The 56,218-nt window shown below is 74.5% G+C and carries 49 protein-coding genes and 1 pseudogene (2 of these 50 only partly in view); 29 read left to right on the forward strand and 21 right to left on the reverse strand.

Annotated features, from left to right (window positions below):
- A protein-coding gene (locus IE118_RS17325) for an FAD-dependent oxidoreductase (RefSeq protein WP_189558823.1) crosses the window boundary here: on the reverse strand, nucleotides 1–1,778 show its 5' portion. 34 nt of this gene lie to the left of the window's left edge; the window shows 1,778 of its 1,812 coding nt (coding positions 1–1,778); its start codon is at nucleotides 1,776–1,778; the stop codon falls past the left edge of the window.
- 232 nt (nucleotides 1,779–2,010) lie between these two features.
- On the opposite strand from IE118_RS17325, the gene IE118_RS17330 reads away from it, so the two are divergent.
- The 7 genes from IE118_RS17330 to IE118_RS17360 all read left to right on the forward strand — a co-directional run bounded on the left by IE118_RS17330 (nucleotide 2,011) and on the right by IE118_RS17360 (nucleotide 7,334).
- A complete protein-coding gene (locus IE118_RS17330; RefSeq protein ID WP_189558824.1) occupies nucleotides 2,011–3,135 on the forward strand; it encodes a SchA/CurD-like domain-containing protein in 1,125 nt (374 codons plus the stop codon).
- A 71-nt stretch (nucleotides 3,136–3,206) separates the two neighbouring features.
- On the forward strand, nucleotides 3,207–3,674 hold the full coding sequence (locus IE118_RS17335) for a cupin domain-containing protein (RefSeq protein WP_189558825.1): 468 nt from the start codon (nucleotides 3,207–3,209) through the stop codon (nucleotides 3,672–3,674).
- Nucleotides 3,671–4,939, forward strand: a complete 1,269-nt coding sequence (locus IE118_RS17340; protein WP_189558826.1) for a beta-ketoacyl-[acyl-carrier-protein] synthase family protein — start codon at nucleotides 3,671–3,673, stop codon at nucleotides 4,937–4,939. The genes IE118_RS17335 and IE118_RS17340 overlap by 4 nt, the downstream gene beginning before the upstream one ends.
- On the forward strand, nucleotides 4,936–6,180 hold the full coding sequence (locus tag IE118_RS17345) for a ketosynthase chain-length factor (RefSeq protein ID WP_189558827.1): 1,245 nt from the start codon (nucleotides 4,936–4,938) through the stop codon (nucleotides 6,178–6,180). The genes IE118_RS17340 and IE118_RS17345 overlap by 4 nt, the downstream gene beginning before the upstream one ends.
- Nucleotides 6,181–6,207: 27 nt before the next feature.
- The gene (locus IE118_RS17350; protein WP_189558828.1) at nucleotides 6,208–6,468 is read left to right on the forward strand and encodes an acyl carrier protein; all 261 of its coding nucleotides are present in this window, start codon (nucleotides 6,208–6,210) and stop codon (nucleotides 6,466–6,468) included.
- 2 nt (nucleotides 6,469–6,470) lie between these two features.
- Nucleotides 6,471–6,953: an SRPBCC family protein gene (locus IE118_RS17355; RefSeq protein WP_189558829.1), complete on the forward strand. Its 483-nt coding sequence runs from the start codon at nucleotides 6,471–6,473 to the stop codon at nucleotides 6,951–6,953.
- A gap of 45 nt (nucleotides 6,954–6,998) precedes the next feature.
- Entirely contained in the window at nucleotides 6,999–7,334 is a 336-nt protein-coding gene (locus IE118_RS17360; protein WP_189558830.1) for a TcmI family type II polyketide cyclase, read from the forward strand.
- A gap of 84 nt (nucleotides 7,335–7,418) precedes the next feature.
- Here IE118_RS17360 and IE118_RS17365 read toward each other — a convergent pair whose 3' ends face one another.
- Complete coding sequence (locus IE118_RS17365) at nucleotides 7,419–8,447, reverse strand: methyltransferase (RefSeq protein WP_189558831.1); 1,029 nt, start codon at nucleotides 8,445–8,447, stop codon at nucleotides 7,419–7,421.
- A gap of 46 nt (nucleotides 8,448–8,493) precedes the next feature.
- Entirely contained in the window at nucleotides 8,494–9,552 is a 1,059-nt protein-coding gene (locus tag IE118_RS17370) for a right-handed parallel beta-helix repeat-containing protein (RefSeq protein WP_189558832.1), read from the reverse strand.
- 240 nt (nucleotides 9,553–9,792) lie between these two features.
- Between IE118_RS17370 and IE118_RS17375 the strand changes: the two genes are divergently transcribed.
- The 5 genes and pseudogenes from IE118_RS17375 (at nucleotide 9,793) to IE118_RS17395 (ending at nucleotide 17,454) form a co-directional block, all read left to right on the forward strand.
- On the forward strand, nucleotides 9,793–11,421 hold the full coding sequence (locus tag IE118_RS17375; protein ID WP_189558833.1) for an alpha/beta fold hydrolase: 1,629 nt from the start codon (nucleotides 9,793–9,795) through the stop codon (nucleotides 11,419–11,421).
- A 357-nt stretch (nucleotides 11,422–11,778) separates the two neighbouring features.
- The gene (locus IE118_RS17380) at nucleotides 11,779–12,627 is read left to right on the forward strand and encodes an MBL fold metallo-hydrolase (protein ID WP_189558834.1); all 849 of its coding nucleotides are present in this window, start codon (nucleotides 11,779–11,781) and stop codon (nucleotides 12,625–12,627) included.
- A gap of 213 nt (nucleotides 12,628–12,840) precedes the next feature.
- Nucleotides 12,841–14,898, forward strand: coding sequence for a PP2C family protein-serine/threonine phosphatase (locus tag IE118_RS17385; protein WP_189558835.1), 2,058 nt, complete (start codon nucleotides 12,841–12,843; stop codon nucleotides 14,896–14,898).
- 263 nt (nucleotides 14,899–15,161) lie between these two features.
- A pseudogene (locus tag IE118_RS34755) lies at nucleotides 15,162–15,941 on the forward strand (sigma-70 family RNA polymerase sigma factor); the annotation flags it as partial.
- Nucleotides 15,942–16,620: 679 nt separating this feature from the next.
- Complete coding sequence (locus IE118_RS17395; protein ID WP_229846842.1) at nucleotides 16,621–17,454, forward strand: YhjD/YihY/BrkB family envelope integrity protein; 834 nt, start codon at nucleotides 16,621–16,623, stop codon at nucleotides 17,452–17,454.
- Nucleotides 17,455–17,507: 53 nt separating this feature from the next.
- Here the strand turns inward: IE118_RS17395 and IE118_RS17400 are convergent, their stop codons facing one another.
- Nucleotides 17,508–18,650 carry an MGDG synthase family glycosyltransferase gene (locus IE118_RS17400; RefSeq protein WP_434100248.1) on the reverse strand — a complete coding sequence of 381 codons (1,143 nt, stop codon included), beginning with the start codon at nucleotides 18,648–18,650 and terminating at the stop codon, nucleotides 17,508–17,510.
- Between the two features lie 160 nt (nucleotides 18,651–18,810).
- On the opposite strand from IE118_RS17400, the gene IE118_RS17405 reads away from it, so the two are divergent.
- The 5 genes from IE118_RS17405 (at nucleotide 18,811) to IE118_RS17425 (ending at nucleotide 23,066) form a co-directional block, all read left to right on the forward strand.
- Complete coding sequence (locus tag IE118_RS17405; protein WP_189558837.1) at nucleotides 18,811–19,653, forward strand: SDR family NAD(P)-dependent oxidoreductase; 843 nt, start codon at nucleotides 18,811–18,813, stop codon at nucleotides 19,651–19,653.
- Nucleotides 19,654–19,666: 13 nt separating this feature from the next.
- Nucleotides 19,667–20,572 carry a DMT family transporter gene (locus tag IE118_RS17410; RefSeq protein ID WP_189558838.1) on the forward strand — a complete coding sequence of 302 codons (906 nt, stop codon included), beginning with the start codon at nucleotides 19,667–19,669 and terminating at the stop codon, nucleotides 20,570–20,572.
- A 56-nt stretch (nucleotides 20,573–20,628) separates the two neighbouring features.
- On the forward strand, nucleotides 20,629–21,360 hold the full coding sequence (locus tag IE118_RS17415) for a polysaccharide deacetylase family protein (protein ID WP_373298371.1): 732 nt from the start codon (nucleotides 20,629–20,631) through the stop codon (nucleotides 21,358–21,360).
- A gap of 314 nt (nucleotides 21,361–21,674) precedes the next feature.
- Nucleotides 21,675–22,433 carry a 3-keto-5-aminohexanoate cleavage protein gene (locus IE118_RS17420; protein ID WP_189558840.1) on the forward strand — a complete coding sequence of 253 codons (759 nt, stop codon included), beginning with the start codon at nucleotides 21,675–21,677 and terminating at the stop codon, nucleotides 22,431–22,433.
- Nucleotides 22,434–22,508: 75 nt separating this feature from the next.
- Nucleotides 22,509–23,066, forward strand: a complete 558-nt coding sequence (locus IE118_RS17425) for a dihydrofolate reductase family protein (protein WP_189558841.1) — start codon at nucleotides 22,509–22,511, stop codon at nucleotides 23,064–23,066.
- Between the two features lie 27 nt (nucleotides 23,067–23,093).
- Here the strand turns inward: IE118_RS17425 and IE118_RS17430 are convergent, their stop codons facing one another.
- The 7 genes from IE118_RS17430 to IE118_RS17460 all read right to left on the reverse strand — a co-directional run bounded on the left by IE118_RS17430 (nucleotide 23,094) and on the right by IE118_RS17460 (nucleotide 30,179).
- The gene (locus IE118_RS17430; RefSeq protein ID WP_189558842.1) at nucleotides 23,094–23,324 is read right to left on the reverse strand and encodes a hypothetical protein; all 231 of its coding nucleotides are present in this window, start codon (nucleotides 23,322–23,324) and stop codon (nucleotides 23,094–23,096) included.
- Nucleotides 23,325–23,407: 83 nt separating this feature from the next.
- Nucleotides 23,408–25,396 carry a helix-turn-helix domain-containing protein gene (locus tag IE118_RS17435; RefSeq protein ID WP_189558843.1) on the reverse strand — a complete coding sequence of 663 codons (1,989 nt, stop codon included), beginning with the start codon at nucleotides 25,394–25,396 and terminating at the stop codon, nucleotides 23,408–23,410.
- An 87-nt stretch (nucleotides 25,397–25,483) separates the two neighbouring features.
- Complete coding sequence (locus tag IE118_RS17440) at nucleotides 25,484–26,284, reverse strand: 3-hydroxybutyrate dehydrogenase (RefSeq protein WP_189558844.1); 801 nt, start codon at nucleotides 26,282–26,284, stop codon at nucleotides 25,484–25,486.
- A gap of 54 nt (nucleotides 26,285–26,338) precedes the next feature.
- Nucleotides 26,339–26,818 carry an NUDIX hydrolase gene (locus IE118_RS17445; RefSeq protein ID WP_189558845.1) on the reverse strand — a complete coding sequence of 160 codons (480 nt, stop codon included), beginning with the start codon at nucleotides 26,816–26,818 and terminating at the stop codon, nucleotides 26,339–26,341.
- Between the two features lie 256 nt (nucleotides 26,819–27,074).
- Nucleotides 27,075–28,685 carry an apolipoprotein N-acyltransferase gene (lnt, locus tag IE118_RS17450; protein ID WP_189558846.1) on the reverse strand — a complete coding sequence of 537 codons (1,611 nt, stop codon included), beginning with the start codon at nucleotides 28,683–28,685 and terminating at the stop codon, nucleotides 27,075–27,077.
- A 103-nt stretch (nucleotides 28,686–28,788) separates the two neighbouring features.
- Entirely contained in the window at nucleotides 28,789–29,334 is a 546-nt protein-coding gene (locus IE118_RS17455; RefSeq protein ID WP_189558847.1) for a hypothetical protein, read from the reverse strand.
- A 50-nt stretch (nucleotides 29,335–29,384) separates the two neighbouring features.
- Nucleotides 29,385–30,179 (reverse strand): glutamate racemase, encoded by a 795-nt coding sequence (locus IE118_RS17460; RefSeq protein ID WP_189558848.1) that lies wholly within the window; start codon nucleotides 30,177–30,179, stop codon nucleotides 29,385–29,387.
- A gap of 39 nt (nucleotides 30,180–30,218) precedes the next feature.
- Between IE118_RS17460 and IE118_RS17465 the strand changes: the two genes are divergently transcribed.
- Nucleotides 30,219–31,412 carry a glycosyltransferase gene (locus IE118_RS17465; protein WP_189558849.1) on the forward strand — a complete coding sequence of 398 codons (1,194 nt, stop codon included), beginning with the start codon at nucleotides 30,219–30,221 and terminating at the stop codon, nucleotides 31,410–31,412.
- 7 nt (nucleotides 31,413–31,419) lie between these two features.
- Here the strand turns inward: IE118_RS17465 and IE118_RS17470 are convergent, their stop codons facing one another.
- Nucleotides 31,420–32,685, reverse strand: a complete 1,266-nt coding sequence (locus IE118_RS17470; RefSeq protein ID WP_189559114.1) for a TerD family protein — start codon at nucleotides 32,683–32,685, stop codon at nucleotides 31,420–31,422.
- Between the two features lie 297 nt (nucleotides 32,686–32,982).
- Here IE118_RS17470 and IE118_RS17475 point away from each other — a divergent pair, with 297 nt between their 5' ends.
- The 3 genes from IE118_RS17475 to IE118_RS17485 all read left to right on the forward strand — a co-directional run bounded on the left by IE118_RS17475 (nucleotide 32,983) and on the right by IE118_RS17485 (nucleotide 37,044).
- A complete protein-coding gene (locus IE118_RS17475; protein ID WP_189558850.1) occupies nucleotides 32,983–33,411 on the forward strand; it encodes a DUF6643 family protein in 429 nt (142 codons plus the stop codon).
- A 43-nt stretch (nucleotides 33,412–33,454) separates the two neighbouring features.
- Complete coding sequence (locus IE118_RS17480; protein ID WP_189558851.1) at nucleotides 33,455–34,282, forward strand: MOSC domain-containing protein; 828 nt, start codon at nucleotides 33,455–33,457, stop codon at nucleotides 34,280–34,282.
- Between the two features lie 326 nt (nucleotides 34,283–34,608).
- Nucleotides 34,609–37,044 carry a right-handed parallel beta-helix repeat-containing protein gene (locus IE118_RS17485; protein WP_189558852.1) on the forward strand — a complete coding sequence of 812 codons (2,436 nt, stop codon included), beginning with the start codon at nucleotides 34,609–34,611 and terminating at the stop codon, nucleotides 37,042–37,044.
- A gap of 10 nt (nucleotides 37,045–37,054) precedes the next feature.
- Here IE118_RS17485 and IE118_RS17490 read toward each other — a convergent pair whose 3' ends face one another.
- The gene (locus tag IE118_RS17490; RefSeq protein WP_189558853.1) at nucleotides 37,055–39,406 is read right to left on the reverse strand and encodes a hypothetical protein; all 2,352 of its coding nucleotides are present in this window, start codon (nucleotides 39,404–39,406) and stop codon (nucleotides 37,055–37,057) included.
- Between the two features lie 291 nt (nucleotides 39,407–39,697).
- Here IE118_RS17490 and IE118_RS17495 point away from each other — a divergent pair, with 291 nt between their 5' ends.
- Nucleotides 39,698–40,537, forward strand: a complete 840-nt coding sequence (locus tag IE118_RS17495; RefSeq protein ID WP_189558854.1) for a DeoR/GlpR family DNA-binding transcription regulator — start codon at nucleotides 39,698–39,700, stop codon at nucleotides 40,535–40,537.
- A gap of 80 nt (nucleotides 40,538–40,617) precedes the next feature.
- Nucleotides 40,618–41,088: an SRPBCC family protein gene (locus tag IE118_RS17500; protein WP_189558855.1), complete on the forward strand. Its 471-nt coding sequence runs from the start codon at nucleotides 40,618–40,620 to the stop codon at nucleotides 41,086–41,088.
- Nucleotides 41,089–41,201: 113 nt separating this feature from the next.
- Here IE118_RS17500 and cds1 read toward each other — a convergent pair whose 3' ends face one another.
- Nucleotides 41,202–42,326 (reverse strand): L-cysteine desulfhydrase Cds1, encoded by a 1,125-nt coding sequence (cds1, locus tag IE118_RS17505; protein ID WP_189558856.1) that lies wholly within the window; start codon nucleotides 42,324–42,326, stop codon nucleotides 41,202–41,204.
- Between the two features lie 320 nt (nucleotides 42,327–42,646).
- On the opposite strand from cds1, the gene IE118_RS17510 reads away from it, so the two are divergent.
- Together IE118_RS17510 and IE118_RS17515 are read left to right on the forward strand one after the other, a co-directional pair.
- On the forward strand, nucleotides 42,647–42,970 hold the full coding sequence (locus IE118_RS17510; protein ID WP_189558857.1) for a hypothetical protein: 324 nt from the start codon (nucleotides 42,647–42,649) through the stop codon (nucleotides 42,968–42,970).
- Between the two features lie 183 nt (nucleotides 42,971–43,153).
- Nucleotides 43,154–43,702 (forward strand): ATP-binding protein, encoded by a 549-nt coding sequence (locus tag IE118_RS17515; protein WP_189558858.1) that lies wholly within the window; start codon nucleotides 43,154–43,156, stop codon nucleotides 43,700–43,702.
- Nucleotides 43,703–43,827: 125 nt separating this feature from the next.
- Here IE118_RS17515 and IE118_RS17520 read toward each other — a convergent pair whose 3' ends face one another.
- From IE118_RS17520 to IE118_RS17535, 4 genes are read right to left on the reverse strand one after another with little or no spacing between them, the layout of a single operon-like run.
- Entirely contained in the window at nucleotides 43,828–44,250 is a 423-nt protein-coding gene (locus IE118_RS17520; protein WP_189558859.1) for a PPOX class F420-dependent oxidoreductase, read from the reverse strand.
- Nucleotides 44,251–44,295: 45 nt separating this feature from the next.
- Nucleotides 44,296–45,255, reverse strand: coding sequence for an NAD(P)-dependent oxidoreductase (locus tag IE118_RS17525; protein WP_351806261.1), 960 nt, complete (start codon nucleotides 45,253–45,255; stop codon nucleotides 44,296–44,298).
- Between the two features lie 14 nt (nucleotides 45,256–45,269).
- Nucleotides 45,270–46,511, reverse strand: coding sequence for an ROK family protein (locus tag IE118_RS17530; protein WP_189558861.1), 1,242 nt, complete (start codon nucleotides 46,509–46,511; stop codon nucleotides 45,270–45,272).
- Nucleotides 46,512–46,547: 36 nt separating this feature from the next.
- Nucleotides 46,548–47,198 carry an alpha-ketoglutarate-dependent dioxygenase AlkB family protein gene (locus IE118_RS17535; RefSeq protein ID WP_189558862.1) on the reverse strand — a complete coding sequence of 217 codons (651 nt, stop codon included), beginning with the start codon at nucleotides 47,196–47,198 and terminating at the stop codon, nucleotides 46,548–46,550.
- Nucleotides 47,199–47,265: 67 nt separating this feature from the next.
- On the opposite strand from IE118_RS17535, the gene IE118_RS17540 reads away from it, so the two are divergent.
- Nucleotides 47,266–48,399: a methyltransferase gene (locus IE118_RS17540; protein ID WP_189558863.1), complete on the forward strand. Its 1,134-nt coding sequence runs from the start codon at nucleotides 47,266–47,268 to the stop codon at nucleotides 48,397–48,399.
- A 1-nt stretch (nucleotide 48,400) separates the two neighbouring features.
- Here IE118_RS17540 and IE118_RS17545 read toward each other — a convergent pair whose 3' ends face one another.
- Nucleotides 48,401–49,258 carry a class II fructose-bisphosphate aldolase gene (locus IE118_RS17545; protein ID WP_189558864.1) on the reverse strand — a complete coding sequence of 286 codons (858 nt, stop codon included), beginning with the start codon at nucleotides 49,256–49,258 and terminating at the stop codon, nucleotides 48,401–48,403.
- A 20-nt stretch (nucleotides 49,259–49,278) separates the two neighbouring features.
- A complete protein-coding gene (locus IE118_RS17550; protein WP_189558865.1) occupies nucleotides 49,279–50,160 on the reverse strand; it encodes an SIS domain-containing protein in 882 nt (293 codons plus the stop codon).
- A 153-nt stretch (nucleotides 50,161–50,313) separates the two neighbouring features.
- On the opposite strand from IE118_RS17550, the gene IE118_RS17555 reads away from it, so the two are divergent.
- Nucleotides 50,314–52,149: a glycoside hydrolase family 15 protein gene (locus tag IE118_RS17555; RefSeq protein ID WP_189558866.1), complete on the forward strand. Its 1,836-nt coding sequence runs from the start codon at nucleotides 50,314–50,316 to the stop codon at nucleotides 52,147–52,149.
- Between the two features lie 2 nt (nucleotides 52,150–52,151).
- On the opposite strand, the gene IE118_RS17560 is transcribed toward IE118_RS17555, so the two are convergent.
- A complete protein-coding gene (locus tag IE118_RS17560) occupies nucleotides 52,152–53,126 on the reverse strand; it encodes a DUF8832 domain-containing protein (RefSeq protein WP_189559115.1) in 975 nt (324 codons plus the stop codon).
- A 183-nt stretch (nucleotides 53,127–53,309) separates the two neighbouring features.
- Here IE118_RS17560 and IE118_RS17565 point away from each other — a divergent pair, with 183 nt between their 5' ends.
- Together IE118_RS17565 and IE118_RS17570 are read left to right on the forward strand one after the other, a co-directional pair.
- A complete protein-coding gene (locus IE118_RS17565; protein WP_189558867.1) occupies nucleotides 53,310–55,550 on the forward strand; it encodes a heavy metal translocating P-type ATPase in 2,241 nt (746 codons plus the stop codon).
- A 112-nt stretch (nucleotides 55,551–55,662) separates the two neighbouring features.
- Nucleotides 55,663–56,218, forward strand: the 5' portion of a protein-coding gene (locus IE118_RS17570; protein WP_189558868.1) for a phosphatase PAP2 family protein. 92 nt of this gene lie beyond the right edge of the window; only the first 556 of its 648 coding nucleotides appear in the window; it begins with the start codon at nucleotides 55,663–55,665; the stop codon falls past the right edge of the window.

A 56,218-nucleotide genomic window follows, 5' to 3' on the forward strand; every position in this document is an offset into this window, starting at 1 on the left:
TCCCGCAGCACCGCCGCCGGGTCCGCCACGGGCCCTTCGGAGCGCCAGGCGACGAAGCCGTCGGGACGGACCAGTACCGCGCCGTCCGCGGTGACCCCGTGCGCCCCGGCCCAGTCGGCGCCGTCCTGCGGAGCGAGTTCCGCGCCGGGTCCGTCGCCCACCCGGTACGCGTCGAGCGGCACGGACAGGTCCTGCGCGGCCTTCGCCGCCGCGCCGTGCCAGTCGCAGGCGCCGTCCGCGGAACTCAGCAGCACGCACGACCGCTCGTACAGGTCGAGGGTGGAGATCCGGGTACCGGCGCGGTCCAGCCACACGTGCGGGGCACGGCTGCCGGGTTCCCCCGTCAGCATCACGCCGTCGGGGATGACCGGCGCCGCCGGGTCGGTGCCCAGGACCGCACCGCGCGGATAGCGGTAGCACAGCGCCACGTTGAGGATGCCGCCCCCCTTCATGCCGGGACCACCGGGACCGCCGGGGCCACCCGCTCCAGGACCACCGGGGCCACCGGGGCCGCCTGCTCCGGGGCCACCGGGACCGCCGCGGCCGGGACCGCCGGGACCACCGGGACCGCCGGCACCGCCGGGACCACCGGGGCCGGGCGCGCCGAGGGCGGGGGCGCCGGGCGCAGGCGTGTACCCGGGGTGACTGTGCTCGCTCGAACGGGAGGAGGCACGGGCGCTGGTCGCCTCCGCGACGGGCCGGCGTTCGGCGTCGTAGGACTCCAGCAGGCCGGGCTCGGCCCAGCCGCCGAGCACGGCGGCCAGCTTCCAGGCGAGGTTGTGGGCGTCCTGGATGCCGGTGTTGGAGCCGAACGCCCCGGTGGGCGACATCTCGTGGGCGGAGTCACCGGCCAGGAACACCCGGCCGTCCGCGTACCGTTCGGCGACCCGCTCGGCGGCGTGCCAGGCGGCCCGGCCGGTGATCTCCACGTCGAGGTCCGGCACACCGACGGCCTTCCGGATGTGGGCGACACACCGCTCGTCGGTGAACTCCTCGATGCTTTCGCCGTGTTCGGGGTGCCAGGGGGCGTGGAACACCCAGTGCTCCCGGTTGTCGACCGGCAGCAGGGCCCCGTCGGCCTCCGGGTTGGTCAGGTAGCAGACGATGAAGCGCCGGTCCCCGACGACGTCGGCCAGGCCGCGGGAGGTGAAGGTGAGACTCACGTTGTGGAACAGGTCGCCCGGGCCGTTCTGCCCGATGCCCAGCGCCTCGCGGACGGGGCTGCGCGGGCCGTCCGCGGCGACGAGGTAGTCCGCCCGGATCCGGGTGTGCTCGCCGGTCTCCCGGCTCTTGACCATCACCGTCACACCTTCGGCGTCCTGGTCGAAGGACATCATCTCCGTCCCGTAGCGCAGGTCCCCGCCGAGTTCGCGGGCCCCCTCGAGGAGCACCGGTTCCAGGTCGTTCTGGCTGCACAGGCACCATCCGCTGGGGCTGAAGCGGGCGAGCCCGCCGCCGGGGTCGATCTCCTGGAGCAGCCACTCGCCCCCGTCGCCCGCCAGGCTCGGGGTCTGCCAGATGCCGTGGTTGTCCGCCAGGACCGACGCGGCCCGGCCGATCCGCTGCTCGAGCCCGGCCGTCCGGAACAGCTCCATGGTGCGCACGTTGTTCCCCCGCCCGCGCGGGTGGATCGAGGTGCCCGTGTGACGTTCGACGAGTGTGTGCGGCACGCCCAGGCGCCCCAGGAACAGCGACATGGACAGGCCCACCAGAGAGCCGCCGACGATGAGGACCGGCGTGCGGTGATCCGCCCGGCCGGCCGTGTCCGATCGATTCATTGAAACGCCTCCAGCGTCGCCCTCGACGGGCTGTGGAACAGGACGCACCTTTCATGCCCGGTGCGGGCCGGTCCGCGTCCCGGCGGCACCCGGATGACACGCGGTTCACCCGCCTGCCCCGTGTCGCTCGCGCGCACCGGAAAGTCACGGCGACGATCGACCCATGGCGACCCCGGGCCTGCTGGGACGGCGGTCGTTCCCGACCTTCCGACCATGAGGAGAGGTGCGCCGGATGACCATGTCGGCACGCATTGCGCAGTCGGCGTTCGACGGCTCGAGGCTGCGGGTGATCCTGCTCCTCGACCTGTACGAGGGGGCCCAGGAACAGTTCCTCGACGCGTACGAGCACATGCGGAACAAGGTCGCGTCCGTTCCCGGCCACATCAGTGACCAACTGTGCCAGTCGATCGAGAACCCCTCCCAGTGGCTCATCACCAGCGAGTGGGAGAGCGCCCTGCCGTTCCTCGCGTGGGTGAACAGCGAGGAGCACATCGCGATCGTCCGGCCGATGCACAGCTGCGTCCGGGACACCCGGTCGATGCGCTACAGCGTCCTGCGCGAGACCCACCCGGAACGGCCGGCCGCGTCCGGGGACGCGAGGACGAGCCTGCAGACGGAGGCCCGCGTGGGCGCCGGGCTGACCCGCCACGCCCTCACCTTCACCGTCAAGCCGGGCACCGAGTCCAAGGTCGTGGACATCCTGGCCAACTACGAGGCGCCCGAGACACGCATCAACGGCACCACGCGACTGCACCGCACCTCCCTCTTCATGCACGGCAACCGCGTCGTGCGGGCCGTGGAGGTGGAGGGCGACCTCCTCGCCACTCTGTGCCACGTGGCCAGTCAGCCCCAGGTACAGGCCGTGGAAGAGGCCATCAACCCCTATCTGGAGCAGGACCGCGATCTGAGCGACGCCGACTCGGCCCGCATCTTCTTCACCCGCGCCGCGCTCCCCGCCATGCAGCACGTGGCGGCCGGCCGCCCGCGGCCCGACCACCTGCGACGGCACATGCTGTACTACCCGGCCGTGGCGGGCCGCGGTCTGGAACTGGCGCGGTTCCTCGCCCGCCAGGACGAGGCCGCGGCGAGCGACCCGGACGGCCCGGTGTACGCGAGCACCGTCTTCCAGCGCGACGACGTCGTGACCCGCATGATCGACATCACCCAGGAGCTCGATCTCGACCCGCTGGCCGCCCTCGGCATCAAGGGCCCGGGCAAGGCCGCCGAACTGGAGCGTCTGCTGGACGGCGCCGCGATCGGCGTCGAGGGCTCCCTGGATTCGGAGCGCACCCTGCACCGGCTCCTGGCGCACGCCGACATGCTGCCCGTCACCGACCGCACCTCTGCGGATTCCTGAAGGTCGACCGCGGTGCCGTCCGCGGCCCTGCCCGCCCGGACGTCACCGGTACACCCGGAGGTAACACCCCTATGTCCAAGCAGTATCCACGCATCGTGGACCTGAGCGAGACGGAACCCAACCGACGGCGCGGAGGTGATCTCAGGACCCTGCTCACCCCGGCCACCGTGGGTTCCACCAGCGGCTTCATGGGTCTGGCGATCATCAAGCCCGGCGAGCGCATCGGCGAGCACTACCACCCGTACTCCGAGGAGTTCGTGTACGTGGTGAGCGGCGCGCTCGAAGTGGACCTGGACGGTGAGCCGTTCGCGCTCCGCGCCGAGCAGGGTCTGATGATCCCGATCGACATGCGGCACCGTTTCCGCAACGTCGGCGACCAGGAGGCCCGCATGGTGTTCCACCTGGGCCCGCTCGCCCCGCACCCGAGCCTCGGACACGTCGACACCGAGGAGACCGAGAGCGCCGTCGCCGGACCGCAGTTGAAGGTCGGCGGGCCCGAGCACGGCCGTCCGGCCGAGCCGAGCGAGGCCATAAAATGACCCGGCGAGTGGCCGTCACCGGCATAGGTGTGGTCGCTCCCGGCGGCATCGGAGCGACGGCGTTCTGGGATCTCCTCGCAGCCGGCCGCACCGCGACCCGCGGCATCTCCCTGTTCGACCCGGCCGGCCTGCGCTCGCGCATCGCCGCCGAGTGCGACTTCGACCCCTACGAGCACGGCCTGGACGCGGATCTGAGCCAGCACGCGGACCGCTACATCCAGTTCGCCGTGGTCGCCGCCGCCGAGGCGGTACGGGAAGCGGGCCTCGACACCCGGTCCCTGGACCCGTGGCGCACGGCGGTCTCGCTGGGCAGCGCGGTCGGCGGCACCACCCGGCTGGAGAGCGACTACGTCCGGGTCAGCGAGCACGGGCAGCGGTGGGACGTGGACCACCGGCAGGCCGAGCCCAAGCTGCACCTGGCGTTCTCACCGAGCACCCTCGCCTCGGTCGTCGCCGAGCGGTTCGACGCCCGGGGACCGGTGCAGACCGTGTCCACGGGCTGCACCTCGGGTCTCGACGCGGTCGGTTACGCCTTCCACACCATCAGCGAGGGCCGGGCCGACGTCTGTATCGCGGGCGCGTCGGACTCGCCGATCTCACCGATCACGATGGCCTGCTTCGACGCCATCAAGGCGACGTCGCCGAACAACGACGACCCCGAGCACGCCTCCCGGCCCTTCGACGCGCACCGCGACGGCTTCGTCATGGGCGAGGGCGCGGCGGTGCTGGTACTGGAGGAGTACGAGCACGCGCGGGCCCGCGGCGCGGAGATCCTCTGCGAGATCAGTGGCTACGCCACCTACGGCAACGCCTACCACATGACCGGTCTGACCAGCGAGGGACTGGAGATGGCCCGGGCGATCGACACCACGCTCGGCCAGGCCCGTATCGACCCCACGCTGATCGACTACGTCAACGCGCACGGCTCCGGCACCCGGCAGAACGACCGGCACGAGACAGCAGCGGTGAAGCTGTCGCTCGGCGAGCACGCCCGGCAGACGCCCATGAGCTCCATCAAGTCCATGGTGGGGCACTCCCTGGGCGCGATCGGGGCGATCGAGGTGGTCGCCTGCGTCCTGGCGCTGAAGCACCAGGTCGTGCCGCCGACGGCGAACTACGAGACCCCCGACCCGGAGTGCGACCTGGACTACGTGCCGCGCACCGCCCGCCCGCGGAAGCTGAAGCATGTGCTCTCCGTGGGCAGCGGGTTCGGCGGTTTCCAGTCCGCGGTACTGCTGTCCGGGCCGGGCGGGAGGACACGATGAGCAATCGGCGCCCTGGGCGTGCGGCCGTCACCGGCATCGGTGTGGTCGCGCCCAACGGACTGCGGACCGACGCCTACTGGAAGTCCGTCCGCGAAGGCCTCGGCGTGCTGGACGTGATCAGCCGCGAGGGGTGTGACCACCTGCCGCTGCGTGTGGCGGGCGAGGTACGGTCCTTCGACCCGGCGGCCCTGATCGAGGACCGGTTCCTGGTGCAGACCGACCGGTTCAGCCACTACGCGATGGCGGCGGCCGCCATGGCCCTCGACGACGCCGGCCTCGGCGGGGAACCCGCCGAACCGTTCTCGATCGGCGTGGTCACCGCCGCCGGGTCCGGAGGCGGCGAGTTCGGCCAGCGGGAGCTGCAGAAGCTGTGGGGCAAGGGCTCGAAGTTCGTCGGCCCGTACCAGTCCATCGCCTGGTTCTACGCCGCCAGCACCGGCCAGATCTCCATCCGCGGCGGCCTCAAGGGGCCGTGCGGGGTGGTGGCGAGCGACGAGGCCGGCGGTCTGGACTCCCTCGCGCACGCCGCCCGGGCGGTGCGGCGCGGCACCGACGTCATGGTCGTGGGAGCGGCGGAGGCGCCGCTGGCCCCCTACTCGATGGTCTGCCAGCTCGGCTACCCCGAGCTGAGCACCCTCGACGACCCCGCCCGCGCCTACCGCCCCTTCACCGAGAAGGCGTGCGGTTTCGTCCCCGCGGAGGGCGGTGCCCTGCTCGTCGTCGAGGACGAGGACCGGGCCCGTGAGCGCGGGGTGCCCGTGCGGGCCACCGTCGCCGGCCACTCCGCCACCTTCACCGGGGCCTCCCGCTGGGCGGAGTCCCGCGAGGGGCTCGCCCGGGCTGTCTCCGGTGCCCTGGACGAGGCGGGCTGTGCCCCGGAGGAGATCGACGTCGTGTTCGCCGACGCCATGGGCGTGCCCGAGGCGGACCGCGCGGAGGCGCTGGCGATCGCCGACGCCCTCGGTGCGCACGGCAGGCGGGTGCCGGTCACGGCTCCCAAGACCGGCATCGGCCGCGCCTACTGCGCGGCGCCCGTGCTGGACACGGTGGCGGCGGTGCTCGCCATGGAGCACGGCCAGGTGCCGCCCACGCCGAACGTCTTCGACATCTGCCACGACCTCGACCTGGTGATGTCGCAGGCCCGTCCCGCCGAGCTGCGCACCGCCCTGGTCCTCAGCCGGGGACTGATGGGCTCCAACGCGGCGCTGGTCGTGCGCCGCGGTGACGATTCCGCCCGGTAGGCCCGGGCGGGGAAGGAGAAGTCACCCATGATCACCACCGAAGTGACCTTCGACGAGCTGTCCGCCCTGATGAAGCAGGCGGCCGGCATCACCGTCGACCCGCGGGAGCTCAAGGAGGCCGCGGAGTCCCCGTTCGACTCCTTCGGCCTGGACTCGCTCGGCCTGCTCGGCATCGTCGGCGAGCTGGAGAACCGGTACGGCCAGTCCCTGCCGCCCGACTCGGAGCGCTGCAGGACGCCCCGGGAGTTCCTGAACCTCGTCAACAGCACCCTCACGGCTGGAGCCTGAACGTGGCCGGACACACCGAGAACAGCATCACCATCGACGCTCCCCTCGACCTGGTGTGGGAGATGACCAACGACCTGGAGAACTGGCCGCGGCTGTTCAGCGAGTACGCGTCGGTGGACATCATCTCCCGCGAGGGGGACACCACGACGTTCCGGCTGACCATGCACCCGGACGAGAACGGCAAGGTGTGGAGCTGGGTGTCGGAGCGCACCCCGGACCGCGGGAAGCGGACCGTCCGCGCCCGCCGGGTCGAGACGGGCCCGTTCGCCCACATGGACATCCTCTGGGAGTACGCGGAGCTGCCCGGCGGGGTCGAGATGCGCTGGACGCAGGACTTCGCGATGAAGCCCGACGCCCCGGTGGACGACGCCTGGATGACGGACAACATCAACCGCAATTCCCGCGTCCAGATGGCCCTCATCCGGGACCGGATCGAGCAGGTCGCCCGTGACAGCGAGAGCGCGTCCGTCGCGTCCTCGCGCTGAGCGCCGGTCCGGACAGGACGCGGAAGAACAGGGAAGGACTCCCCCATGCACCACGCCCTCATCGTCGCCCGGATGAAACCCGGTTCGGCGGCGGACATCGCCGACGTGTTCGCCGACTCCGACCGGGGTGAGCTGCCCCACCTGATCGGGGTCGGCCGGCGCAGCCTCTTCCAGTTCGGCGACGACGTGTACCTGCACCTCATCGAGTCCGAGCAGGACCCGGCGCCCGCCATCGCCAGGCTCGCCTCGCACCCGGAGTTCCGGGGCATCAGCGAGCGGCTGGAGGCGTACGTCAGCCCGTACGACCCTGCCACCTGGCGCGGTCCGAAGGACGCCATGGCGCGGTGCTTCTACCGCTGGGAGCGCGGCGCCGGCTCCTGAGCCGGGCTCCGGGGAACACCCCGAGGCCGCCGGTTCCGCGTCAGTCGCGGAGCCGGCGGCCTCGGGGTTTCCGGCGCCTTCGGATCAGCCGGGGACGGTGCACTCGAAGGCGTGCAGGTACGCGTTGACGGGACGGATCTCGCCGATGACCAGGCCCGCGCCGGTCAGCCGGTCGACCATGCTCTGCCGGGTGTGCTTGGCGCCGCCGACGTTGAGGAGCAGCAGCAGGTCCATGGCGGTGGTGAACCGCATCGACGGGGTGTCGTCGACGAGGTTCTCGATGACCACGACCCGGGCCCCGGGCCGTGCCACCGCCCGGACGTTGGCGAGGACCCGGCGGGTGCTGTCGTCGTCCCACTCCAGCACGTTCTTGATGATGTACACGTCCGCCCGGACGGGGACGTCCTCGCGGCAGTCACCGGCGACGACGTCGACCCGGCCGGCGAGCGCGCCGTCCCGGCGCAGTCGCGGGTCGGCGTTCTCGACGACGCCCGGCAGGTCGAGCAGCGTGCCGTGGAGGTGCGGGTGCTTCTCCAGGAGGCTGGCCAGCACGTGTCCCTGGCCGCCTCCGATGTCCACGACCGAGGAGGCGTCGTCCAGGTCGAGCAGCAGGGCCACGTCACGGGCGGACTGCTCGCTGGAGGTCGTCATCGCGCGGTTGAACACGTGGGCGGACTCGGGGGCGGAGTCGTTGAGGTAGGTGAAGAACTCCCGGTCGTACACGTCCTCGAAGACATTGCGGCCGGAGCGCACCGCCTCGTCGAGCAGCGGCCAGACGTTCCAGGTCCACGGCTCGGTGCACCACAGGGCGATGTAGCGCAGGCTGTGCGGGTCGTCCTCCCGCAGCAGCCGGGACATCTCGGTGTGTTCGAAGGTGCCGTCGGGGTTCTCGGCGAACACGCCCTGGCAGGTCAGGGCGCGCAGCAGCCGCCGCAGGGTGTGCGGCTGGGTCTTCACCTCCGTCGCCAGGTCGTCGACGGTCATGGGGCTGTCGTCCAGGGCGTCCGGCACGCCCAGGCGGACGGCCGCGCGCACGGCGGCGGCGCACGCCGCCCCGAACACGAGCTCTCTCAGCCGCATGGGCGGCGGGGGAGCCGGATCGACGGATGTCATCCGTTGCCTCGCTTCTGCTGTCGTGCGGTCGGTGGGCGGAGCGGGGTCAGCACATTCCGGCGGGTTCGGAGAGCGTGCAGGTGTTGCGGCTGAAGGTGTTGGTCTTGGCGGTGTCCCGGTTGGCCAGGTCGGCCGGGCCGTTGCCGGTCAGCAGGTTGTCGCGGATCTCGTTGCGCTCGCTAGGGGTGCCGACGAGGCTCTTGAACAGCACGATGCCGCCGGACAGCGGGGAGGTGCCCTTGTTGTCCTCGACCCGGTTGAAGGCGACGAGCGTGTCCTCGACGCCGGTGAGGACGATGCCGGAGCCCTGGAGGAAGGGCAGGCGCGGCGTCTGCTCGCAGTGCTTGTTGTTGGCGTGCACGTGGTTGTGGGTGACGCTCAGCCGGCCGGCGCGCGGTGCGGACTCGTCGCCCACGACGAACACGGCGGCGCAGTTGCCGGTGGCCTCGTTGTGGTCGACGCTCATGTTCCGCAGCCGCCGTACGGTGACGCCGACCCGGTTGCCTTCCGTCCTGTTGTGCCGGATCACCGTCCTCCCGGCGTCCCTGGCGCCTTCCTCGGTGTCCACGGTGTTGGCGACGAACACCCCGGCGTCGCCGTTGTCCTGCGTGAGGTTGTGGCTGATGACGCCGCGTACGGAGCGTTCCGCGGCGATGCCCCACCGGCCGTTCTTCCCGGCGCTCACGAAGCGGATCTGCAGGTGCTCGGTCCCGGTGGCCCACAGCCCGTTCCCGGCGAACCCGCGCACCGTCAGGGACCGTACGGAGACGTCTTCGAGGGGCTTGGCGTCCGTGCCCGTCACGCAGATGCCGTTGCCGGCCTCGGCGCAGGCGCCCTTGGCCTTCGCGGCGGGCATCAGGACGGTGCGGTTCGCGCCCTGACCGCGCAGGGTGATGTCCGGGGAGGTGATGTCGACGCTCTGCCGGTAGGTGCCGGCCGCGAGCAGGACGGTGTCCCCCGGCTCGGCGGCGTCGACGGCCTTCTGGATGGACTGCCCGGGCTGGACGCGGTGGACGGTCGGCTGCTGGACCGCCGGGGCGGCACCCATCCCGGCGGCCACGACGGCGGTGGCGCATGCCAGGAACGCGATGTGTCGTCTGTTCATGAAGCCGAAGCTATGAGCGGGTGATCGCCCCTGCCACCGGTGATCACCCAGCCGGGCGCGGTGATCACCGGGCTCCCGGTCCGGGCTCGGAGCCGGCGGTGCGCGGCGACGCTCGCCCGTTCGGCCGCGGTTGCCTCGCCCGGGTCACCGCCGCGCTGTGGGGTGGCACTGACACGCCCGCGAGCAGGGCATCGCCGGCCCGGGCGTCCAGCCACGCAGCGAGAGGGACGGAGTGTGCCCATGCCCCGAATACGCGCCACCCCGGCGGGCCGACGGCGTGCCGCGGTCGTCGCGGCCCTGCTGACCGGCTCGGCGGTGCTGACCGGACCGTCCCCCGCCACGGCCGGCGGCGCTCCCCCGCCCGCGTCGGCCGTCCCGCGGCTGGACTGGAGCCGGTGCGTGCCGGGCAGCGCGTTCGACTGCGCGACGGCGAGGGTCCCGCTGGACCACGACGAGCCCGGCGGGCGCACCATCGAACTGGCCGTCGTCAGGCGGAAGGCGGCCGACCCGGACCGGCGCGTGGGCACCCTGTTCTTCAACCCCGGCGGCCCCGGCGGTCCGGGGACGGTGCAGATGCCGCAGAACTACGCGTCCTTCCCCCAGGAGGTGCGGGAGCGGTTCGACATCGTGAGCTGGGACCCCCGCGGGGTCGGCAGCAGTACCGCGGTGAACTGCTTCACGAGCCCCGGGGAAGCCGCCGAGTGGAGCGCGAGCCGTCCCGCGGGCTTCCCGGTGGGGGAAGCGGAACGGGCGGAGTACGCCGCCTCCTACGAGGAGCTGGGCCGGCGCTGCGAGCAGCGGGATCCCGCGTTGCTGCGCCATGTGTCGACCGCCGACACGGCGCGCGACCTCGACCTGCTGCTGGCGGCGGTCGGTGAGGACCGGCTCAACTACCTCGGCATCTCCTACGGCACGATGCTGGGCGCCACCTACGCGAACCTGTTCCCGGGCAAGGTCCGCGCCATGATCCTGGACAGCAACTGGGATCCGCGGGCCTGGACGGACGACGCCTCCGACGAGGACCCGCGGCTGACCAGCTTCCAGCGCCTGGGCTCGGACCTCGGGGCGGCGGAGACCCTGGACCGGTTCCTCACCCTGTGCGGGACCGCCGGCACCGACCGCTGCGCCTTCTCCGCCGGCAGCCCGGAGGCCACCAGGGACAAGTTCGAGGAGCTGATGGTGCGGCTGCGGGAACGGCCCGTGGAGGGGTGGACCTACGCCGGCACGATCGCCGCCGCGGTGAGCGGCTTCTACGTCGTCCATCCCGGGTGGACCCGACTCGCCGCCACCCTGCAGGAGTTGTGGCAGGGCCGGGTCCCGGCGCCGGTGCCGCTCCCGCCGCCGCCGGCGGTGCCCGAACCGGACCCGTACCTGGGCGAGGAGCAGAGCACCGCGGTGTTCTGCGGTGACAGTCCCCATCCGCGGGACCCCTCGGCCTACCACGCCCTGGAGGACCTGAGCGCCGCCCGCGCGGGCGACACCGGACGCTTCTGGGTCTGGTCCTCCGCGGGCTGCGCCGGCTGGCCCGCGGTCGCCGAGCACCGCTACCGCGGACCGTGGGACAGGCCGACGGCCCACCCCGTCCTGGTGGTGGGCACCACCCACGACCCCTCCACCCCCTTCACGGGTGCGCAGGCCATGGCGGAGCAACTGGCCGGCGCGCGTCTGCTCACCCACCGCGGGCACGGGCACACCGCGCTGCTCAACCCCAGCCGGTGCGTGCAGGCGCACGAGAGCCGCTACCTGGTCGACGGCACCCTGCCGCCGCCCGGGACGACGTGCGAGCAGGACACGCCGCCCTTCGGCACACCCCGGCCGAGCGGCGGCGTCGCCACCGGCGGGGGCGGGACGGCCGGCGCCCTGTCCTGAGCCCGCGCCGGCCCCCCGGCTGGAAGAAGCCCGGCTTCTTCGGCGTCCGCTCCGCTTGAATATGTGCTCTTCCTGCCGTCGTCGAACGGGAACACCCGGTCGTCGTGCGCGAGGACCGCACCGGCGCTCCCGGCGCGGTGCTCGGCCCGATGTCTGGGTGATGCACCGACGCGACGGCGAAAGCAAGGGTGCGACGGCCCCGCCCGCACCCGGCCCCGCCCGCCCGGAGGCACGGGCGTGAGGGGGCGGGCGGGCCGGGTACCCGTGCCCGGTCCGGGACGGCGTACGGGAGAAGCCGCACGGTGCCGTCGCCGCCCCGATGGCGAGGGCGACGGTCCGCGACGGAGGGAGTCGGCCATGCACGCACCGCCCGAGGGGAGCGCCGAGATCCTCTTCATCGGCAACGCCACCCTGCTGATCCGGTACGGGGACCTGACGCTCCTGACGGACCCGAACTTCCTCCACCGGGGACAGCTCGCCCACCTCGGCTACGGGCTCGTCTCCCGCCGGCTGTCCGAGCCGGCCCTCGGAGTCGCCGACCTGCCCCACGCGGACCTGGACGCGGTGGTGCTGTCCCACCTGCACGGCGACCACTTCGACCGGGTGGCCCGGCGCGGCCTGGACCGGGGCCTGCCCTTCGTCACGACACCGCACGCCTCCCGCGTGCTCCAGGGTCTGCACGGCTTCCACCGCGCGGTGGGTCTGCGCACCTGGCAGAGCCACACCCTGGTGCGCGGTGATTCCCTGGTCCGTGTCACGTCGCTGCCCGGACGCCACGCCCCCGGCCCCGCCCGCTTCCTGCTGCCCCCGGTGATGGGGAGCCTGCTGGAGTTCGGTGACCGCTCCGGCACCGTCCGCCTGGTGCTCTACCTCACCGGCGACACCCTGGTGTACGACGGTCTGCGGGAGATCGCCCGCCGCTTCCCCGGCATCCACCTGGCGGTGCTGCACCTGGGCGGGACGACGCTGCCCGGCGGCATGGTGGTCACCATGGACGCGGAGCAGGGCGCCGAACTGCTCGACCTGATCCGTCCGCGCCACGCGCTGCCCGTCCACTACGACGACTACGGCGTGTTCCGCTCCCCGCTCGCGGACTTCCTGGACGAGGCCGGCCGCCGCGGGCACGGGGCGCGGATCCTGCGGTGCGGCCGGGGCGAGCGGGTGACGGTGGGTGCCGAGGCCGTGGTCCCCGGCCCGGCCCGCTAGCGGGCCGGGGGCGCGCGGTGCCCGGCGGGCGCGGTCCCGCCGGTCCCTGGATGCCCGCGCGGCACGTTGGGCGTAGTGTCCGCATATGCGTGGTGTCCGGTGTGAGGGGTGCGGCGCGGTCCGGAAGGGGACGGCGGCGCGCGTTTCCCGACGGCCGGCACACGACGCGGCCCGCGGGTACCCCGTGCCCCCGCGTCCGGGGAGGGACGGCTGATGGACGCCGCGCTGGCCGCCGTGGTGCGCGAGAGCGGCGCGTTCGGCGCCCTGCTGTACGTGCTGCCGGCGGGCGACGACGCGCTGTGGCTGGTCACGGTGGCGGGACTGCCGCAGGAGTTCGCCCTGCCGTGGCGGCGTGTCGCGCTGACCGATCCCATTCCGGTGGCGGACGCCGTGCGCGAGCGGCACCTGGTGTGGGTCGGCGGGCAGGAGGAGATGGCGCGCCGCTATCCGCGTCCGGCGCTCGTCCTGCCGTACGACTTCGCGCTGGCCGCCGCTCCGGTCACCTCGCGCTCCGGTGTCCTGGGCGGACTGGTGCTGATGTGGGCCGGGGACCGTACGGCCCCGCTGGGCCGGGGCGAGCGGGAGGCGGTCGAGTCGGGCTGCCGCCGCCTGGGTGACGCCCTCCAGGAGTCCCTCGACCGCGGCGATCCGCCGCGGCCGGGCGGGCGGCCGCGGACCCTGTCCGCCCGGAGCGGCCGCAGTGCGCCGCCCGACGAGGCGGCCGCGGCCACGGCCTTCGTCGACCGGCTCCCCGGAGGGTCCTGTGCGCTGGACATGCACGGTCGCGTCACCTTCCTCACCCCCGCGGCCGCCGAGCTCCTCGGTGCCGCCCTGGACGACCTGCTGGGCGCGCTGCCGTGGGAGGCGCTGCCGTGGATGGACGTCCCCGAGGTGGAGGACCGCTACCGGGCCGCACTGGTCAGCCGCCGGCCGCAGGAGTTCACCGTGCTGCGCCCGCCGGGGACGTGGCTGGCGTTCGCGCTGTACCCGGACGCCTCGGGCATCAGCGTCCGCATCACCGGCGCCGAGCCGGCCGAGCACACCCCGGCGTCACCGGCCGCCGCCGGGCCCAGCCGGGCCACCATGCTCTACCACCTGATGCAACTGGCCGCGACCCTGACCGAGGCCGCCGGGGTGCAGGACGTGGTCGACCAGACCGCCGACCGGCTCCTGCCCGCCCTCGGCGCCCAGGGCCTGGTGCTGATGACGGCCGAGGACGGCCGGCTGAGGATCCTCGGTCACCGGGGCTACCGCGACGAACTCATCGACCGCTTCGACAACGTCCGTCTGAACGCGGACATCCCCGCCGTGAAGGTCCAGACCACCGGGGTGGCCGGCTTCTACTCCACGTTCGCCGAGCTCCGGCAGGAGTTCCCGGCCGTGACGCACGAGGACGGCATGGCCGCCTGGGCCGTGCTGCCGCTGATCGCCTCCGGCCGCCCCAGGGGTTCCCTGCTCCTCTCCTACAGCCGGTCCCATCCCTTCCCGCCCGGTGAACGCGCCGTGCTCATCTCGATCGCGGGCCTGGTCGGGCAGGCACTGGACCGCGCCCGCCTCTACGACGCCAAGCACAGCCTCGCGCACCGCCTGCAGTCCGCCCTGCTGCCGCGCACGCTGCCCGCCGTCCCGGGCATGAGGGTCGCGGCCCGCTACCTGCCGGCGGCCCGGGGTCTGGGCATCGGGGGCGACTTCTACGACCTCATCCGCCTCGACGGGCGCACCGTCGGCGCCACCATCGGCGACGTACAGGGCCACAACGTGGACGCGGCGGCCCTCATGGGGCAGGTCCGCACCGCCGTCCACGCCCACGCCACGGTGGGCTCCTCACCGGACCGGGTCCTGGCCGGCACCAACCGCCTGCTCAACGACCTGGAGCCGGGCCTGTTCACGAGCTGCCTCTACGTCCACCTCGACCTGGCCGCCCGGCGCGGCTGCGTGGCCACCGCCGGCCATCCTCCGCCACTGCTGCGCCGGCCCGACGGGCGCGCCGAACTGCTGCGGGTCCCCCCGGGGCTCCTGCTCGGCATCGAGCCGGACTCCCGCTATCCGACCGCGGACGTCTCCCTGCCGCCCGGCTGTGTCCTGGTCCTCTACACCGACGGACTCGTCGAAGCACCCGGGGTGGACATCGACGACGCCACCGCGGCCCTCGCCGGTCTCCTGGAACGCGCGGACCCCACCGACCTCGACGCCATGGCCGACCTCCTCATCCGCCACGCGCCGAACCCGGGGGACGACATCGCCCTGCTCCTCATCAGCGTCGACGGATGACCCGCCACCCCCGGATCCGTTCCGGCGCGAACGGGCCGCGACGCGACGGCGCACACGGGTCGGCCGGGCGGCGCAACCGGCCGGGGCGGGAGGTCACCCGCCGGACGGAGAGTCTTCCGGCACGCGGCGCAGAAGGGGTTTCGGGGTGGGAGCGGAGGGTGAATGCGGAACCGACGCGGGCCTCGGCGGCACGGCTCCCCGGTGACGGGTGGCCGCCCGGACCCGCAGGCCGTCCCCAGCAGGCCCGACACTCCCAGAGGCCCATGTCCACCGCACCAGCAGCCGACGACAGCCGGACGCGCCGGAGCCCCGTGCCCGAGCCGTCCCCGCAGCAGCTCGACGCGCTGCTGCGCGAGTTCGCCGAGCAGCCCGCGGGACCGCGCCGGGCCGCCCTGCGGGACCACCTCATCCGGCTGCTGCTGCCCATGGCGCGGCGCATCACCCGCCGGTTCCAGCACCACGGCGAGGAGTTCAACGATCTCGCGCAGGTCGCCGCCGTGGGACTGATCAAGGCCGTCGACGGCTACGACCCCGCGCGGGGCCACGCCTTCCTGGCGTACGCGCTGCCCAAGGTCACCGGTGAGGTGCGCCGGCACCTGCGCGACCGTACGGCGGTGGTCCGGCTGCCGCGGCCGCTGCAGGAGGCGAGCGGACGTGTCTTCCAGGCCGTCGAGGAGCTGGAACAGCGGCTCGGCGGCCGCTCCCCCACCGCGGAGGAGATCGCCGAGCACACCGGGCTGGACCGGGAGCGGGTGCTGTCGGCGCTGCGGGCGGTGCACGAGTGCCGGACGCGTTCCCTCGACGAGCCGGCCGGGCACGGCCGGCGGGAGGCGCAGGTCCGGGCGGCCGGAGCGGAGGACCCCGCGCTCGGCCGGGTCGTCGACGCGGTGTCCCTGGCCACCCTGGTGAGGCGGTTGCCGGAGCGCGACCGCAGGGTGCTCCACCTGCGGTTCCACCGGGAGTGCAGCCAGGCGCAGATCGCGCGTGCCGTGGGTGTCTCGCAGATGCAGGTGTCGCGCATCCTGCGTCGCTGCCTCGACCGGCTGAGGGAGGGGCTGGAGGAGGGCGAGCCGTGCGCGGAAGGCCGGGCGGGGCGAACCGTGCGCGGTCCCCGCGCCGCGGCGGACGCCGTACACCTCGCGGGTACCGGCGGCGGGGCACACGTCGCCCGGCGCCCGACGGCACCGCCGCCTGCCGCCACCGCCGCCCCCGGGCGGCCCCCCGGCAGGCAGCCACGCGGGGAAGACCCCGCCGCCCGGCGACGGCCCCCGCACCCCCGGCGCGGTCCCCGCACCCCGGCCACCACCGTCACCGCCGGCACCGGAGGCCCGCCCGGCAGGAGCCCGCGCGGGGCCGGTCCCGGCCCGGCCCGGCGACCGCACGCCCCGGCCCCGGGCCGTCCCCCCACCCCGGCGGACGCCGCAGGCCCCGCGGGTACCGGTCGGCCGGCACGCCGCACGCCGTGGGTGGGGCGCCGGCCGTGGTGCGGTGGCGGGCTCCGTGCGGGTCGGCGGCGGGCGGCGGGGCCTCGTGGTCCCGTGCCGCCGGGTGCGAGGTGGCGGAGGCGAGCCGGGCCCGTACCGGCCCGGCGCCGCCGCCGGACGGTGCGGTCGCCGCCCGTCCGCCCGCGCACGAGAAAGGAACACCTTCCCCGCCCCGGTCCGTCCCGTCCGCCCCCGGGTGGCACGGACGCGGGTACGCGAGCCGACGGAGGAGCGCACCGTGAGGCGTCACCTGCATCCGCTCCGGCACGCATGGCACTGGCTGGGCGCCCAGACCCTGGTACGGCGCGGCCGCGACCTGGAACTGATGCACAGGGCCATGGGTTTCGCCACGCTGGCGCTGGTCACGCTGGCGCCCCTGCTCATCGTGATCGCCGCCGCCGATCCGCTCGGACGGGGCGGCTTCGCCGCCTGGCTGGCCGACGGCATGGGTCTGTCCGGCCGGTCCGCGCGAGTCCTCGCGGAGATCATCAGCCCGCCGCGCGAGGTGGTCGGCACCACCAGTCTGTGGGGTGTGGTGGCGCTCGCCGCGTTCGGCATCCCGTTCGGGGGGAGCGTGCAGGTCGGCTACGAACGCACCTGGAACGTTCCACCCGGCCCCTGGCACCGGATCTGGCGGCAGGCGGTCTGGCTGTGCGTGCTGACCGCCTACCTCTACCAGGAGGTACTGACCCGCGACGCCATGCACGGACCCGAGCGGATCACCCTCTCGCTGGCGACCGGGGTGCTGTTCTTCTGGTGGGGGCAGCGCTTCCTGCTGGGCGGACAGGTCCGCTGGTGGCACCTGCTGCCGGGCGCGCTCGCCACCATGGCGGGCCTGATCGGCCTGCGGGCCTTCTCCTACTTCGTCTTCACTCCGCTGATCGTCGACAACGCGATCAGCTACGGCACCGTCGGCGTCGTCCTCATCGTCGAGTCCTGGCTGATCGGCGTGGGGTTCGTGATCTTCGGCGGTGCCATGTTCGGCCGCTGGCTCCTGGACCACCACGGGCACCGGTTCACCGAGGACCTGCCCCCGCGGACCGGGCCGGACCCGCCGGACCGCGGCGGCTGACGGGCCTCTGCGACCCGGCCCCCGTCCGGCATCGTCCCGTCCGCGCCCGCGGCTCACGCGGAGGGTGTGCCGGCGAGCGCCGTCACCGGGGCCAGCACGTCCCCGTGGAAGAGTTCCCGCCCCTGAGCGATCCGGCCCTCCCGGTGGGCGCCGTCCGCCGACAGCCGCCGCAGGGCGCGCAGCAGCGCGGCGGCGTCCGCGGCGTTCTCCGAGACGCCGAGCGCCGCCATCCGGCGTACGCCCTCCGCCCCGTGGCCGGGCAACGGGCGGTAGCCCACCACGGGCGTCCCGCAGGCCAGTGCCTGGACGGCGGTCTGGCCCGCCGCGTTGTCGACCAGCACCCGGGCCGCCCGCAGCAGACCGGGCATGTCGGTGACCCAGTCCGGTACGAGCGCGCCCGGCAGCCCGGCCAGGCGGGCCCGCAGACGGTCGTTGCGGCCGCACAGCACGACCGGGAGGAATCCGGCGCCGGCGAGCAGCCGGGCGGTGCCGTCCAGTTCCGAGGCCGCGCCCCAGGCGCCGGCGGACAGCACCACGGGCGGGCGTCCGGGGGCGTGCTCCTCGAAGCGCCGCCGCCACCGGGCGGCTCCGCCCGCCGGCGCGAGGAAGGCGGGCGCCACCACCGGTCCGGTGGACTCCACGGGCACCGGGATGCCGCGGCGCACCTCGCGGGCGGTGTCGTCGGTGAGGCAGAGGTACAGGTCGTTGCCGGGGTGGAGCCACTGCCGGTGGACGGCGAAGTCGGTCAGGAAGACGGCGCTCGGCGGCCGCAGCCGCCCCTGGGCCCTCAGGTGACCGGTCAGCTGGGCGGCCAGGTGGAAGACCGGGACCACGACGTCGGCGTCCGTGCGTTCCGCGAGCTCCGTCAGGCGGCCGCCCGCCAGCCGCGCGAGCGGGAGGCCGCTCGGGCGGTGCCGCGGGCCGGGGCGCAGCAGCGCGTGGTAGAGGCCCGCGTACGCCCAGGGGAAGTGGCGTACCGACGACTGGTAGAAGAGGCGCAGTCCGGTGCCCAGGCCGTGCGGGAGCAGCGGCAGGAGGTCCACGGTCCGCGCGTCGTGGCCCTGCTCCCGGGCGCGGCGGGCCAGTTCGCCGGCCACCGTGTCGTGGCCGGCGCCCATGCTCGCGCTGACGATCAGCAGCCGCAGCCCGCCGTCCGCCGGCGCTGACCGGCGGGGCACCGAGGAGGCAGAGTGCACGGGATGGCGGGTCTCCCCGCGCCGGGCCGGTGAAACACGCCGGGCGGCGTTTCGGCCCGCCGGTCCCGGGATACTCCCGGGCGTCCCTCCCCGCCGAACGCCCGAGGACCGGCCGCGACGCGGTCCCCGGACGTTCGCCCCCGCAGCCGAGGTGCAGCCCATGTCTCACGCTTCCCGTGCCGGCGCCGCCGACGCGTCTCTCCCGCGGACGTCCGCCCCGGCCGACGCGGCGCCGGGGGCCCCGGCCGGCGGCACCGGACGCGCCCGCGCCGCCCTGGTGACCGGCGCCTCCTCGGGCATCGGCGCCGCCGTGGCCCGGCGGCTGTCCGCCGAGGGGTGGCGTCTGGTCCTCAGCGGGCGGGACGCCGACCGCCTGCGCCGGGTCGCGGAGCCGGCTCCCGCGGAATTCTTCCCGGCCGACCTGACCCGGCCCGGTGCCGAGCGGCGGCTGACCCGGTTCGCCCTCGAGCACACCGGCCGGCTGGACCTGCTGGTGGCCGGTGCCGGCATCGGCTGGGCCGGGGACTTCGCCGCGATGCCCCCGCGGGCCCTGGAGGAGGTCGTCGAGACCGACCTGCTCGCGACGTTGCGCCTGGTCCGGCAGGTGGTGCCGCACATGCTGGCGGCCGGGTCCGGGCGGGTGGTGCTCGTCGGGTCCCTGGCGGGGACGGTGGCCGTGCGGCAGGAGGCCGTGTACTCGGCGGCCAAGGCGGGGCTGGGTGCCTTCGCGGACGCGCTGCGGTACGAGCTGCGCGGGAGCGGCGTCGCCGTCAGCCTCGTGGTGCCGGGGGTGGTGGACACGCCCTTCTTCGACCGGCGGGGCGCCCCCTACCGGCGGTCGTGGCCGAGGCCCGTCCCGCCGGACCGGGTCGCCGGCGCCGTGTGGAGCGCCGTCTCCCGGGGGCGGGACGAGGTCTACGTGCCCGGCTGGCTGTGCGTGCCCGCCCGGGTGCGGGGCGCGGCACCGGGTCTCTACCGGCGGCTCGCCGCCGTGTTCGGCTGAGCGGCGGGACGGCGTGCTGGTCGTCGTCCTGGCCCTGCTGGCGGCGCTGTCCAACGCCGCGGCCTCGGTGCTGCAGCGGCGGGCCGCGGCGGACGAACCGGAGGGCGGACCGGGTGTGCGCCAGGCCGTCCGCTGGCTCGGGCACGTGCTGCGCAGGCCGTACTGGCTCGCGGGGGCCGGGATGCTCGCGCTGTCCACCGTGCTCCAGGCCGCCGCGCTGAGCGTGGGCAGTCTGGCGCTGGTCCAGCCGCTCATGGCGGCCGAACTGCTGTTCACCCTGGTGGTCGGCAGCATGGTCTTCCACCGCCGTCCGGACCGCAGGACCTGGCTGGCGTTCGTCGCACTCGCCGCGGGGCTGGCCGCGTTCCTGATCTCGGCCTCCCCGACCGCCGGCCGGGACACCGCCTCGGCGGAGCAGTGGCTGCTGACCTCGGCGGTGGTCCTGGGCGGTGTGGTGGTGCTGGTGCTGGCGGCCCGGCCGGTGCGGGGCGCGCCGCGTGCGGCGCTGCTGGGGCTGGCCTCCGCCGTGTCGTTCTCCCTGACGGCGGCACTGCTCAAGGAGGTGACCGGCAGGCTTCCCGACGGGCCGGCGGCGGTGCTGGGCACGTGGCCCGTCTACGCCACGGCCGTCGCGGGGGGCGTGGCCTTCCTGCTGCTGCAGAGCGCCTTCCGGGCCGGGACGCTGGCCGCTTCCCAGCCCGCCCTGACCCTCGGGGACGCGCTGACGAGCGTGGGGCTGGGGTGGGCGCTGTTCGGGGAGCAGATCACCCTCGGTGTGCGGACGGTGCCCGCGCTGGTCGGCGTGGTGCTGATGGGGGCGGGCACCGCCGGGCTGGCCCGTGCCCCCTCGGTGGCCGGAGACTGGGACTCGGCGGCGCGGCGTCCGGGCGCCGGTCCGACCGCCCGGCGGGTGCGGTGACGTTCCCGGACCGGACGGCGGGCCCGGACCGGACGGCGGAAGGGAGTCGGATGCCGATGGTCACGTCCTCCCGGCGTACGGCCGCCGCGCTGGCTCCGGTCGCCGCCGTGGCCGCGGCGCACGTGGCGCCCGCCGCGACCTGGCTGCCGGTGGTGCGCCGCCGGTTCCCGCGCCTGGCCGGGGTCGGCGACCCCGCCCATGTGGCCCTGACCTTCGACGACGGTCCCGATCCCGGGTCCACCCCGCGTTTCCTCGACGCCCTGGAGGAGCTCGGGGTCCGGGCGACGTTCTTCGTGCTGGGCGACGGCGTCGTGCGGCATCCCGCCGTGGTGCGGGAGACCGTCCGCCGGGGGCACGAGGTGGCCGTGCACGGCTGGAGCCACGAGCGTCCCTGGCTCCCCGCCCCGGGGGACGACGTACGTGCGCTGGCCCGGGCGGCGGGCGCGGTGCGGGAGCTGACGGGCCGGTGCCCCCGCTGGTACCGCCCGCCCTACGGCATCCTCACCTCGGGACGCTGGGCGGCGGCCCGCACGGCGGGCCTGCGGCCGGTGCTGTGGACCGTCTGGGGCAGGGACTGGACGCCCGGCGCCACCCCGGCCTCGGTGCGTGCCGCGGTCACGGCCGGGCTGCGCGGCGGCGGCACCGTCCTCCTGCACGACACGGACAGGATGGCGGCCCCGGAGTGCTGGCGGGCCGCGCTGGGCGCCCTGCCGGACATCGTGCGGCGGTGCCGGGAGGCGGGCCTGTCGGTCGGCCCCCTCGCGGAACACGGAACGGCACCGCCCTGACCCGGACCCGGCGGCACCCCGCGCGGTTCGTCCGTCCGCCGCCCGGCGCGGGCGGACGGGACCGTCACCCGCTCAGAAGGAGACGGCCTTGGCCAGATCCACCACGCCGTCGTCCCCCGCCCCGGGCAGGGCGGGAGACCCTCCGGGCGGCCGCCCCGACCCATGTCGCCTCCGTACGGCGGCACTTCGTCGACCGGCTCGACCCCGAGGAGCTCGCCGCGCTCGGCCGCATCGCCGAGAGGATCGCGGACGCTTCCTGACCACGACCACGAAGGGGCCACGGCAGGTCCGGCCCGCGCGAGAGGATCACGTCCATGCTGCAGGTCTGTCCGAACGGCGCGAGGAGCCGTGCCGAATGCGCCCGTCTTCCGGTGACACCGGGGGAGTTGGCGTCGGCCGTCCGTGCTGCGGTCGCCGCCGGCGCCGAGGACGTCCACCTTCATCCCAAGGACGCCGACGGCCGGGACACGCTGGACCCCGCCGCCGTCGCCGCGGCCGTCACCGCCGTGCGCGCCGCCGTCCCCGGCGTCCCCGTCGGTGTGACCACCGGCGCCTGGGCCGCACCGGATCCCGCGGCACGCGCCGCCCAGGTCCGGTCGTGGACCGTCCTGCCGGACCACGCCTCGGTGAACTGGCACGAGGACGGCGCGGCCGAGGTCGCCGCCGTCCTGCTGGAGCGGGGCGTCGGCGTCGAAGCCGGCATCTACTCCGGGACCTCCGCGGCACGGCGTTTCCTCGACTGGCCGCAGTCCCCCCGCGTGCTGCGCGTCCTGGCCGAGATCACCGACACCGATCCGCGGACCGCGGTCCGCTCGGCGGCCGCTCTCCTCGGAGAACTCCGCCCGGCCACGGGCTCGTCCGTCCTGCTGCACGGCGAGGAGGACGCCGCGTGGCCCGTCCTCCGTCTGGCCGCCGCCCGTGACCTGGACGCGCGGATCGGCCTGGAGGACGTGCTCCGCCTGCCCGACGGCACACCGGCCGGGACGAACGCCGCTCTGGTCGGCGCGGCCCGGAGGATCATGCGACGGGCAGCCGAGGAGGCTTCTCCGCCGGGCACCGGCTCCGAGCGATGAGTTCCCGGTGGCGAGGCAGTCATCCCCCCGGGGGGGGCACCAGCCGAGCGGTGCGCCCGTACACGGAGGAGTCACATGGCCAAGCTCATCTACTCGATGATCACCTCGCTCGACGGGTACGCCGAGGCGGCGGAGGGCGACCTCGGCACCGGGGCCGAGGACCCGGAGGTGCACACCTTCGTCAACGACCTCTTCCGGCCCGTCGGCACCTACCTCTACGGCCGGCGGATGTACGAGACGATGGTGTACTGGGAAACCGTGCACGGCGAGCCCGACCGGCCGCCGCACATCCTGCAGTACGCCCGCGACTGGCGGGCCGCGCAGAAGGTCGTGTACTCCACCACGCTCGAGTCGGTGTCCAGTGCGCGGACCAGGATCGAGCGGACCTTCGACCCGGAGGCGGTGCGCAGGCTCAAGGCCGAGGCCGAGGCCGACCTCACCGTCGACGGCCCGAACCTCGCCGCCCAGGCGATCGCGGCCGGCCTGGTGGACGAGTACCACCTGTTCGTCACCACGAGCGTGGTCGGCGGCGGCAAGCGCTTCTTCCCCGACGGCGTGCGCCTGGACCTCCGTCTGGTCGAGCAGCGTGTCTTCGGCACCGGACTGATCTACGCCCGTTACCGGCCCCGTTGAGCCGCGGCGGACGCCCCGGAGGCGGGTTCACCGGGCCGCGCGCCGACGGTCCCTGGCCCGCTCGCCGGCTCGCCGCGCCCCGTCCATCAGCCTGTCCCGACCCCACGACAGGAGCAGGACGAGCGGCGTGACGAGCAGTCCGATCAGGAGAGCCGGCTCCCAGTCCATGCCGTCCCGCCGGTACCGCATGACCAGCACGCTGCAGGCGTAGGTGAGCACGAGGATCAGGGCGATCTTCATCGGTTTGGGCAGACTCATACGTGCCCGACTACCCCCGCCCGCCGCCCGCATGACGGGGTGTCGGCCCGTGCGGGCGGTGGCCTCGCCGGGTGCGGCCGGGGTCAGGTCCGGTCGGGAGCCGGGGCGAGCCCGGACATCCGGTGCAGGCGCAGGGCGAGCTGGATCTCCAGCGCCCGTGCCGGGCTCTGCCAGTCGTCGCCCAGGAGGCGGCCCACGCGCTCCAGCCGCTGGGCGACCGTGTTGACGTGGACGTGGAGTGCGTCCTTGGTGCGGGCGGGACTCATGCCGCACGCGAAGTACGCATCGAGGGTGTGCAGCAGTTCGGTGCCCCGGCGTTCGTCGTAGGCGACGACCTGGCCGATGGTGCGGCCGACGAAGCCCGCGACGTCCCGCTCCCCCGCCAGCAGGAGTCCGAGGAAGCCGAAGTCCTCTGCGGCGGAGCCGTCGCCCGATCGGCCGAGGAGACGGAGGGTGTCCAGGCAGCGGCGGGCCTCCGCGTAGGCCCGCGCGACGGTGTCGGGACGGGCCGTGAGCTGCTCGACGGGGGCGGAGGCGCCGACGGTGACCGGCTCGTGGACGGCCGCCGCCAGATGACGGGCCGTGCGGCGGGCCAGGCCGGTGGCGGTGTCGCCGGGGGTCAGCGGCAGCAGCAGGACGGTGCCGCCGTCGCGGGCCGCGGCGAGGCCCCGCCCGGTCGCCGCCAGGTGCGAGGCGGCGGCCCACAGGCGTCTGCGGGCGTCGGCCTCCTGGTCGGCGTCGGCGGTGCCGCCCTCCAGCCGGGCGGCGAGGACGGCGTGGGTGGCGTCCAGGTCGGCGTGCAGCCGCACGGCCCGCTCGCGCAGCAGGCGCAGGTCGCGGTCGCGGGCGTCGAGCAGGTCGTCGAGCAGTTCTCCGCGGACGCGCTGCTCGGCCTCGGCCGCGGAGCGGCGGGCGAGCAGCAGCAGCGAGGTCACCATGGCCGCGCGTTCCAGGGTGCGCTGGTCGACGGGGTCCAGGCCCGGGTGGCCGCGCAGGACCAGCGCGCCGAGCAGTTCGCCGCCGGCGGCGACGGCCGCGATCCAGTCCTCCCCGTGCCGTACCGCGTGACCTTCCGCGCGTGAGGACTCCAGGGCGTGGGCGGGCGCCGCGGCGGCCTCGGTGAACTCGACCGTGCCGTCCAGCACCTCGGCGACGGCGGCGGCGACGTCGTGCACCCCGCCGCCGCGCAGGACCAGCTCCGCCAGCCGGTCGTGGACGTCGGAGGCACGTTCGATGACGGCGCTGCGGTCCTGGATGATCTCGTTGGCGCGCTCCAGGCCGGCGAGGGCGGAGCGGGTCTCCGCCAGCAGGTTGGCGGTGTCGAGGGCGGCGGCGGCGAGCGCGGCGAAGGAGCCCAGCAGGGCGATCTGCTCACGTTCGAAGACCCGGGCCCGGCGGTCCGCCGCGAAGAGGACCCCGATGACGTGGTGCCCGAGGGTCAGGGGCACCCCGAGGATGGCGACCAGGCCCTCGTCGCGGACCCCGGTGTCGATGCTGTGGGTGTGCTGGAAGCGGTCGTCACGGAAGTAGTCATCGGTGACGTACGGGCGGGCGGTCTGGGCGACCAGACCCCCGAGGCCCTCGCCCATGCCGAGACGCAGCTGCTGGAAGCGGGCGGCGACCGAGCCCTCGGTGACCCGCATGTAGGTGTCGCCCCTGGCCGGGTCGTTCAGGCTGAGGTAGGCGACGTCGGTGCCGAGCAGCGAGCGGGCGCGCTGCACGATCGCCTGGAGCACGGCGTCCAGGTCGCGCAGTCCGGCGAGGTCGTGGGCGGTCTCGAACAGCGCCGACAGCTCGGCCTCGCGGCGCCGCCGCCCCTCGAGCTCGGACCGCACCCGCAGGGCGAGCAGCTTGGCCCGCTCCAGCTCGGTGATCCGCTCGGCGGACATCCCTTCGGCGCGGGCGAGCAGCACCGGTTGTTCGTACGCCTCGGCGGCGGCGCCCCGGGCCAGCAGCTCGAGGAACGGTGCCTCGGCGCCGCCGGAGGCGGAACCGGCCCCGGGACGGGCCCCGCCCTTTGTCGTGGCAGCGGGGGCGGAACGCTCGGCGGACTGCGGGTGCTCGCGGGACATGCTCACAGGATTCCTCATCCCGCGGCCGCTCCGTCAGGCCCGTGGGCGACCCCGCCGGCCGACGTCCGGCCGCTGACGGCCGGTGTCTCAGTGGGCGGTCCAGCCGCCGTCCAGGACCAGTGAGGTGCCGGTGACGAAGGACGCCCGCGGACCGCACAGGTAGGCCACCGCCTCGGCGACGTCCTCCGGTTCGATCAGCCTCTTGACCGCGCTGTCCTGGAGCAGCACCTCGGACAGGACGCGTTCCTCGGGGATGCCGTGCGCCCGGGCCTGGTCGGCGATCTGCCTCTCGACCAGGGGGGTGCGCACATAGGCGGGGCTGACGCAGTTGGAGGTGACTCCGCGGGCGGCGCCCTCCAGGGCGGCGGTCTTGGACAGCCCCTCCAGACCGTGCTTGGCGGCCACGTAGGCGGACTTGTAGGCAGAGGCGCGCAGACCGTGGACGGAGGAGACGTTGACGATGCGGCCCCAGCCCTGCCCGTACATGTGGGGCAGTGCGCCCCTGATGAGCCGGAAGGGTGCCTCCAGCATCACGGTGAGCACCGTGTGGAAGACGTCGGGCGGGAACTCCTCGATGGGGCGGACCAGCTGCAGGCCGGCGTTGTTGACCAGGACGTCGGTGCCGGCCGCGGCGAGTTCGGCGGCGTCCAGGTCGGTGAGGTCCAGGACGTGCGGCTCGACGGTGCCGGACAGGTCCCGGGAGTGCTCGGCGAGCGCCTCCAGTCCCGCGCCGTCCCGGTCGACGGCTCTGACCTTGGCCCCGGCGGCCGCGAGCCGCAGCGTGCAGGCGCGGCCGATGCCGCCGGCGGCACCGGTGACGAGAGCGGTGCGGCCACCGAGGTCGAGGGGGGTGGCGTGGAGGGCCGTGGGGGCAGGGGGCGCGGTCATGGATCGACCCTAGGCAGCCGCCCCGGGCCGACCCATGTGGTCGCGCCCCACAGTTCAGGCGCTTCCAGTGGGGTCGAACCATGTGGGTGCGTCGGACATGGCCTGCTTGATCCGGAAGCGCGCGAACTCGTTCAGCTCCGGCAGCGCGTCCACGGCGAACCAGCCGACGTCCAGCGACTCGTCGTCGTTGACCCGGGCCTCGCCGCCGACGGCACGGCAGCGGAAGGTGATGTCCATGTACTGGCAGATGTCGCCGTTGCCGTACGTCACCGGGCTCAGCGCCTGCACCAGCACCACGCGCTCGGCCACGCAGCGCACCGCGGTCTCCTCCTCGACCTCCCGCACGGCGCAGGCCGCGGGCTGCTCCCCCGGGTCGGGGATGCCGCCGATCACCGCCCACTTGCCCGTGTCCGACCGGCGGTTCAGGAGGATCCGGCCCTCGTCGTCGAAGACGAGGGCGGTGACGCCGGGGAGCCACAGCAGCTGGTGACCGGCGGAGGCACGCAGGACGCGCAGGAACTCGGGAGTAGCCATGCGGCGAACCCTAACCGGTGCTCCGCGCCACGTCGGAGCACGTGTGCGCGCGTACCGGACCACAGACGCGGGGACGCCGGACGGCAGACGCGGGGACGCCGGACCGCAGAGGCGGGGACGCCGGACCGCAGACGCGGGGACGCCGGACGGCGCACGCCGGAGTGCCGGGCGTGGTACGCCGGAGTGCCGGCGGGGCACGCCCGCGTGGTGGGCGGCGCCGTCCCCCGCGTCGTCGCGCGCCTCGGACGCGGTGCGCCTACGCGTCGCCGCCGCGGCGTGCGCGCGCCCCGGTGGCGACGGCCCAGCCCACGCCGCCCGCGGCGACGAGGACCAGGAGGACCTCCGGCAGGACGCCGAGCCGGGTGGCGGGGGTCTGCGAGGAGCGCAGCGGCACCTCCTGCACCAGCGAGTCGGCCACGAACATGCCGGTCCTCTGCGTGACCCTCCCGTCGGGCATGATCACCGCGCTGACGCCGCTGGTCACCGGCACGGTGACGGCGCGGCTGTGCTCCACGGCGCGGACCCGGGACATGGCGAGCTGCTGGTAGGTCATCTCGCTGCGGCCGAAGGTGGCGTTGTTGCTGGGTACCGAGATCAGCTGGGCTCCCGCGGTGACCGTGTCGCGCACCGCCCAGTCGAAGGCGGCCTCGTAGCAGGTGACCAGACCGACCCCGGCGCCGTTCATCCGGAACACACCGGGTTCGTCGCCCCGGCTGAAGTCCTGGCGGACCATCGAGGTCCACTCCTCGTTGATCGCCCCGACGAGCGAGCGCAGCGGCAGGTACTCGCCGAAGGGCTGGATCTGCCGCTTGTCGTAGGTGTCGACGGGGCCCTTCGCCGGGTCCCAGAGGATCTGCTCGTTGAGCAGCCTGCCGTCCCTGGAGACCACGCCGCCGACCGAGATGGGCGCGTCGATCGCCTTGGCCGCCCGGTCGATGACGTCGCGCGCGTCGTCGTTGACGAAGGGGTCGATGTCGGAGGAGTTCTCCGGCCAGAGCACGACGTCCGGCCGCTCGGCCCGTCCCGCCGCGACCTCGGCGGCCAGGCGCTCGGTCTCCCGCGCGTGGTGGTCGAGGACGGCACGCCGCTGGGCGTTGAAGTCGAGCCCCAGGCGGGGCACGTTGCCCTGGATGACGGCCACGGTCGCGGTGCCGGCCTCCGCCCTGTCGCTGACCAGCACCCTGGACGCCGGCGCCGCGCCCACCGGGACGACGGCACAGAGGACGGCGACGGCCGCCGCGGGCCGGAGCAGCGTCCCCGTGCGGCGGGCCCGCACGGCGAGGCGGACCGTCTCGTACAGGCCGAAGCCGCACAGCGCGACGGCGAAGCCCAGCACCGGGGTGCCGCCGAGCGCGGCCAGCGGCAGGAAGAATCCGTCCGCCTGGCCGAAGGCGACCTTCCCCCAGGGGAAACCGCTGAACGGCACGCGGGCGCGGGCCGCCTCACCGGCGATCCACAGCGCCGCCGCCCACACCGGCCATCCCGGCAGCTTCGACACCGCGGCGACACCGGCGCCGGCCAGCGCGACGAAGAGGGCCTCGATCACCACCAGGGCGATCCAGGGGCCGGGGCCCACCTCCACCCCGGTCCACACCAGCAGCGGCAGCAGGAAGCCGAGACCGAAGAGGTAGCCGAGGCCGAGCGCCGCCTTCCAGCTCCGGCCGCGCAGCACCCAGCCGAAGACGGCGAAGGCGGGCAGCGCCAGCCACCACAGGGTGCGCGGCGGGAAGCTGACGTAGAGGAGCACGCCCGAGAGCGCGGCTGCGGCGGCCGGGAGGAGACGGACGAGGCGCGCGCCCCGCGCGGACGGCGTGGTCTGCGGAGGCATCGGGTCCGACGCGCCGACGGAAGTTGCGGTGACGGTCACTCCGGGAGTCTACGGCGGGTGACCTGGCGGCCGACAGCGCGGCCGGTCGCCTCCCGGCGGCGGGACGCCCGGTCCGTTCCCGCCGCCGGGGTGAGCGGCCGGTTCAGTGGGTGGTGCCCGGTGCGTGGGGGCGGAGGCGGTCGCGGATGACGGTCACCGCCGCTTCCGCGTCGTCCACGGTGACGGTGAAGGTGTGGCCGTCCCACAGGCGCAGGACCACCCCCTCGCCGCGGCGCACGACGACCGCCGTGCCCTTCTCGGGCCGCCAGCGGTACCCCCAGCCGCCCCAGTGCCGCGGGGTGACGTGGGGGGCGAACTCCGCACCGGCGACGTGCGACAGCGGGATGCGGCGGCGCGGCAGGCCGATGTGCCCGCAGCGCACCTCCAGGTGGTCCTCGTCGACCCGCAGCGCGACGTGCACGAAGGCGAGCGTGCCGTAGAGGACGAGCAGCCCGGCGGCGATGCAGCCGACGACGGCCATGGCGAGCGGTGCGGCGTCGGACGTCCATGCGGAGTCGACGGCCAGCGCGATGCCGAGTGCCATGCAGGCGGCGCCGATCAGCGCCAGCAGCCACTGGAGGCGGCCGGTGGCGCGGCCGGTCCAGACCTCGGTGTGCGGGGCGTGCTCGCCGTGGCGGGGATCCCTCATGACTTTGAGGTTACTCAGGATTCGCTGAGCGGCTACCTCGTGGCGGAGCGTTACTGCGCCGTCCGGGCGGGGGCGAGTGGCTGGAGCAGCCTGCCCTCGGCGTAGGTGAGGGCGGCCGCGGGCAGGGTGCCCTCGCGTCCGCTCAGCAGTACCGTCAGCGTGCCGCTCGCCGGTGCCGCGGGGGCCGGCCGCGCGCCGAGGCGGCGCAGGGCCTGGGCGGCCACCGCCCCGGCGGAGCCGTGCAGGGCGAGCGGCGGGCGGCCGGGGCGCTGCACCGCGGCCCGGATGCGTTCGGCGACGAGTTCGTAGTGGGTGCAGCCGAGGACGACGGTCGTCACGTCGTCCGGGGTGAGGTCGGCGGCCGCGGCGACCGCGGCGTCGATCGCCGTCCCGTCCGCCCGTTCCACCGCCTCCGCCAGCCCCCAGCACGGCACCTCGGTGACGCCCACGCCCCCGGCGAAGTTCTCGATGAGGTCGCGCTGGTAGGGGCTGCCGGTCGTGGCCGGTGTGGCCCAGATCGCCAGCGGGCCGCCGCCCGCCGCGGCCGGCTTGATCGCCGGGACGGTGCCGATGACCGGCAGGCCGGGTTCGAGGCGGGCGCGCAGGGCGGTGAGGGCGTGCACCGTGGCGGTGTTGCAGCCGACGATGAGCGCGTCGGGGCGGTGGGCGGCCGCCGCGCCGGCGACGGCGACGGCACGCTCGGTGAGGTCCTGCGGGGTCCTCGGTCCCCAGGGCATGCCCTCGGGGTCGAGCGAGAGCACGAGATCGGCGTCGGGACGCAGACGCCGTACCGCGGCGGTGGCCGCCAGCAGTCCGATACCGGAGTCCATGAGCGCGATCTTCACCCGGCCACGATAGACGATGAGCCGCTCGGGAGCCGTGCCGTGGGGCACACTGCGCACGTGAGCGCCCTCGTGTGGAGTGCCGCCGGATCCCTCGTCGCCTGGCTGTGGCTGCTGCTCCGCCAGGGCTGGTTCTGGCGTACGGACGTCCGGCTCCCGCCGCTGCGGGACCCGCGGGCATGGCCGGACGTGTGCGTGGTGGTGCCGGCGCGCGACGAGGCGGCGGTGCTCTCCCTGAGCCTGCCGTCGCTGCTGGCCCAGGACTACCCGGGCCGGGCGGAGGTGTTCCTCGTCGACGACGGCAGCGCCGACGGCACCGGAGAGCTCGCGCGCGACCTCGCGCGGCGGCACGGCGGTCTGCCGCTCACGGTGGACACACCGGGCGAGCCGCCCGCCGGCTGGACCGGCAAGCTGTGGGCGGTGCGGCACGGCCTCGCCCGGGCGTCCGAGCGCGACCCCGAGTACGTGCTGCTGACGGACGCCGACATCGCGCACGCCCCGGACAGCCTGCGCCGGCTGGTGGCGGCCGCGCGTACCGGCGGGTTCGACGTGGTGTCGCAGATGGCCCGGCTGCGGGTGGAGAGTCCCTGGGAACGGCTGGTCGTGCCGGCGTTCGTCTACTTCTTCGCGCAGCTCTACCCGTTCCGGTGGATCGCGCGGGAGGGCACCCGGACGGCGGCCGCGGCCGGGGGGTGCGTGCTGCTGCGCGCCGCGGCCGCCGCGCGGGCGCGGATCCCCGACGCCATCCGGCAGGCCGTCATCGACGACGTGGCCCTGGCCCGCGCGGTGAAGCGGAGCGGCGGACGCGTGTGGCTGGGGCTCGCGGACGGGGTGGACAGCGTGCGCCCGTACCCGCGGCTGGGCGATCTGTGGCGCATGGTGTCGCGCAGTGCGTACGCACAGCTGCGGCACAGCCCGCTGCTGCTGGCCGGTACGGTCGCCGGGCTGGCGCTGGTCTACCTGGTGCCGCCCGTCGCGGTGGCCGCGGGCACCGCGACGGGGAGCGCGGCCGCCGCGCTCCTGGGTGCGGCGGCCTGGCTGGTGATGACGGGGACGTACGTCCCGATGCTCCGGTACTACCGGCAGCCGTGGTGGCTCGCTCCCCTGCTGCCGTTCACCGCGGCGCTGTACCTGCTGATGACGGTGGACTCGGCCGTGCGGCACCACCGGGGACACGGCGCGGCCTGGAAGGGCCGCACCTACGCCCGGCCCGAGCCCCTGCCGGACGAGGGCTGACCTGCCCTCACTTGCGGCCCGGGGTCCAGTTCATGCCCCATCCGTAGACGTGATCGACCGTGCGCTGGGGGCTCACCCCGCGTTCGGGGACGAGGTAGCGGGCCTCGCGCTGGACGACGAGTTCACCGCCGCCGGTGTTGGTGATCAGGGCGAGGGCGCAGACCGTGGAGGGGACGGTGCACTCGTCGAGGGAGAAGTCGATCGCCGCGCCGTGCTGCGGCTGGAGGGTGACCGTGGCGTGCAGGTCGGCGAAGGAGCGGGCGCCCTCGTAGATGGTGACGAAGACGAGGATGCGCCGGAAGTGGTGCTTGTGGTCGAGGTTGACGGTGAGGTTCTCGCCCGTGGACACCGCGCCGGTGCGGTCGTCGCCGTCCAGGTGGATGAAGGGGGGCTGGTGCAGGGATCCGAACGCGTTGCCGAGTGCCTGGACGACCCCCTTCCTGCCGTCGGTGAGTTCGAACAGGGCGCACAGGTCGAGATCGAGGTCGGCGTGCATGGCGACGGGGCGGCCCAGCTTGGCCGCCCAGCCGGAGAACTGCTTGCGGACCTGCCAGTTGAGGTTGACGTGGAGGGCGCCGGAGGTGGCGCCCTGCTTGGTCAGCGAGACCGAGGGGGCGGCCTTGGTGAGCGTGACCTTCGTCAGCCGGACCGGCGCGGCCGGCGGGGGCGGGGCCGCCGGCGGGGCCGCCGGGGGCGGTGGCGCGGTGACGGGGGGCGCGACGGGCGGCACCGGGGCCGGCGGGGCGGCGTGCTGGGGTTCGTCCACGGTGATGCCGTAGTCGGTGGCGAGGCCCTCGAGTCCGCTGCTGTACCCCTGCCCCACGGCGCGGAACTTCCAGGCGCCCTGGCGCCGGTAGAACTCGCCGAGCACGAACGCCGTCTCCGTCGTCGCTCCCGCGCTGTCGAAGCGCGCGGCCGGCGTGCCGCTCGCGGCGTCCTTGACCTCGATGTACAGATCCGGGACCCGCCCGAACGCGCCGCCGTCGGAGGAGGCGGCCAGGATCACCGTCTCGATGCCCGGCTCCACGCGCGTGAGGTCGACGAGCAGGGTGTCGGTGGTCCGGCCCCCGGCGTCCCGTTTGCCCTCGTGCCGCACGGCGCCCGAGGAGTGGGAGGGCTGGTTGTAGAAGACGAAGTCGCTGTCGGAGCGGACCTTCCCGCCGGCCAGCAGGAGCGCCGAGGCGTCGGCGTCCGGTACGCCCGGGCCCGAACGCCAGCCCACTTCCACCCGCAGCGCCGTGGTCGGCACCGGTGTGTTCGATCCCTTCGACATTGACATGTCCGCCCCCATCACGGGTCGCCCGCGCCAGGTGAGGTCCCGGCATCCGTCGTTCTTCGTCCGCACAACCTATTCCCCCGGGCCGGGAAGGCCCACGGGGAGCGCGGGGACATCCCGGGGGCCAACCGCCGGTAACCGGCCCGGAACTCGGCCTTTACGCGAACGTCGCCCGGCGGATTGCCCGTTTACGCCCCGTTCGCTCACATTGATGCGGCCAGGTCACGGCGGGCGCAGAAAACAACCCTCTTACCGGTCTCCCCAAAAGCACATCGTGGGCTTAACTTATGTGCCATGACCTCCCCCCGCTCCACTTATGGCGGCGGCTACTACTCCGCCTCCTTCCCGGACACCCCGATCTACGACTCGCTCGTGGCCGAGCGGGGCACCCCGCAGATCGCCCCGATCCGGGTTCCCGCCGCGTACGAGGCTCCGGTCAGTCATCTGCCCGCGCTTCCCTCGGCGTTGCCCGCCCTCCCGGCGGCCCCGTCCCAGCCCGCCTACGGGTATCCGCAGGCACCGCAGCCCGCGCCGCTCCATCAGGCGCACACCGCCTACATCCCGCAGCAGGCGACCGCGCCGCGCGGCTACCCCGGCCCGCAGCCGCAGCCGCCGCGCCCGGTCCCGCCCGCCGGCTACGAGGCGATGCGCCCTGCGGCCCCCCGGCCGGTCCCGGCGCCGTACCAGGATCCGTACAACCAGCAGCAGTACCGCGGGTACTGAGCGGTCCGCCGGGGTTGTCGGTGCCGGGTGGCACGATGGCCCCATGGGGAACGCGCGTCTGCTCTCGCTGCACATCCACCCGGTCAAGGCCTTCCGGAGCCTGGCGCTCCGGGAGGTCCTCGTGGAGCCCTGGGGTCCGGCCGGGGACCGGCGCTGGATGCTGGTCGACGACGGGGGAAGGGTCGTCACACAGCGTCGCCACCCCCGTCTCGCACTGGCCGCCGCCGAGCTGCTGCCCGGCGGCGGCGTCGTGCTGTCGGCGCCCGGCACCGCACCGGTGACGGCGGCCGTGCCGGCGCCGGGCAGGACGGTCCCGGTGGTGCTCTTCGGGGACAAGGTGGAGGCGGTCCCCGCGGAGGACGGCGCCGTGCACGCCTGGTGCAGCGATTTCCTCGGCGTTCCGGTACGACTGGTGCACCTGGACGATCCGGCCACGCGGCGGCCCGTGGACCCCGAGTTCGCCCTGCCGGGCGAGACGGTCTCCTTCGCCGACGGCTATCCGCTGCTGCTCACCACGACCGCCTCCCTCGCCGGTCTCAACTCCCTGATCGCCAAGGGCGCGCACCGGGCCGAGGGCCCGCTGCCCATGGACCGCTTCCGGCCGAACGTGGTGATCGAGGGCACCGATCCCTGGGAGGAGGACCGGTGGACCCACGTCACCATCGGTGAGGTGCCCTTCCGCGTCGCCAAGCCCAGCGGCCGGTGCGTGGTGACCACCACCGACCAGCACACCGCCCGGCGCGGGAAGGAGCCCCTGCACTCGCTGGCCGCCCGTCAGCGGCTCGACGGCAAGCTCGTCTTCGGACAGAACCTGGTGCCGCTCGCCCGCGGCACCATCCGGACCGGCGATCGCGTCGAGCCCCGCCGGTGACTCCCCTCGCGTCCCCGGGGAACCGCTTCGCCGCCCCACCCGTTGGCCTGTGACGGGCGTTCCGCGGGAACCGGCTCGGGGAGCCACCGGGAAGCGGCGAAGGGGGTACGGACGGCCGGCCCTGCGGCGGACGGTGCGCCGCCGGTACGCCGGGTGGGAGCGGGCGGGTCCGCACCGGGCAGCACCGGTGCCGGCAGCTGAACGGCGTTCCCGCTCCGGTCAACCCGGCGCCCGCGCGCACGCTACGGTGGTCCGGCCGAACCGATCGGCGGGAGCACGGGCGGGAACGAGCCATCAGTACGACGAGGTGGGGGCACAGCTCAGCCATGGCACAGGGCACGGTCCAGGTGACGCACACCGGCACATCGAGGTGGCGGCGCCGCACGGGTGAGTACGCATCGCTCGCCGCCGCCCTGGAGGCCGCGGCCGAAGGCGACGTGCTCACCGTCGCCCCCGGCACCTACCGGGAGAACCTCGTCGTCCAGCGGGCGGTGACACTGCGCGGCCCGGAGGGCTCCCCCGGCTCGGTGCGCATCGCGCCCGCGGACGGTGTCCCGCTGACCGTGCGCGCCTCGGCGGTGGTGCGGGACCTGCACGTCGAGGGGCAGGACGCCACCGCTCCCGCCGTGCTCGTCGAGGAGGGCACACCGGAGCTGCGCGACGTGCGCGTGGTCTCCCGCTCCGCGGCCGGCATAGAGGTGCGCGGCGGCGCCCGGCCCACCGTGCGCCGCTGCACGGTCGACAACCCGGCGGGGATCGGCATCGCCGTCCTGGACGGGGCGGGCGGGGTGTTCGAGGAGTGCGAGGTGGTGTCCGCGGGGCAGGCGGGGGTCGCCGTGCGCGGCGGCGCCCATCCGCGGCTGGAGCGCTGCCGGGTGCACCACGCCGCGGGCTCGGGCCTGACCGCGACCGGGGAGAACTCGGCGCTGGAGGCGGTGGGTTGCGAGGTGTACGAGGTGCGGGGCAGCGGCGTCCAGGTGACCGCCCGCGCCACCGCCCACCTCACCGACTGCGACGTGCACCGTACGACCGGGGACGGCATCACGCTCGACACGGACGCGGTGCTGACCCTGGCCGACTGCCGGATCCACGAGATCCCGGAGAACGCGATCGACCTGCGGTCCCGCTCGGTGCTCACCCTCACCCGCACCACGGTGCGGCAGTTCGGCCGCAACGGCCTGTCGGTGTGGGACCCGGGCACGCGCGTGGACGCCAACCAGTGCGAGATCTTCGACAGCACGGGTGACTACCCGGCGGTGTGGGTGAGCGACGGCGCCACGGCCGTCCTGGAGTCCTGCCGGGTGCACGACGTGCCCGACGCGCTGTTCGTCCTCGACCGCGGCTCCCGCGCGGACGTCGTCGACAGCGACCTGTCGCAGGTGCGCAACACGGCCGTGTCGGTGAGCGACGGCGCGACCGCGCAGCTCGACGACTGCCGCATCCGGGAGGCGGCCACCGGCGCGTGGTTCCGGGACCACGGCAGCGGCGGCGTCCTCAGCAACTGCACCGTGGACGGTACGCAGACGGGCGTGATCGTCACCAAGGGCGCCGACCCGACCGTGGAGCGCTGCACGGTCGCCTCGCCGGCCGAGGCCGGCGTCTACGTCTCGGCCGGCGGCCGCGGCACCTTCGTGAACTGCCGGGTCACGGGCAGCGGCGGATACGGCTTCCATGTGATCGACGGCAGCCGCACGACGCTGCGCAAGTGCCGTACGGAGCGCTGCGCGCGCGGTGGTTACGAGTTCGCCGAGGGCGGGGACGCGGCGTCCGGCACGGGCGGTCCGGTCGTCGAGGACTGCACGAGCGACGAGAGCGGCAGCCTGCGGCCGCCCGCGCCGCCGGAGCCGGCCGTGCAGACGACGGGCGGTTCCCCCGGTCTGCTGGGCACGGTCCCCGCCGCCCGGACGGGCGAGCCGGCCGCGCCGGTCCCGCCCGCCGCCGAGCCGCCGGCCCGCTCCCCGAAGGACGTGCTCGGCGAACTCGACGCGCTGGTCGGACTGGAGAGCGTCAAGCGCGAGGTGCGCGCCCTCACCGACATGATCGAGGTGGGCCGGCGCCGGCAGCGGGCCGGGCTGAAGGCGGCGTCGGTCAAGCGGCATCTGGTGTTCACCGGCTCCCCCGGCACCGGCAAGACCACCGTGGCCCGGCTGTACGGCGAGATCCTCGCCTCGCTCGGGGTGCTGGAGCAGGGGCACCTGGTGGAGGTGTCCCGGGTGGACCTGGTCGGCGAGCACATCGGTTCCACGGCGATCCGCACCCAGGAGGCGTTCGAGCGGGCTCGCGGCGGTGTGCTCTTCATCGACGAGGCGTACGCCCTCTCCCCCGAGGACGCCGGGCGTGACTTCGGCAAGGAGGCCATCGACACGCTCGTGAAGCTGATGGAGGACCAGCGGGACGCGGTCGTGGTGATCGTCGCCGGCTACACGGCCGAGATGGAGCGGTTCCTGTCGGTCAACCCGGGTGTGGCGTCGCGTTTCTCACGGACGATCACCTTCGGCGACTACGGCCCCGAGGAACTGCTGCGGATCGTGCGGCAGCAGGCGGAGGAGCACGAGTACCGGCTGGCGCCGGGCGCCGCCGAGGCCCTGCTGGCGTACTTCACGCAGATGCCCAAGGGGCCCGCGTTCGGCAACGGGCGCACCGCGCGGCAGACCTTCGAGGCGATGGTCGAGCGGCACGCCGGCCGGGTCGCCCAGCTCGGCGAGCCGACCACGGACGACCTGACCCTGCTCTACGCCGAGGACCTGCCCCCCGCGCGCTGAACCGGCTCGCTCAGGCGGCGGGACCGCCGCCCGGCTCCTCCGTGTGCCGCGGGGCCGGCACCCCGGGCCGCAGCCGGGCCAGCAGGCGGCGGCGTTCCTCCGCGAAGGCCGGGTCGGCCTGGTAGTCGGAGTGGCCGAGGATCGGCGCGGGCAGCGGGTGGGCCTCGGTGCGGCCGTAGGCGAGGGGGTCCCTGAGCGCGGGGCGGTCCACGTCCGGGCCGCGGTCGCCGGGCAGCCGCACCGGGCCGCCGATCGGGTCGGTGCGCCGGTGGAGGTTGCGCCAGCAGTCGACCTCCCGGTGCAGGGCGCCGAGGGCGTCGGGGCCGAAGTGGGCGGGGAACCAGCGGCCGTAGAGCCGCTCCAGCGGGGAGCCGTAGGTGAGCAGGGCGACCCGCCTGCGGACGGACGGCGGGAGCTGCCAGGCCGCGGCGGCGGCCAGGACGCTGCCCTGGGAGTGGCCGGAGAGCACCAGCCGGCCGCCGGTGGACCGGGTCCAGGTGGCGATCCGCCAGGTCAGGTCGGGCACGGCCCGCTCCGCGTAGCAGGGCGGTGCGAAGGGGTGGGCGGCGCGCGGCCAGAAGGTGCCGACGTCCCACAGGATGCCTATGGTGCGCCGCGCGGAGGCGTCCCTGTACGCCCGGCGGCCCCAGGTCACGAAGAGTATGAAGCCGAGTCCGATCAGCCAGGAGCCCAGCGCCTGCGCGGTCTCGGCGGCGCCGTGGACCACGGCGTAGGAGTCCCGTGTCGCCTCGCCGGGGGTCCGGTCGGTGGTGAGGGCGCCGACGAGGGCACCGGCGCCGAGCAGCAGGGTGGCGGCGGAGGTGACGGCGAGGATGCGGGGTCCGCGGTCGGTGAGGGCGGCCATGGCGCGGACCGAGGCGATGCGGCGGGTGCGGCCGGGGTCGCCCGTCTCACCCGCGTACTCGCGTTCCACCGCCGCGCGTTCCGCGCGGGCGATCCGCCAGGCGCGGCGGGCCAGCCAGCCGCACATCACCAGCAGCACGACCAGCAGCGGGGGGATCACGGAGGCCTGCCAGGTGAGCAGCACCGGCGGCCCGGGCACGGACGTGCCGGTGCCGTCCAGCCAGTCGGCCACGCGCTGGGAGACACCCCCGGACATCACGCCGCCCAGCGCGCAGGCCAGCATGGCGACGGCCGGTCCGGCCAGGCCCCGCATCGCGGAGCGCCGGTCGGGGTCGGTGCGGTGCAGGGCGTGGGCGACCCCGGCGAGGACGATCACGAGCAGGCCCTGCGCGAGGGCGAGGGCGCCGAAGGTGGCGTCGCCCGGCAGCCGGCCCGACGACTCCCATCCGGGGCGCTCCCAGCCCGCGTAGAGCACGCTGAGCGCGAGCAGGACGAGGGCGGCCAGGGGCAGGCCGCGCACCAGGTGCCGGTCGAGTGCGCCGTCCGCCCGGCGTTCGCTGCGGCCCCGGCGGCAGACCACCCACACCGCGGCGCCCGCCGCGGCGGCCAGGGCCGCCTCCAGGAGCGCGCCGAGGACGGCCAGGGCGGCCGGGCTGCCCGGTTCGCGGTCGTACCGGGCGGCGGCGGAGCCGACGGCGGCGGCGACCGTCAGCAGTCCGGCGGCGGTGTGCGCGGCGCGCAGCCGGGCGCCCAGGCGCCGGCCGTACCAGAAGCCGGGCCGGCTCAGTGCGGTGGGAGCGCCGACGTCCCCGGGCTCGGGGTCCTGGGTCATCGGCTGCTGGGACTCGTACGCGCTCCAGGTGCGGCGGGACAGGAACCACAGCAGCGCGGTGAGGGCGGTGGGAATCAGGGCGGCGAGCGCCAGCCTGCGGCCCGGTGCGCTCCACCAGCCACCGTCGGAGATCCCGGGCGAGAGGAATCCCAGCCAGGAGTGCCGGTCGGCGCACGCGCGGGTCCCCGCGCACTGCCACGCGGTCAGGTCCAGGGCGACCTCGCAGGCGGCCGCGACGAGCAGCACCGTCAGGCTCAGTCCGGTCAGCCGGACCAGCAGGCCGTACAGCCGGACCGGGCGGCGGCTGCCGCGGGCCGCGGGGCGCATCCAGTGGGCGAGGTTGACGACCATGAAGGGGAGCAGCAGCAGCCACAGGGCGCGGGAGCCGTTGCCGGAGGTGAGGTTGCACCAGACGTACGCCTCGGGCACGGGTCCCTCGCGGTCCCCGGCGGGCCTGCGTTCCGCGTCGGCGTCGTCGGCCCGGCGGAACACGGCGGCGACGTCGTCACCGGTGATCCGGACCGTGCGCGGATCACCGAGCATCTGCTCGGGGGTGGTGCCGCCCACCCCGTGGACCAGGAGCTCCAGGGCGGTCCCGGACTCCGCGGGCCGGGTGGCGGGACCGCCGTCCCCCTCGGCCGTTCCGTGCTGCTGCGCGCTTTCCACTGATTCGCACTTCCCCCGTGACGCCCCGTCGGACCCGTCCGTGCGGCCACAGGATCTCGTGTGACGGGACGGTGCACACCCCTCGTCACCCGATCTCCCCGATTCGTGTCGCGGACATGCGCCCGGCACGGCACCACAATGGCATGCTCACGACGCGTACCGGTGGCGCCGCCCGGGGCCCGTCGTGCGAGGATGGGACGTCCGCGCACCGGTGCCGGGAGGTGACCCGCTCGTCGCAGGGGGTGCGTGAGACGTGTCGGAGGGCTGGGCGGCGAAAGGACCGGAGCGTACGTGAGCGAGAATCAGAACCTGCTCGCGGAGCAGCGGCGCACCCTGATCCTCGACGAGGTCCGGCGCCGCGGCGGCGTCCGGGTCAACGAGCTGACCCGGAAGCTCGGCGTGTCGGACATGACGGTACGGCGCGACCTGGACGCGCTGGCGCGGCAGGGCGTCCTGGAGAAGGTGCACGGCGGCGCGGTCCCGGTGGTGGAGGCGAGCACGCACGAACCGGGGTTCGAAGCCAAGTCCGGCCTGGAGCTGACCGCCAAGGAGGACATCGCGCGGGCGGCGGCCGAACTGGTCTCGCCCGGTGCCGCGATCGCGCTCTCGGGCGGCACGACGACGTTCGCGCTGGCGCACCGGCTGGTCGACGTCCCCGATCTCACGGTGGTCACCAACTCGGTACGGGTGGCCGACGTCTTCCACGCGGCACAGCGCACCTCGGGACCCCGGCAGGGGGCCGCCACGGTCGTCCTGACGGGCGGGGTGCGCACGCCGTCCGACTCGCTGGTGGGCCCGGTGGCCGACCAGGCGATCGCGGCGCTCCACTTCGACCTGCTGTTCCTCGGCGTGCACGGGATATCGGCCGAGGCGGGACTGTCGACGCCGAACCTCGCCGAGGCCGAGACCAACCGGCGTCTCGTGCAGTCGGCCCGGCGGGTGGTGGTGATCGCCGACCACACGAAGTGGGGGACGGTGGGGCTGAGTTCCTTCGCCTCCCTGGACCAGGTGGACACCCTCGTCACCGACTCGGGGCTGCCCGGGGAGGTGCGCGTGGAGGTGTCCGAGCATCTGCGGCACCTGGTGGTGGCGGGCGAGCCGGAGAACACGGCGGAGAGCGCCGAGATGTGACGGGGCGCCGGAGGCAGCCGGCTGTCACCGCGCCCTCCCGCCGCCCGTGAGAACCGGCATTCGTCGAGGGGAGTTCGTCCATGGCCCACCGTCTGCGATCCGTGGGACCGGAGTTCGCCGCGGGCGCGCCGGTCCGTCTGGTCTTCGCCCGGGAGATCTCCGCACCGCCGGAGCGTGTGTTCCACGCGCTGGCCGAGGACGTGACCGGCTGGGCCGGGTGGTTCGGGCCCGTCACGCTGGCCCGTCCCCTGGACGGGGGCGCGGGGCGGGAGATCCGCCTGCGCGGTGGGGCCCGGTTCCGCGAGACCGTCCTGCTGGCGGAGGCGCCCGAGGTGTACGCCTACCGCGTCGACGTGACCAACGCGCCGGGCGCCCGGGCACTGGCCGAGGAATGGCGGCTCGCCCCGGCCGGGGCGGGTACGCGGATCCGCTGGACGATGGCGGCCGACGGCACGGCGCCCTTCCGGCTCGCGCTGCGGGCCGCGCGGCCGGGGCTGGCGCTGACGTTCCGCTCCGCGGTGACCTCGCTGGACCGGCGCCTCACCCGGTAGCCGCCCTCCCGCCCCTCCACGGGTCCGGCCGGGACGGAGGGTTCCGGCCGGGACAGGGAGTTTCCGGCCACGGGAGGTCCCGCGCCGCCGGGTCGGCGGTGGGGCGCCGCCCGTCAGCCGGGCCAGACGCCGGTCCGCAGCAGGGACTCGACCGCCGCCGAGTACGGCGCGATGTCCAGTCCCTGCTCGGCCAGCCAGGCGTCCGAGTAGTACTTGTCCAGGTACCGGTCCCCCGGGTCGCACAGCAGCGTCACCACGCTCCCCCGCCGGCCCTCCGCGACCATCTCCGCGACGAGCTTCAGCGCGCTCCACAGACCGGTGCCGGTGGAGCCGCCCGCCTTGCGGCCGATGACCCCCTCCAGGGCCCGCACGGCGGCCACACTGGCCGCGTCCGGCACCTTCATCATCCGGTCGACCGCGCCGGGCACGAAGCTCGGCTCCATGCGCGGCCGCCCGACGCCCTCGATCCGGGAACCCCGCTCACAGACGACGTCCGGGTCACCGGTCGTCCAGCCCTCGAAGAAGCACGAGTTCTCCGGGTCGGCGACGCAGATGCGGGTGTCGTACTGCATGTAGTGGACGTAGCGCGCCAGGGTCGCCGACGTGCCGCCGGTGCCGGCCGTGGCGACGATCCAGGCCGGCTCGGGGAACCGCTCCAGCTCCAGCTGGCGGAAGATCGATTCGGCGATGTTGTTGTTGCCCCGCCAGTCCGTGGCCCGCTCGGCGTAGGTGAACTGGTCCATGTAGTGGCCGCCGGTGTCCGCCGCCAGGGCGGCGGATGCCTCGTACATCGTGCGGGGGTCGTCCACGAAGTGGCACCGCCCGCCGTGGAACTCGATCAGACGGCACTTCTCGGCGCTCGTCGTGCGCGGCATGACCGCGATGAAGGGCACCCCGATCAGCTTCGCGAAGTACGCCTCCGACACGGCCGTGGAACCGCTGGACGCCTCGATCACCGGACGGCCCGGACGGATCCATCCGTTGCACAGCGCGTACAGGAAGAGGGAGCGGGCCAGCCGGTGCTTGAGGCTGCCGGTCGGATGGGTCGACTCGTCCTTCAGATAGAGGTCGACGCCCCACGGCTCGGGCAGCGGAAAACGCAGCAGGTGGGTGTCGGCCGAGCGGTTCGCGTCGGCCTGCACCCTGCGCACGGCCTCTTTCAGCCAGGCCCGGTAGGCGGCGTCGCTGTGGTCGACGTCCAGGGTGGCGCCGGTCAGGGTCTGCTGGGGAGTGCTCACGACAGGGCTCCTTACGCTGAGCGCCGACCGCGTCCCGCGCTGCCGGTACCCCGATCATATGCACCCCGCGCACCACGCCCCACCTGCATAAACACCGCTTTGGGCGTCTCAAAGGGCCCCCTGGGGGCGCAGCGGGCGGCGCCCGGGGGCGCATTGGCGCGAGTGCTCCCCACGTGCCGGGAAGGCGGGCCCGCGCACTGGTGCTCGGCGGCGGGTGGGGGCAGACTGCACCGGCGGGAGCAAGGGCACACTGAATCCGGGCAGGAGCCGGCCCGCGCGAGCACGGTCCGGCACACCGACGCGCAGAGGGGGCGGGTGGCATGGCGGAGCCGGAGTTCACGGCCACGGGCGTGCGGATCGGCAAACGGCTGCGTTCGCTCACCCGGGCCGGCCAGGTCCGGATCAGGGGCGGCCGGCTGGAGCTGCTCACCAGCTACGGCAGCGAGATCGACAGCGCCCCGGTACAGGCGGTGCGCGCGGCCAAGCCCTGGTTCGCGTCCGGGGACCGGGCGCTGGCGGACCTCAACGGCAACCGGTACCTGCTCACGCTCGGCGACCACGATCCCGCGCCGGGCGAGCCCGGGCCGCCGGCGGCACGCCGTTTCATCGAGGCCGTCCGCCGGGCGTCGGGGCGCGGCGCCTGAGATGTCCGTGAGTTGCGCCACCCCATCCGCTGGGTCACGCTGTCCTTACGTCACTCTGGGTTTACCGGCGATAACGCTGCGAACCAGCCCGCCGGCCACGACAGCAGGCGGCAGCGTCACGCGGACGCCCTGCTGGATCCGTACTCCGTGTTCTTCCGGACCTCACGTCGGGGAGTCGCAGCCGTGATCAGTCACCCAAGCAGGCACTGCACGGTGGAGCTCCAAGCCCTGCCGTCGCGGATCGGCCAGGTCCGCAGAATCGTATCTGCGCAGTTGCGCTACTGGCATATGGATTCACTGATAGACCGGGCCTCGCTCGGTGTGACAGAGCTGTTGTCCAACGTCCACCGGCATGCCCAGCCCGACAAGACGTGCACCGTCGAGATGGAGCTGCTGCTCGACCGGCTCAAGGTCTCGGTGTCCGACCACGATCCGCGCCTTCCCGTCCTGGAGGACGCCGGACCGCTCGCCACCTGCGGACGCGGCCTGGCGATGGTGGCCGCGATGAGCGAGAGCTGGGGCGCGGTGCCGGTCGGCGAGTCCGGCAAGGTCGTGTGGTTCATGCTGCCGGCACCGACCGCGGACGCCCCGGCGGCCTGGGACCGGTGTCCGCGGCTCACGGCCGCCGAGCCCGCGGACCGCCGCTTCGCGGAGGTCGCCTTCGCCGAGCCCACCACCTCCGGGACCCACCGTCCCGAACGGACGCCGGTGCGCTCGGCCGTTCCGGGCTGAAGCACGGCCGGGGCCGTCCGCCGCGCCGGCGGGCGGCCCCGGCCGTCCCGGTGCCTCACACCGGTGCGCGGACGGGCACCTCGGCCGCCCCGAGGGCCGGGACGGCCGCCGCTCTCGCGCGCCGGTCAGCCGCCGGCCTGGTCGGTGTCCTTCATCGCGCCCCAGCCGTGCCAGCGGTCGACCTCGATCCAGCCGCTGACCCGGGCCCGTTCCCGGTCCGGGTACGGCTCCCCGGTGTACTGCCGGGACAGGCGGTCGATGTCCCGCAGGCCCTCGTCGTCGTACAGCTCGGGCACCCGGCCGATCAGGGTCACATGGGTGTACCAGTCGTCCCCGGCCAGGACGGTGAGGGTGACGCGCGGGTCGCGCCGGACGTGCTTCAGACGCACCCGGTCGCGATCGAAGTTGACGAGCGCGCGGCCGTCCTCCCAGAGGTACCAGGTCGGGGTGGAGACCGGCGCGCCGTCGGAGCGGAGGGTGGCCATGACACAGGGGTTGGGCCTGCTCAGCAGGTCGTCGGCCGCGGACGGCAGCGGGGGCTTGGACACTACGGACTCCTCGGGGTCGCGGAGGGGTGGGCGGCGGGGCCCGGTTCAGGCGGCGGGCCCCTCGTCGAAGCCGGCGAAGTAGGCGGCGGCCATGTCCTCGTCGCCGTGGCCCAGACCGGCGGCCCGCTCCAGCCGTTCGGCGCTCGCGGCGGCGACGTCCAGGCGGACGCCGTGCTGTTCACCGGCCCGCACGATCAGTCTGGCGTCCTTGGCCGCGGTCGTCACGGCGAACTGGGCCGGGGAGAGTCTCCCGTCGAGGATCATCGCCGCCTTGGCGCGCAGATAGCCCATGTCGAGCGGCCCGCCGGCGACGAGGTCGAGGAAGCACTCGGGGGCGACGTCGAGGGCCTCGGCCAGGCCGAGGGTCTCACCGGCCGCGACGGTGACGGCGAGCACCCAGCTGTTGGCGACCAGTTTCAGGCGCGTCGCGCCGGCCGCCGCGCCGTCGTCACCGGCCCAGACGGTACGGGTGCCCACCGCGTCGAACACCGGTGTCACCCGGTCCCGGCCCTCGGCGGGTCCGGCGGCGAGCACGGTCAGCTGCCCGGCCTCGGCCGGCCCGCGGGTGCCGAGGACCGGGGCGTCGTAGAAGAGCAGCCCGTGCTCGCGGGCGAAGCCGGCCAGTTCGGCGACGCCCTCGGTCCCCGCGGTGGTCGACTGGGCCCAGACGGTCCCCGGGCGCAGGGCCGGAGCGGCCCGGCGCATCGTGTCCAGGGTGGCGGGACCGTCGTGGAGCACGGTGAGCACGGCGTCCGCGGACTCGACCGCCTCGGCGGGAGTACCGGCGACGTGCGCGCCGTCGGCGGCGAGCGGTTCGGCTTTGGCGCGGGTGCGGTTCCAGACCCGGACGGTGTGTCCCGCGCGGGCCAGGCTGCGGGCCATCGCCGCGCCCATGATGCCGGTTCCCAGGACACTGACGGTGAGCTGGTCGGTCATGAAGGTCGGCTTTCTGTGTGTCGGGGTCGTACGTCGTCCACGCCGGTGTCCTTCCCGCGCCGGGTCGATCCGGCGCCGGCGGGCTACTGGGCGAGTGCCCCCAGAGGGTCGTCCAGCACCGGCTGCCAGGCCAGTTCCGCCGCGCCCACCAGGCTGTTGTGGTCCAGGGTGCAGGCGAGGATGGGGACTCCACCGCTGCGGCCCCACAGGCTGCGGTCGGCGACGACGGCGCGCAGCCGGTCCGGGTCGGCCTCCAGGAGGGTGCGGTGCAGGCCGCCGAGGATGATCCGGTCCGGGTTGAGGATGTTGACCAGTCCGGCGAGGCCCAGCCCGAGCCGGTCGATCAGGGACTCGGTGGCGGCGCGCACCTCCGGGTCGTCGTACTGGCCGCGGATCAGGTCGTCCGCCTGCTTCAGCAGGGACATCTCCGGGCCCGGCGCGCGTCCCGCCGCGGTGAGCAGGGCCAGCGGGTCCGCCTCGACGTCGAGACACCCGCGGCTGCCGCAGTGGCAGGGACGGCCCTCGGGGTTGACGGCGAGGTGACCGACCTCCAGGGCGAGACCCGAACTGCCGGAGTGCAGACGGCCGTCCAGGACCAGCGCACCGCCCACGCCGCGGTGGCCGGTGGCCACGCACAGCAGGTCCCGCGAGCCCCGGCCGGCGCCGTGCCGGTGTTCGGCGAGGGCGGCGAGGTTGACGTCGTTGGCCGCGAAGGCGGGCCCCTCCAGACCGGCAGCGCGCACCTGCTCGGCGAAGATCTCCCGCACCGGGGCCCCGGCGGGCCAGGCCAGGTGCAGGGGGTTGAGGGCGAGCCCCTCGGGCTCGGCCACCGCCGACGGGACGGCGAGCCCCGCCCCCACACACCGCCGCCCGGTTTCCCGCAGCAGGTCGGCGCCGGCCGCGACGACGGACCCGAGGACCTTCGCCGGGTCGGCGTCGACGACCTCGCAGCCGGGGGCCGTGGCGACGATACGGCCGCCGAGGCCCACCAGCGCGGCCCGGAAACCGTCGGAGTGCACCTGCGCGGCGAGCGCGACGGGCCCTTCCTCCGCGACGGAGAGCCGGTGCGAGGGGCGCCCCTGCGAACCGCCCGCCGCTCCGGGACGGGCGTCCACCCTGATCAGTCCCAGCGCCTCCAGCTCGGCGGCGACCGCTCCGGCCGTCGCGCGGGTGACGCCGAGCTCGGCGGTGAGCACCGCGCGGGTCGGCGCGCGCCCGGTGTGCACGAGCTCGAGGGCGGGTCCGAGCGCGCCGCGCCCCCGGTCCAGCCGCGTCCTCGAGGTGGTCCCTTCCCCCGCCGGCCGGGGGTCCGCCTTCCCGCTCATGAGGGCGAGTCTCCCATGATCCGTAAGCGGCGCGGGCTACCGGCCGCTGACCCGGAGCGTGATGTTCAGCCGTCCGGTCAGCCCCAGCTCCGGCGGCCCGGTGCCCGTGTGCACCCGGGGCACGCCGTGGTACGCGAGCCGGGACGGCCCGCCGAAGACGAACAGGTCACCGCTGCGCAGTTCCACGTCCGTGTAGGGGCGGGCCCGCGTTCCGGGGTTGCCGAAGCGGAAGACGCAGGTGTCGCCGAGGCTCAGCGACACCACGGGGGCCTGCGACTTCTCGTCGCTGTCGCGGTGCATGCCCATGCGGGCGTCGGCGTCGTAGAAGTTGACCAGCGCGATGTCGTACGCGGGCCCCCGGGCGGGGTCGTCGCCGAACGCGTCGGCCACGGCCCGGCGGCCCAGTTCACCGAGCCGCGCGGGGAAGGGCTTCACCGGCGCGCCGTCCCCGTCGACGACGGTGCGGGCGTAGCCGTAGGGGTACCAGTGCCATCCCAGGCACACCTGCCGGGCGGTCATGGCGCCGCCGCCGGGCGTGCGCACGGTACGCAGTCCCGCGGGCGGCCGTGCCCACGCCCTGCACGCTTCCAGCAGCTCGCGCTGTTCCCGTGCGTCCAGCCAGTCCGGCACGTGCACGGCGCCCGGCGCGATCTCGCACGGGGCCCTGGGGAACAGCTCGGCGTCCATGCCCCCATCCTCCCCGGAACCCGCCGGAGCGGTGCTCGGATAGCCTGGCCGGACGATGAACGACCGTATGACGACTCCGTGGGGCGAGCGGGTGCTGGCCCGGTTCCCCGAGGACCCGCGGGACAGGCTGCGTGCCTGGGACGCCTCCGACGAGTATCTCCTCAGGCACCTCGCCGACCGGCAGGTCCCGCTGTCCGGCACGGTCGTGGTCGTCGGCGACCGCTGGGGCGCGCTGGTCACGGCGCTCGCGGAGCACCGACCGGCGCAGATCACCGACTCCTGGCTCGGTCAGGAGGCAACCCGCGCGAACCTCGCCCGCAACGGCGTCGGCCCCGGCGCGGTGCGGCTCCTCACCACGCAGGACCCGCCGCCGGAGCGGATCGACGTGCTGCTGGTGCGCGTGCCGAAGAGCCTGGCGCTGCTGGAGGACCAGCTGCTGCGGCTGGCGCCGGCGGTGCACGGGGACACCGTCGTCGTCGGCACGGGCATGGTGAAGGAGATCCACACCTCCACCCTGAACCTCTTCGAGCGGATCCTGGGCCCGACGAGGACCTCGCTCGCCGAGAAGAAGGCGCGGCTGGTGTTCTGCACACCGAATCCCGCGTCGGTCCGCCCCGACAACCCCTGGCCGTACCGCTACACGCTGCCCGGGGACGTGGGGCCGGTCTCCGGACGGACGGTCGTCAATCACGCGGGGGTCTTCTGCGCGGACCGTCTCGACATCGGCACCCGGTTCTTCCTGAAGCACCTGCCCGCCGGCCCGGAGGGCGGCCGGGTGGTGGACCTGGGCTGCGGCAACGGTGTGCTCGGCACGGCGATGGCGCTGGCCGATCCGCGGGCCGAGGTGCTGTTCGTGGACGAGTCCTTCCAGGCGGTGGCGTCGGCGGAGGCCACCCACCGGGAGAACGGCGCGCCCGGGCACGCCGAGTTCCGGGTCGGCGACGGCCTGTCGGGCGTGCCGGCCGGCAGTGTCGACCTGGTGCTCAACAACCCGCCCTTCCATTCGCACCAGGCGACCACCGACGCCACGGCCCGGCGGATGTTCGCCGGCGCCCGCCGCGCCCTGCGCCCGGGCGGTGAGCTGTGGGTGATCGGCAACCGGCACCTGGGGTACCACGTGCAGCTGCGGCGGCTGTTCGGCAACAGCCGGGTGGTGGCGAGCGATCCGAAGTTCGTGGTGCTGCGGGCCGTGAGGCGGTAGCTCAGCGCACGGCCCCCAGGGCCCGGATGGTCCCGGCCACCGCCCGGGTCATCGCGTCCCGGCCCACGGTGAGGTAGCCGCGGGAGTCGACGGCCTCGGGGTGGGCGGTGAGGTACTCCCTGACGGCGCCGGTCATGGCGATGTTCAGGGCGGTCCCGACGTTGACCTTGGCGATGCCGCCGGTGACGGCCGCGGCGAGTTCGTCGTCGGGGAGGCCGGAGGAACCGTGCAGGACGAGGGGGACGTCCAGGGCGGCGGCCAGCCGCTTGAGCAGGGCGTGGTCGACGGCCGCGGTGCGGGTGGTCATGGCGTGGGTGGTGCCGACGGCGACGGCGAGGGCGTCCACGCCGGAGTCGGCGACGAAGGCGCACGCCCGGTCGGGGTCGGTACGGGCGCCCGGGGCGTGGGCGTCCGGCACGGGCTGTCCGGCCTTGCCGCCGATCTCCCCCAGCTCGGCCTCGATCCACAGTCCCCGGGCGTGGGCCCAGTCGACGGCTGCCCGGGTGGCGCTGAGGTTGTCGGCGTAGGGCAGCCGGGCGGCGTCGTACATCACGGAGGAGAAACCGGCGTCCGGCGCCTGGCGCAGCAGGGCGTCGCTCTGCACGTGGTCGAGGTGCAGCGCGACGGGAACGGCCGCGCGCTCGGCGGCGGCGACGGCGGCGCGGGCGAGCGGGAGCAGCCGGCCCTGGCGGAACCTGACGGCGTTCTCGCTGACCTGGAGGACGACGGGGGCGTCCACGGTCTCGGCTCCGGCGATGACGGCCTCGACGTGTTCGAGGGTGATGATGTTGAACGAGGCGACCGCTGAACGGGCGGCGGCGGCACGGGCGACGAGTTCGCCGGTGGAGGTGAGGGGCACGGTCCGGCCTTTCCGGCGGGTCAGGGGGCGAGGACGACCGAGCGGGTGAGGTGGCGGGGCCGGTCGGGGTCCAGCCCGCGGGCCGCGGCGACGGCGACGGCGAGACGCTGGACGCGGACGAGTTCGGCGAGCGGGTCGAGGGTGCCCTCGATCCAGCGTCCTCCGGTGTCACGGACCTGCGCGGCCAGTCCCTCGGGGGCGTCCCCGATCATCCAGGTCGCCGTGGAGGCGGTGCTGATGCTGATGGGTCCGTGCCGGTACTCCATGGCCGGGTAGGCCTCGGTCCAGGCCAGTGCCGCCTCGCGCATCTTCAGTCCGGCCTCGTGGGCCAGCCCGACCGTCCAGCCGCGGCCGAGGAAGGTGAACTGGGCACACTCCACGAGTCCTTCGGGCAGCGGGGTGTCGAGGGCCGTGCGCGCGTCGTCGACGACCGCTTCGGTGTGCAGGCCCAGGTGGGCGCGGAGCAGGGTGAGGGCGGTGGTGGCGAACCGGGTCTGCACGACGGAGCGTTCGTCGGCGTGGTCGAGGACGACGGTGTCGTCGGCGAGGGACAGCACGGGGGTGGCCGGGTCGGCGGTGAGCGCGGTGGTGCGCGTACGGCCCTTCAGCCGGCCCAGCAGGTCCAGGACTTCGGTGGTGGTGCCGGAACGGGTGAGGGCGACGACACGGTCGTAGGCGCGGTGGTGGGGGAACTCGGAGGCGGCGAAGGCGTCGGTCTCGCCCTGGCCCGCGCCCTCGCGGAGGGCGGCGGCGGCCTGCGCCATGAAGTACGACGTGCCGCAGCCGACCACGGCGACCCGCTCCCCCGGGGCCGGCAGGACCGGGGCGTGTGCCCTGGCCTGTCCGGCGGCGCGCCGCCAGCACTCGGGCTGACTGTTCAGTTCGTCCTCGACGTGCGTCATCCGGCACCCCATGGCTCGATGATTGTTCTTGCAAGATAGAGGCACCTTTCGAGCACAATCAAGCACTCTGCGCCGAGGTTCCGTCCCGGACCTAGGCTGGACGGAAGCGGCGTCGCGGGTGACGGTGCGCGCCGCCGGCCCAGGGAGGCTGCGATGGACGGGACGGCGAGCCAGCGGGACACGGCCGCGCGGCCGAGGTACACGCCGATCGCCGATCACGGGCTGATCGGTGATCTGCGCAGCGCGGCGCTGGTGGGCACGGACGGCACGATCGACTGGTACTGCTGCCCGTCCTTCGACTCCCCGAGCGTGTTCGCCGCGATCCTGGACGCCGAACGGGGTGGCTGCTTCGAGCTCGCCGCGGCCGTGCCGGCGCACACCAAGCAGTTCTACTTCCCGGACACCAACGTGCTGATCACCCGGTTCTTCACCGGGGACGGCGTCGGCGAGGTGCAGGACTTCATTCCCACCGACGGCGAGTCGGCGACGGAGCGTCCGCACCGGCTGATCCGGCGGGTGCTGTGCGTCCGCGGCTCCGTGCCGTTCACGACGCGGGTGGCCCCGCGCTTCGGCTACGGCGCCCACCCGCACACCGTGCGGCTGACCGGGGACGTCGCGGTCTTCGCATCCCGGGACCTGTCCCTCGCGCTCACCTCGACCGTCCCGCTGGAGGCCGCGGGGGCGGACGTGCGGGCCGATTTCAAGCTGGCCGAGGGCGACACGGCGGTGCTCACCCTGGACCAGTTCGACGGGGGCGCGCCACCGGGCCGGTGCGAGTGCGGGGAGGCGGAGCGGGAGTTCGCCGCGACCGTGGCGTACTGGAGGCGCTGGCTGTCCTCCTCGCGGTACCGGGGCCGCTGGCGCGAGATGGTGCACCGCTCCGCCCTCACGCTGAAACTGCTCACCTACGCGCCGACGGGTGCCATCGTCGCGGCGCCCACCACGAGCCTGCCCGAGGACATCGGCGGGGAACGCAACTGGGACTACCGGTACGTGTGGGTGCGCGACGCGGCGTTCTGTGTGTACGCGCTGCTGCGGCTGGGCTTCACCGAGGAGGCGGAGGCGTTCATGGCGTTCGTCTCCCGGCACATCAGTCCCGGGGACCACAAGGCGTCCGGTCCGCTGCAGATCATGTACGGGATCGACGGCCGGACCGACCTCACGGAGCAGGAACTGGGTCATCTGGAGGGCCATCACGGCTCGGTGCCGGTCCGGATCGGCAACGCCGCGGCCGACCAGTTGCAGCTCGACATCTACGGTGCGCTCGTGGACTCCGTCTACCTGTACGACAAGTGGGCCGAGCCGGTCTCCAGCGAGCAGTGGGACCATGTGACGGCGCTGGTGGACTGGGTGTGCGCGCACTGGGACCAGCCGGACGAGGGCATCTGGGAGACGCGGGGCGGGCGGCAGTCCTTCCTGTACTCGCGGCTGATGTGCTGGGTGGCGATCGAGCGGGCCATCCGGATGGCGAACCGGCGCGGCCTGCCGGCCGACCTCGCCCGCTGGCAGGCGAGCAGGGACACGATCTACCGGCGGATCATGAGCGCCGGCTGGTCCGAGGCGCGGCAGGCGTTCCTGCAGCACGAGGACGGGGACGTGCTGGACGCCGCGGTCCTGATGATGCCGATGGCGAAGTTCATCGCGCCGACCGACCCGAAGTGGCTCTCCACGCTCGACTCCCTCACCGAGGACCTGGTGTCCGACTCACTGGTCTACCGCTACGACCCGCGGACGAGCCCCGACGGGCTGCACGGCGCCGAGGGCACGTTCTCCATCTGCTCGTTCTGGTACGTCGAGGCGCTGACCCGGGCCGGACGGCTCGACGAGGCGGCCCTCGCCTTCGAGAAGATGCTGACCTACGGCAACCATCTCGGGCTGTACGCCGAGCAGATCGGCCACACCGGGGAGCAACTGGGCAACTTCCCGCAGGCCTTCACGCATCTGTCGCTGATCAGCGCCGCGTTCAACCTGGACCGCGCCCTGGGCTGAGCTCAGTGGCCGTGGCCGTCGGAGTGTTCCGGCGTGCCGCTGGGCGGGGTTTGCGCGTCCGTGCCGCCCGCTCCGGCCCGGACCGTGAACTCCGCGGTACGGACGACTCCGTCGTGCCGGAAGTCCAGGAACAGCCGGTAGGTGCCGACGCTGGGCGCGGTGGCGGTGAAGGCGACCTCCGGGCCGGGTGCGGTCCGGCCGTCACCGGGTGCGCCGTGCGGGTGGACGTGCAGGTAGGCGAGGTCTCCGGCACGCAGGGCGACCAGGTGGCCGTAGGCGCCGAGGTAGGGCTGCAGGTCGGTGACCGGCTTGCCGTCGCGCGTGACGCGCAGGGACAGTCCGCTCGCCCGGCCGGGGCGGAGGTCCCCGGTCAGTTCGACCTCGTAGCCGTCGACCCGGGCCGTGTCGCCGGCCGGCGGGAGGTCCCCCGGCCGGTAGGCGCCGGAGGCGGCCAGGTCGGCGCCGAGGGTGAGGTTCTCCGCGCCCTTCGCCGCGGGGGTGAAGTCGGCGAAGACCCGGTAGCCGCCGGCCCGGGGCAGGTCGACGGGGATGCTCCAGGTGCCGTCGGCGGCCCTGGTGGGGTGCAGGTGGCGGTAGGTCAGCAGATCTCGGGAGGCGACGATGAGGTGGAGTTCCTTGTCGTGCTCGCGGCGGTACTCGGTCACGGCCCGGCCGTCGCCGTCCCGCACGGTGAAGCGGAGGTCGGTGCGCTGCCCGGCGGTGACCCGCGGGGTCCGCAGATCCAGGGTGTAACCGCCCTCGGAGATTTGGAGTCCGCCGGCCGGTGTGGCGTGGCGCTCGGATTCCCCGCCCTCTCCCTCCGCCTCCGGTGACGACGTCGGCGCGTGCCGCTCGCCGTGCGCGGGCTCACGCTCCGCCACGGCGACCGGGTCGAGGGTCTCACCGATGCCGTAGGCCGCGCCGAAGGTGGCGGCCAGCGCGGCGGCGAACGCGGTGATCTTCAGTCCGGTGTTCATGACCGTCTCCTCGAAGAACAGGGGCATGCGGCTCGCATCGAGCCGATCCATACAGCTCACCATACCCCCAGGGGGTACATAGTCAAGCCGGTTCGCCCCTTGCGGCCGATACCCTCCCGGGGTATACAGATACCCAGTCCGCGGGTACCCCCGCCCCGTATCTGCCCGTCATAGGAGCACAGGATGACCGTCCGTACAGCCGGCACCGAGGCCGAGGTGGAGCTCACGATCGGCGGCATGACCTGCGCCTCGTGCGCCGCCCGGATCGAGAAGAAGCTCAACCGGATGGAGGGGGTCACCGCCGCCGTCAACTACGCGACCGAGCGGGCCCGGGTCGGCTACGGAGGTGCGGTGACCGTCGCCGATCTGATCGCCACCGTCGAGGCCACCGGGTACACCGCACGGGAACCGGCGCCGCCGGCCGAAACCGCGCCGGAGACCGACGAACTCCGTCCCCTGCGCGACCGGTTGGTCACCGCCGTCGTGCTGGCGGTGCCCGTCGTGGCGATGGCGATGATCCCGGCGCTGCAGTTCGAGTACTGGCAGTGGCTGTCCCTGACGCTGGCGGCGCCGGTCGTCACGTACGCCGCGTGGCCCTTCCACCGGGCGGCGCTCACCAACGCCCGGCACGGGGCGGCCACCATGGACACCCTCGTCTCGCTCGGCACCTCGGCCGCGTTCCTGTGGTCGCTGTGGGCGCTGTTCCTCGGCACGGCCGGCACCCCCGGGATGACGCACCCCTTCGAGCTGACCATCGCCCCTTCGGACGGTGCGGGGAACATCTACCTGGAGGCGGCGGCGGGCGTCACCGCCTTCCTCCTGGCGGGCCGCTACTTCGAGGCACGCGCCAAGCGGAAGGCCGGCGCGGCACTGCGGGCGCTGCTGGAGCTGGGCGCGAAGGACGTCACCGTGCTGCCCGCCGACGGACCCGAGAAGACGGTCCCCGTCGGGGAACTGGCGGTGGGCGACCGCTTCCTGGTGCGTCCCGGTGAGAAGATCGCGACCGACGGAACGGTCGTCGAGGGCTCCTCCGCGGTCGACGCCTCCATGCTCACCGGCGAGTCGGTGCCCGTCGAGGTGGCCGTCGGCGACCCGGTCACGGGGGCGACCGTCAACGTCGGCGGGCGTCTCGTCGTGACGGCCACCCGGGTCGGTGCCGACACCCAACTGGCGCGTATGGCACGGCTGGTGGAGGAAGCACAGAACGGCAAGGCCGCGGCGCAGCGGCTCGCGGACCGGATCTCCGCGGTCTTCGTGCCCGTCGTCATCGCCCTGGCCCTGGGAACCCTGGGCTTCTGGATCGGCAACGGCGCGGGACCGACCGCCGCGTTCACCGCCGCCGTCGCCGTACTGATCATCGCCTGCCCCTGCGCCCTCGGGCTCGCCACCCCCACCGCCCTGCTGGTCGGCACCGGCCGCGGCGCCCAGCTCGGCATCCTCATCAAGGGCCCGGAGGTCCTGGAGTCCACCCGCCGGGTGGACACGGTGGTCCTGGACAAGACCGGCACGGTGACCACGGGCCGCATGACCCTCCTGGGCGTGCACCCCGCCACCGGCACCGACGAGGCCGAGGTGCTGCGGCTGGCGGGCGCCCTGGAGCACGCCTCGGAACACCCGGTCGCGCGGGCGGTCGCCGACGGCGCGCGGGAGAGGCTGGGCGGCCTGCCCACACCGGAGGACTTCGCGAACGTCCCCGGCCTCGGGGTGCAGGGTGTCGTCGACGGCCACGCCGTCCTCGTCGGCCGCGACCGGCTCCTCCGGGAGTGGTCCCTGGACCTGCCCGAGGACCTGGTCCGGGCCCGGGAGCGGGCCGTGGAGGCCGGGCGCACCGCCGTCCTCGTCGCCTGGGACGGCCGGGCACGCGCGGTACTGGAGATCGCCGACGCGGTGAAGGACACCAGTCCCGAGGCCGTCCGCCGGCTGCGCGCGCTGGGGCTGCGGCCGGTCCTGCTGACCGGGGACAACGAGGCGGTGGCCCGCTCGGTGGCGCGCCAGGTGGGCATCGCGCCGGAGGACGTCGTCGCCGAGGTGCTGCCGCAGGACAAGGTGGACGTCGTCAAACGGCTGCAGGCCGAGGGCCGTTCGGTCGCGATGGTCGGCGACGGCGTCAACGACGCGGCGGCGCTGGCGCAGGCGGACCTGGGCCTGGCCATGGGCACCGGCACGGACGCCGCGATCGAGGCCGGTGACCTGACACTGGTCCGTGGGGACCTGCGGGCGGCGGCGGACGCCATCCGGCTCGCGCGCCGCACCCTCGGCACCATACGGTCCAACCTGTTCTGGGCGTTCGCCTACAACGTCGGCGCGCTGCCCCTCGCGGCGGCCGGACTGCTGAACCCCATGATCGCCGGGGCGGCCATGGCGTTCTCCTCGGTCTTCGTGGTGGGCAACTCCCTGCGCCTGCGCACGTTCCGGGCCGGCTGACCCGGGGCCCGGGCGGGCCGCCCGTGTGGTTCTTGCGTACCGTGGGCACCTGGTGTTTCCCGCACTTCGGTGCGGGCAGGCCACCCCCACGACGCCACCGCGGGAGAAACAGATGAGCGAGCCGCCCACCACCGACCAGGACGTCACCCGTCCGCTCACCCAGCCGGTGCCGGCCGCCGACGGACTGCGCAGGGTCGCCTCCGCGGTCCTCGGTGACATCAGGGCGATAGACGGTGCCCTCTACGCGGCGGTCGCCGCGACTCCGACGCCGACCCTGGACCGGGCGCTGCGCCGCCTCTCCCACACGGCGGACCACTCCAAGATCTCGTTCGCCATCGCCGGTGCGCTCGCCCTGGCCGGGTCACGGCCGCGCCGGGCGGCGCTCGCCGGGGTCGGGGCCGTCGCGGTGGCGTCGGCGTCGGCGAACCTGCTGGGCAAGCGACTGGTGCGCAGGAACCGGCCGGACCGGGAGGCGGCACGGGTGACCGTGGACCGGCACGTGCCGATGCCGACGTCGGCGTCGTTCCCCTCCGGGCACACGGCGTCGGCGGTGGCGTTCGCGACGGCGGTCGGAACGGTCCTTCCCGCGGCGTCCGTTCCGCTGGGGGCCCTGGCGGGGGCGGTCGGATACTCCCGCATCCACACGGGGGTGCACTACCCGGGTGACG

Source organism: Streptomyces pilosus (assembly GCF_014649835.1).
GTDB classification, from domain to species: Bacteria; Actinomycetota; Actinomycetes; order Streptomycetales; family Streptomycetaceae; genus Streptomyces; species Streptomyces pilosus.

What these genes read in the sequence shown, in the direction of transcription:
- IE118_RS17330 (WP_189558824.1), top strand. Translation starts at nt 2,011, where the DNA reads ATGACCATGTCGGCACGCATTGCGCAGTCGGCGTTCGACGGCTCGAGG.
- IE118_RS17335 (WP_189558825.1), top strand. Translation starts at nt 3,207, where the DNA reads ATGTCCAAGCAGTATCCACGCATCGTGGACCTGAGCGAGACGGAACCC.
- IE118_RS17340 (WP_189558826.1), top strand. Translation starts at nt 3,671, where the DNA reads ATGACCCGGCGAGTGGCCGTCACCGGCATAGGTGTGGTCGCTCCCGGC.
- IE118_RS17345 (WP_189558827.1), top strand. Translation starts at nt 4,936, where the DNA reads ATGAGCAATCGGCGCCCTGGGCGTGCGGCCGTCACCGGCATCGGTGTG.
- IE118_RS17350 (WP_189558828.1), top strand. Translation starts at nt 6,208, where the DNA reads ATGATCACCACCGAAGTGACCTTCGACGAGCTGTCCGCCCTGATGAAG.
- IE118_RS17360 (WP_189558830.1), top strand. Translation starts at nt 6,999, where the DNA reads ATGCACCACGCCCTCATCGTCGCCCGGATGAAACCCGGTTCGGCGGCG.
- IE118_RS17365 (WP_189558831.1), bottom strand. Translation starts at nt 8,447, where the DNA reads ATGACATCCGTCGATCCGGCTCCCCCGCCGCCCATGCGGCTGAGAGAG.
- IE118_RS17370 (WP_189558832.1), bottom strand. Translation starts at nt 9,552, where the DNA reads ATGAACAGACGACACATCGCGTTCCTGGCATGCGCCACCGCCGTCGTG.
- IE118_RS17375 (WP_189558833.1), top strand. Translation starts at nt 9,793, where the DNA reads ATGCCCCGAATACGCGCCACCCCGGCGGGCCGACGGCGTGCCGCGGTC.
- IE118_RS17380 (WP_189558834.1), top strand. Translation starts at nt 11,779, where the DNA reads ATGCACGCACCGCCCGAGGGGAGCGCCGAGATCCTCTTCATCGGCAAC.
- IE118_RS17385 (WP_189558835.1), top strand. Translation starts at nt 12,841, where the DNA reads ATGGACGCCGCGCTGGCCGCCGTGGTGCGCGAGAGCGGCGCGTTCGGC.
- IE118_RS17405 (WP_189558837.1), top strand. Translation starts at nt 18,811, where the DNA reads ATGTCTCACGCTTCCCGTGCCGGCGCCGCCGACGCGTCTCTCCCGCGG.
- IE118_RS17415 (WP_373298371.1), top strand. Translation starts at nt 20,629, where the DNA reads ATGGTCACGTCCTCCCGGCGTACGGCCGCCGCGCTGGCTCCGGTCGCC.
- IE118_RS17420 (WP_189558840.1), top strand. Translation starts at nt 21,675, where the DNA reads ATGCTGCAGGTCTGTCCGAACGGCGCGAGGAGCCGTGCCGAATGCGCC.
- IE118_RS17425 (WP_189558841.1), top strand. Translation starts at nt 22,509, where the DNA reads ATGGCCAAGCTCATCTACTCGATGATCACCTCGCTCGACGGGTACGCC.
- IE118_RS17430 (WP_189558842.1), bottom strand. Translation starts at nt 23,324, where the DNA reads ATGAGTCTGCCCAAACCGATGAAGATCGCCCTGATCCTCGTGCTCACC.
- IE118_RS17435 (WP_189558843.1), bottom strand. Translation starts at nt 25,396, where the DNA reads ATGTCCCGCGAGCACCCGCAGTCCGCCGAGCGTTCCGCCCCCGCTGCC.
- IE118_RS17440 (WP_189558844.1), bottom strand. Translation starts at nt 26,284, where the DNA reads ATGACCGCGCCCCCTGCCCCCACGGCCCTCCACGCCACCCCCCTCGAC.
- IE118_RS17445 (WP_189558845.1), bottom strand. Translation starts at nt 26,818, where the DNA reads ATGGCTACTCCCGAGTTCCTGCGCGTCCTGCGTGCCTCCGCCGGTCAC.
- IE118_RS17455 (WP_189558847.1), bottom strand. Translation starts at nt 29,334, where the DNA reads ATGAGGGATCCCCGCCACGGCGAGCACGCCCCGCACACCGAGGTCTGG.
- IE118_RS17470 (WP_189559114.1), bottom strand. Translation starts at nt 32,685, where the DNA reads ATGTCGAAGGGATCGAACACACCGGTGCCGACCACGGCGCTGCGGGTG.
- IE118_RS17475 (WP_189558850.1), top strand. Translation starts at nt 32,983, where the DNA reads ATGACCTCCCCCCGCTCCACTTATGGCGGCGGCTACTACTCCGCCTCC.
- IE118_RS17480 (WP_189558851.1), top strand. Translation starts at nt 33,455, where the DNA reads ATGGGGAACGCGCGTCTGCTCTCGCTGCACATCCACCCGGTCAAGGCC.
- IE118_RS17485 (WP_189558852.1), top strand. Translation starts at nt 34,609, where the DNA reads ATGGCACAGGGCACGGTCCAGGTGACGCACACCGGCACATCGAGGTGG.
- IE118_RS17500 (WP_189558855.1), top strand. Translation starts at nt 40,618, where the DNA reads ATGGCCCACCGTCTGCGATCCGTGGGACCGGAGTTCGCCGCGGGCGCG.
- IE118_RS17510 (WP_189558857.1), top strand. Translation starts at nt 42,647, where the DNA reads ATGGCGGAGCCGGAGTTCACGGCCACGGGCGTGCGGATCGGCAAACGG.
- IE118_RS17530 (WP_189558861.1), bottom strand. Translation starts at nt 46,511, where the DNA reads ATGAGCGGGAAGGCGGACCCCCGGCCGGCGGGGGAAGGGACCACCTCG.
- IE118_RS17535 (WP_189558862.1), bottom strand. Translation starts at nt 47,198, where the DNA reads ATGGACGCCGAGCTGTTCCCCAGGGCCCCGTGCGAGATCGCGCCGGGC.
- IE118_RS17540 (WP_189558863.1), top strand. Translation starts at nt 47,266, where the DNA reads ATGACGACTCCGTGGGGCGAGCGGGTGCTGGCCCGGTTCCCCGAGGAC.
- IE118_RS17550 (WP_189558865.1), bottom strand. Translation starts at nt 50,160, where the DNA reads ATGACGCACGTCGAGGACGAACTGAACAGTCAGCCCGAGTGCTGGCGG.
- IE118_RS17555 (WP_189558866.1), top strand. Translation starts at nt 50,314, where the DNA reads ATGGACGGGACGGCGAGCCAGCGGGACACGGCCGCGCGGCCGAGGTAC.
- IE118_RS17560 (WP_189559115.1), bottom strand. Translation starts at nt 53,126, where the DNA reads ATGAACACCGGACTGAAGATCACCGCGTTCGCCGCCGCGCTGGCCGCC.
- IE118_RS17565 (WP_189558867.1), top strand. Translation starts at nt 53,310, where the DNA reads ATGACCGTCCGTACAGCCGGCACCGAGGCCGAGGTGGAGCTCACGATC.